The organism is Pseudomonas sp. rhizo25, from assembly GCF_031931935.1.
GTDB lineage: Bacteria > Pseudomonadota > Gammaproteobacteria > Pseudomonadales > Pseudomonadaceae > Aquipseudomonas > Aquipseudomonas synxantha.
Genome location: NZ_JAUJXA010000001.1, coordinates 281,742 through 339,015, shown reverse-complemented (window position 1 = coordinate 339,015; position 57,274 = coordinate 281,742). Strand labels below are relative to the sequence as shown.

Here is a 57,274-nt window from a genome sequence, read left to right as displayed (position 1 = left end):
GGCGAACGTGACGGTAGATGATTCGGTCGAGGATTCGCCGGACTTCATCGAAGTCCACTCCGAGTCGCCCTCCCGCGCCCAAAGTGCTGGCGGCGCCCGTACCAGCGGCGTTCCCGCCCGTCAGCAAGACATGGTCTTCCCCCGCTCCATGAGCAAAAGCGTTGCCACCGCCTTGGCCAGCTACCTGACCACTGCCGGTTTCGTCGAGTGGGATATGGAAGTTCTGGGTCTCGATATCCATATCTGATGGGGTTGCCTTACTACATCGGCTGCCCGTCCTGGAGTGAAAACGCCTGGCGCGAATACCTGTATCCCCTGGATGCTCGCTCCGGCGATTACCTCGGGCTCTACTCCCAGGTCTTCAACGCTGTTGAAGGCAATACCACATTCTATGCTCGCCCCTCGGCCGCCACAGTACAGCGCTGGGCTGACATCATGCCCGATGACTTTCGCTTCACCGCCAAATTCCCCGCGGATATCAGCCATGCCGGCGACTTGCGTGAGCAATTGCCGGCGGCCGAAAGTTTTGTCGGGCTGATGAGCCCTCTGGGCGCGCGCGTTTCGCCGCTGTGGCTGCAACTTTCCAAGGGTTTTACACCGCAACGCCTCCATGAGCTGGCCGGGTTCCTTGATGGCATTGATCGTCCGCTGGCCGTGGAGGTCAGGCATGAGCAGTTCTTCGCCAAAGGCGACGCCGAACGCATGCTCAACCGCCTTTTGCGTGACCGTGGCGTCGAACGCATCTGCCTGGATCCCCGTGCCCTGTTCAGTTGCACCTCCACGTCGGCGGCGGTGCTGCATGCCCAGGCAAAAAAGCCCAAGGTGCCACCGCGCCCGGCGGCGCTGACCCAGTTTCCCCAGGTGCGTTTTATCGGCCATCCGCAGCTTGAGGCCAACGACCCGTTCCTGATCCCGTGGGTGGAAAAGATCGCCAGCTGGATCGAAGAGGGGCGTACGCCCTACATGTTCCTGCACACCTCGGATAACCGCCTCGCCGCACAACTGGCCCTGCGCTTTCACGCCAAGCTGATGGTGCGCCTGCCCGGGTTGCCGCCGCTGCCCACCTTGCACCGAGCGCCCGAAGCGGAGCAACTGGGGTTACTCTAAGGCTCCTTTTCTCGCCAGGAGTCAGTCATGGATGCCCAAACCCTACGCGCCGAAACCTTCAAGGCCCTGCATGAACGTGACCGCGCGTTTGTGATGCCCAACCCCTGGGATGCGGGCTCCGCGATCATGCTCGCCAGCCTGGGCTTCGAGGCGCTGGCCACCACCAGCGCGGGTTATGCATTCAGCCTGGGGCGGCCGGATGCGCAGGGCGCTCTGACCCTCGAGGACACCCTGCTCAATGCTCAAATGATCGCCAACGCCACCACTCTGCCGGTCGCGGCGGACCTGGAAAACGGCTTCAGTGATACCCCCGAAGGCTGCGCCCAGGCCATCTTGCGGGCGGCGGCCAGCGGGATTGTCGGTGGCTCCATCGAAGATGCCACGGGCATTGCCGTAGACCCGATCTATCCCTTCGATCTGGCGGTTGAACGTGTGGAGGCCGCCGTCGCCGCCGCCCGCAGTTTGCCATTCCCCTTCACCCTGACCGCCCGCGCAGAAAATCTCCTGCACGGTCACCTGGATCTGCCGGACACCCTACGGCGCCTGCAGGCCTTTGCTGAAGCCGGTGCCGACGTGCTTTACGCCCCGGGCTTGCGCAGCGCCGAAGAGGTGCTGGCGGTGGTCAAGGCTGTGGCGCCTAAACCCGTGAATGTGTTGATGTCCGGTGGCCTTAAGCTCAGCGTGGCGCAGTTGAGCGCGATGGGCGTCAAGCGCATCAGCGTCGGCTCGGCCATGGCGTTGGCGGCGTATGGCGAGTTCTATCGCGCTGCCCGGGAAGTCCATGAACAGGGCACATTCACCTTTACCGAGCGTTCGATGTCTTATGCCCAGGCCACTCAATTCTTCAAGGGCTGAGCCGTGGGCGGGATAAAAGTGTTGGGTGCGTTGCTATTGCTGGCGTGCGCGTTCGCGCTGGGAGTTTGGCGGGGCTGGGTGCCGATGCCGGCTGAATGGAATCCCTGGGCACCTTTGGATGTGCGCGCCAGCCCGAACCTGCTGACGCGCTACAAGCTCAGCCGTTTGCAAGATGATCCGGCGCTGTGCGACCAGGTATTGCAAACCTCCGGCCTGCGGGTAAGTCGCCAGGCGGACACCGCGGCCGATACGGCGTGCCCCTTGCGCAATATCTTGCGGGTGCAGGGCGCTGACGTTGTCTTGAGCAGCAGCTTTCTCGCCAGTTGCCCGCTGGCCGTGGCGTTCGCCTTGTTCGAGCGCCACAGCCTGCAACCGGCGGCCCAGGCGATTTTTGGCCAACGGGTGAGTCGCGTCGAGCATTTGGGCAGCTTTGCCTGTCGCAATGTCTACAACCGAGCCGAAGGGCGACTCAGTCAGCACGCCTCGGCCAATGCCCTGGACATCGCCGGTTTTCGCCTGGCGGATGGGCGCAGCATCAGCGTGCTCAAGGATTGGCCGGGGGAGGGTGACGGTGCGCGGTTCCTGCGCCAGGTACGCGATGGCGCTTGTGATGATTTCAACGTGGTATTGAGCCCGGACTACAACGCGGCGCATCGCAACCACTTTCATCTGGATATGGGGCGGTGGTGGGCGTGTCGCTGAGGTTTAAGCGGCCAGGCGCAGGTTTTGGGTAACCAGCGGGCGTGCCCAGTAGTAGTCGAAATCCAAGGCCTTTTGTTGTGCCACAAGCTCTTCTTCAGGGTACGGCGTAGCAGCTGGTGGCAACAGATCCAGTTCGAACTCGGCAATTGGCAAATGCAGTGGGCGTGGCTGCGGCGCCGGGCCTGGGGCTGGCAGCGGTTGGCCGGCATTCAGGACAATCGGCCGTACCCAGCCACTGTCGAAATCCTGCAGGCGCTGCTGGGCGATGATTTCGTCTTCCGGGAACGGTGTCGCGGCCGGTGGCAGTAGCTCGGTTTCGAATTCGGCAATCGGCAGGAACAGCGGTTCGGGCGGCGCGATCTCGGTGTCTTTGACCTCGCACTCGCGTTGGGTGAGGATCTGCGACAACAGGTCGGTGCCTTCACTGGGCTCGACCGCTGGGTCCAGCGGTGCTGGCGCCTTGGCGGCCAGCGCCTGCGGCGTTTCACCGAGCTGCTCGGCCAATGCCCGGGCGAAGAAGTCCTGCCACACATGACTCACCCCGGCCAGCGCTTGGGTATTGCGCAGGCCGTAATGGTTGTGGGTCGGCAGTACACCGATGGTTAGAGGAAGAATGTCTGACATTTTTCTCGGTCGTCGCTCAGCTCTGGCAAAATACCTGACTGTTGTTTTTATCGGCCGTTTTTGGCCGATCCTTAATATTTTCGAGCGTAGCGATTGATGAGCGAACAACCAGCGGCCAGCCGCATCCAGGTCGAGGCGTTGGCCGACAGTTTCCAGGCCCGCGCCGAGCAGTGGGCTGCGCTGCTGGGCTTGCCCCTGCAGGTGGTGGATGCGGATTTTTCCCTGCAAGTCGGGGAACAGGGCCTGCAACTGCAACAGCTTGGGCCTGATGCGCCGGGGCCCGTGCGGGTCGACTTTGTCGAAGGGGGCGCGGCGCACCGGCGTCTATATGGCGGTGGCAGCGGGCAAATGATCGCCAAGGCCGTGGGCATCGCTCAAGGCGTGCGGCCCCGGGTACTGGACGCCACGGCCGGCTTGGGCAAGGATGCGTTCGTACTCGCCAGCCTGGGGTGCGAGATGAGCCTGATCGAGCGCCAGCCGTTGATCGGCGCCTTGCTCGAAGACGGTCTGGCACGCGCTGCGCAAGATGTTGAAGTGGCACCGATTGTGGCGCGCATGCAGTTGCTCAAGGGCAACTCCATCGACGTGATGCTCAATTGGGAGGGTGAGCCGCCGCAGGTGATCTACCTGGATCCGATGTTTCCGCACCGTGAGAAAACTGCCCTGGTAAAGAAGGAAATGCGCCTGTTCCGGCCGCTGGTAGGCGATGACCCGGATGCACCGGCGCTGCTCGCGGCTGCCCTGGCCCTGGCCAGCCACCGTGTGGTAGTCAAGCGCCCGCGCAAGGCGCCGTGCATTGACGGGCCGAAGCCGAGCCATGCGCTGGATGGCAAGTCCAGCCGTTATGACATCTATGCTAAAAAAGCCCTGAAACCCTGAGGCCGACCGCTCCCACGCAGGCGCGTGGGAACGATGGGTTCAGGGCCTGAATGCGCGCATAAACAACCTCACCACCTCCTGCACATGCTCTTCGGCCTCTACGGCGCTCAGTTGCCCGCCGCAGCCGTACAGCAAGCGAAAATTCGCCGTGCCCTTGAGCAGGCAAAAGAAGTGTTCGGCTGCCTTGAACGGTTTATAGATGCGCAGGGCACCGCTCTGGTCAATCTTGCCGAGCAGGCGCTCCATGCCTTGCAGCATGCGCATGGGGCCGGCTTCAAAGAAGATCTGTGAGAGTTTCACGTCCTGATTGCCGGTGGTCATCATCAGGCGATGCAGGTTCACCGACTCCTCGCTGTTGATCAGCCGATGGAAGCCACGTGCGATGTTCAACAGCACAGTCTCGACGGGCATGCCTGCGGGTAGCTCGAAGTACATCACCGGCAATTGCTCTTCACACTTGGCCACCACCGCGGCAGTGAACAACGTCTCTTTGTCGGTGAAATGGCTGTATACGGTGAGTTTCGATACGCCGGCCGCCAGGGCGACGGCATCCATGCTGGTGTTCGCGTAACCGTTGCTCAAGAACAGGGACTTCGCCGCTTCGAGGATTGCCTGGCGTTTTGCCATGTCCTTGGGACGCCCGGGGCTGGCGGTGTTCACAGGATTGTCGGACATTTTTACCTTTAATACTGGACTGGCGAGTTTGGTATTAATAACATACCGGCCAGTATAATTATTCCTAGCTCTATTTGCGAAAGGTCCTTCAGCATGCGCAGCGCCGTCCTGCCCCTTGCTTTGCCTGTCAGTCTGGTCTTCCTGTTGGCCGCCTGCGGCCATGAAGAAGCGACCCAAACCAGCGTCCGCCCAGCCATGGTGGTACAACCGCAACCCTCGGCGCAGGCAATGGACAGTTACCCTGGCGAGGTGCGTGCCCGTTATGAGCCAGACCTGGCCTTTCGCATCGGTGGCAAAGTCAGCAAGCGCCTGGTGGAGGAGGGGGAGCGGGTCAAGGCCAACCAGCCGCTTGCCGAACTCGACCCCCAAGATGTGCGCCTGCAACTGGAAGCCACCCGTGCCCAAGTGGCTGCCGCCGAGGCCAACCTGAGCCTGGTGCGCGCAGAGCGTGATCGCTACAAGACCCTGATGGATCGTCAGATGGTCAGCCGTTCGCAGTACGACAATTCCGAAAACCTCTACCGAGCGGGTGAAGCACGCCTGAAGCAGATCAAGGCCGAGCACGAAGTCTCGAGCAACCAGGCCGGCTACGCCGTGCTGCGTGCGCCCCAGGACGGGGTGGTCGCCAAGCGTGCAGTGGAAGTGGGCCAAGTGGTCTCCGCTGGCCAGACGCTGTTCACCCTGGCCACCGATGGCGAGCGTGAGGTATTGATCAGCCTGCCCGAACATGGCTTTGGCCGTTTCAAGATTGGCCAAGCGGTGTCGGTGGAATTGTGGAGCCAGCCGGATCAACGCTTCGCCGGGCGCATTCGTGAGCTGTCACCTGCCGCCGACCCGAAATCACGCACCTTCGCCGCTCGCGTTGCCTTCACGGGTGGCAAAGTACCCGCCGAGCTGGGCCAAAGTGCCCGTGTGTTCATACAAGCTGACGGTGTCATTCCACTGTCGGTGCCGCTGTCTGCCCTCAGCGCCGAGAATGGCGCGTCCTACGTCTGGCGCGTACAGCCGGACAACACGCTTGAGCGCACCCCGGTGCGTATTGGCGCTTTCGGTGAAAAAACCGTGCCGGTACTGGAAGGCTTGACCCCCACCGACTGGGTGGTTGCCGCAGGCGTGCATGTGCTCCATGAGGGCCAGCAAGTGCGCCCGGTGGATCGCTCCAACCGAGTGGTGAATCTGGCGGCCAAGGAGTAGTCCCATGGGTTTCAATCTTTCCGAATGGGCGTTGCGTAATCGCCAGATCGTACTGTTCCTGATGATCCTGCTGGCGGTGGTCGGCACCTTGTCCTACACCAAGCTTGGGCAAAGCGAAGACCCGCCCTTTACCTTCAAGGCCATGGTGATCAAGACCAACTGGCCCGGTGCCACGGCCCAGGAGGTGTCGCGCCAAGTCACCGAGCGCATCGAGAAAAAACTGATGGAGACCGGTGAGTACGAGCGCATCGTGTCCTTCTCGCGCCCCGGTGAATCACAGGTGACCTTCATGGCTCGCGATTCGATGCCTTCGGCACGGATCCCTGAGCTGTGGTACCAGGTGCGCAAGAAAATCAGCGACATCCGCCAGACCTTGCCGCCCGACATCCAGGGGCCATTTTTCAACGATGAATTCGGCACCACTTTCGGCAACATCTATGCGCTGACCGGCGACGGCTTTGACTATGCCGTGCTCAAGGACTACGCCGACCGCATCCAGATTCAACTGCAGCGGGTGCCGGACGTAGGCAAGGTTGAGCTGCTTGGCCTGCAGGACGAGAAGATCTGGATCGAGCTGTCCAACCTCAAGCTCGCCACCCTCGGGTTGCCATTGGCCGCGGTACAGCAGGCGTTGCAGGAGCAAAATGCGGTCTCGACCGCCGGTTTCTTTGAAACCCCGAGCGAGCGCGTGCAGTTGCGGGTATCGGGCAATTTCAAAACCGTGGAGGAAATCCGCAACTTCCCGATCCGTGTTGGGGATCGCACCTTCCGCATCGGTGATGTGGCCGACATCCACCGTGGCTTCAATGACCCTCCGGCACCGCGCATGCGTTATATGGGCGCAGACGCCATCGGCCTGGCCGTGGCCATGCGCGACGGTGGGGATATTCTGGTGCTGGGTAAAGCCCTTGAAGGTGAATTCGCACGCTTGCAGAAGAACCTTCCAGCAGGCATGGAGCTGCGCAAGGTGTCAGACCAGCCGGCCGCGGTGAAGACCAGCGTCGGCGAATTTGTCCAGGTACTCGCCGAAGCATTGGCGATTGTATTGCTGGTGAGTTTTTTCTCCCTCGGTGTGCGTACCGGCATGGTGGTTGCCCTGGCGATTCCGCTGGTACTGGCGATGACCTTTGCCAGCATGTATTACCTCGGCATCGGCCTGCACAAGATTTCCCTCGGCGCCCTGGTCCTGGCCCTGGGCTTGCTGGTGGACGACGCGATCATCGCTGTGGAAATGATGGCGATCAAAATGGAGCAGGGCTACGACCGCCTCAAGGCTGCCAGCTTCGCCTGGACCAGCACCGCGTTCCCCATGCTCACCGGTACGTTGATCACGGCGGCGGGCTTCCTGCCGATTGCCACCGCGCAATCGAGCACTGGCGAATACACTCGTTCGATCTTCCAGGTGGTGACCATCGCGTTGCTGGCCTCCTGGGTGGCCGCCGTGGTGTTCGTACCCTATCTGGGGGAAAAACTCTTGCCGGACCTGGCAAAGATTCATGCGGCCAAGCATGGCGCCGATGGTCCTGATCCCTACGGCACGCCTTTCTACCAGCGCGTAAGACGTTTGGTGGAGTGGTGCGTACGTCGGCGTAAGACGGTTATCGTCCTGACCTTGTTGTTGTTCATTGGCTCGGTTGCGTTGTTCCGCTTCGTGCCGCAACAGTTCTTCCCGGCGTCCGGGCGCCTGGAGCTGATGGTCGATCTGAAACTGGCCGAAGGCGCCTCCCTGAGCAACACCGCCGACCAGGTCAAGCGCCTGGAGGCGTTGCTCAAGGAACACGCCGGCATCAATAACTACGTGGCTTACGTGGGCACCGGTTCGCCGCGCTTTTACCTGCCTTTGGACCAGCAATTGCCGGCCGCCAGCTTTGCGCAATTCGTGGTGCTGGCTAACACTATCGAGGAACGTGAAAGCCTGCGCACCTGGCTGATCGAAACCCTCAACGAGCAATTCCCCGACCTGCGCTCGCGGGTCACCCGCCTGGAGAACGGCCCGCCCGTGGGTTACCCGGTGCAATTTCGTGTGACTGGCGAGCACATTGAAGAAGTCCGCGCACTGGCCCGCAAAGTGGCGGCCAAGGTTCGCGAAAACGCCCATGTGGTCAACGTGCACCTGGATTGGGAAGAACCGAGCAAAATCGTCTACCTGAACATCGACCAGGACCGTGCACGCGCCCTGGGTGTGAGCACCGCCAACCTGTCGAAATTCCTGCAAAGCTCCTTGACCGGTTCCAGTGTCAGCCAATACCGGGAGGACAATGAGTTGATCGAGATCCTCCTGCGCGGCACTGTCCATGAACGTACCGAGTTGTCGCTGCTGCCAAGCCTGGCGGTGCCGACTGACAACGGTAGAAGCGTGGCGCTGTCGCAGATCGCTACCCTCGAATATGGCTTTGAAGAGGGCATTATCTGGCACCGCAACCGCCTGCCGACAGTGACCGTGCGCGCCGATATCTACGGCAAGGAACAACCGGCGACATTGGTCCAGCAGATCCTGCCGACCCTCGCACAGGTGCGTGCCGAACTGCCGGACGGTTACCTGCTGGACGTGGGCGGCACAGTTGAAGACTCCGCTCGTGGGCAGAACTCGGTGAAGGCGGGCGTGCCGCTGTTTATTGTGGTGGTGCTGACGTTGCTGATGCTGCAGTTGCGCAGCTTCTCACGCACGGCGATGGTCTTCCTTACCGCGCCGTTGGGGTTGATTGGCGTCACGCTGTTTCTGCTGGTATTCCGACAACCCTTCGGTTTCGTCGCCATGCTCGGCACCATCGCCTTGTCGGGGATGATCATGCGCAACTCGGTGATCCTGGTCGACCAGATCGAGCAGGACATCAAGGCCGGCCTGGCGCCTTGGCAGGCGATCATCGAAGCCACTGTCCGGCGTTTTCGCCCCATTGTGCTGACGGCCCTGGCGGCCGTGCTGGCGATGATTCCGCTGTCGCGTAGCGTGTTCTTCGGGCCGATGGCCGTAGCGATCATGGGCGGATTGATTGTAGCGACGGCGTTGACGCTGCTGTTCTTGCCGGCGCTGTACGCGGCATGGTTCAGAATCAGGAAGGATGGGGTGTAAACCTGCGAATGTTTTGGTAAGCCGGGCGGGAACCTTTTTTTCACGCTTGCCACATATGGTTACCTGTTCGACAGGTATTTAATCCGGTCGATTTTTTATCGCCAGGATCAAGTTTCCAGAACATTCATAGAGGTGGAACTGAGATGCTACTACAAGCATTGGGTAACTTTTATACCGGGATCGGCATGCTGCTGGGTGGTGGTCTAAACCAGATGGGCTGCAACAAGCATTCGGATAATGATTCTGTCAGTCGGCGTGAGCTGACTGATGCGCTCGAATCCTTTAAATACGACAATTCACAGCCCAAGGGCAATATCACAATCAACAACAGCATTGCCAACGCCAATGCCAATAGCAACACCCAATTGGGACGCTCAATGCATTGAGTGAGCGTTTGTCACTTTTTTGTCATTGGGTGAACGGCAAGCACTTCGCGCCTCGCGAAGTGTTTGCCGTTTACGATCAAGCAATGCTCCATGGGCCAGGCTGTTGGCTGGTTATCCGCGCCGATTTACATGCTGATGCAAACACCCAGCAGCTCAGTTGGAACGCCTGCGCCTGTTTCCCCGACTCAGAAATGCCTGATGGACAGGCAGAAGACTTGGCATCGCCATCTGGCGGCCAAGCCGTTTTCAATGAGTATATGGAGAGTTCTACATGTCGTTTTTTAATGCCATTGCAGCTTTCAAAGGGGCGTTTCTCGGGGCTTTGCTAGGTAATCATTTTCCCCGTGATGACGTTGGCACCACCCGACCCTACAGGCCTGATGAAGGGGCTTCGGGCCATCACCGTCCCCACTTCAGCCACACCCGCCCCGTGACGACATACCAGCATCAACAACCGGTCAGCGGCTATCACTCGCCCCACAGACCCTTGTACCCGCTTTTTCGTTGATCCATTAGTGGGCGTTGCCTGAAACAACTGCGCCAAGGCCGTTAGAAGCGGCCTTGGCGCAGTGGTAAACAGGTGCAGTTGAGGGTTACAGCGCCCCAAACACCTTTTTCGCCAGACTGGTGGCTGCAGCGGCCGGATTCTTGCGAATGGTCTCTTCCTGTTGCGCAATCATCTTGAACAACCCGTCCAGTGCCTGCTCGGTCACGTAGTTTTCGACGTTGGCGCTCTTGGCATCCACGGCACCGAAAGCTGCGGCCTTGCCGGCCAGGGCGTTGTACTGTTGGGCGACTCCGACTTTGTCGGTGGCGGCCTTGACGATGGGCAGGAACTTGGCGCGGATTTCCTCGCGGCTGCTTTTGTCCAGGTATTGAGTGGCGGAGTCCTGACCACCACTGAGAATGCCCTTGGCGTCGGTCACACTCATCTTCTTCACGGCGTTGACCAGAATCGGCTGGGCCTGGGTCACGGCGGTTTCAGCCGCCGCGTTCATGCTGGTTTCCAGCTGCGTGACCTGGTCACCCATGCCAAACATTTTCAGCTTGTCGGCGACTTTGCCGAGTTTGCCCGGCAGACCGATTTTCACTTCCGGGTTGTCGCTGAAACCACCGGGTTTACCCAGTTGCTTCACGGCGATCTGCGCACCCTGAGTCAAGGCATCCTTGAGGCCACCGCTGGCGTCGCCCTGGGACAGGCTACCGAGATCCAGGGCCATGGCATTGGCACCGAACATCAGTCCGGCGCACAGGGCGGTAAGGCGAAGAGTTTTACGAAGCATGGGCGCTTCCTTATGACGTGGAAATTATTAATGTGCGACCGCATCAACCCGCAGGCGCAGCGGTTGGGGATCCTGGCCATTGAGGTGCACGGCGTGCCGCTCGGTGGTGATAAACAGTAGCTTGCCGTCCAGCTCGATGCGAGCGCTCACCGAGTAGGTGTGACCGGGCTTGACCTGGGCTGGGTCATAGCTCAGGTGAAATGGCAGCGGCACCTGGCCTTTGACCGGGCCTTTCTGTTCGGCGAGGGTCACGGCCGGAGCGTCCATCAGGGACACGTCTTGCAGGCTGACGCTCAGTGTGGCGGCAGGCGGCAGGGCAATGCGTTGCAGGTAGAACACTTCGCCGTCGAGGCTGGCCTTCGGGGTTGGGGTCATCGAGTGGCAGGCTCCGAGCAGGGCTGTCAGGCCAAGGAGGATGATCTTTTTCATGGTGCTGCTCCTTTTCAACGGCGCCGGAATCCGCCCGGCGCCTCAGTCAATCTAGCGGCTTTCTTTAGGGGGCACCGCATCCGCTTCGGCCGATGCCTCGGCGGCGCCATCCACGCGGTGCAAGGCGACCTGGCGGATCGACAGGCGAATATCGGCCGGCAGCACGCGTTTGGCCGCGCCTTCGGCCAGTTCGCCAAGCAGGTCGTGATAGCCCAGTTTGCCAGCTTCATCGCGGCGCAGCACATCTTGCTCCAGCAACGTCTGGATGAAATGTCGGAAAAGACTCTTGTCGAAGAATTCCGGGGCGTTGAGGCCGTGCAGGATCGACAGGCGCTGGGCCATGATCGTGCACAGGTCTTCCAACTCTTCGGCGCTGATACTGTTCTGGCCACTGTTGAGCAGCAGCGAGATCGCCATGTAGAAGCGCTGCAGGGTCTGGGCGATGCTCTTGGACAGTAGCGTCAGCAGCACAAACTGCCGCGAACTCGGGGCCGGGCGCAGGTACACAGCGTTTTCGAAGCGCAGCAGGCCTTGTTCGACAAACGCGTCCAGCCACTGGTCGACCACGGTGTCCAACTCTTCCAGCGACCAGCGAATAAACAGCTCCGATTGCAGGTACGGGTAGAGCGCGCGGGTGTAGCGCAGGATCTGTTCGCGGCTCATCCGCGAGCTGCTCTGGAAGAAGCTCGCAAGCAACGCCGGCAGGGCAAAAATGTGCAACACGTTGTTGCGGTAGTAGGTCATCAGGACGGCGTTCTGTTCGTCCAGGTAGACGATCTTGCCCAGGGCGTCGCTCTGTTCCGACAGCAGCTTCATGTCCTTGACGTGCTTGATCAGCGCCAGGCCATCGCCTTCCGGCAGGGTGGTATGGGGCGAGTAGGGCACGCGGCGCAACAGCGCCAGGTACAGGTCCAACTGACGCGCCATGGCTTGCTCATCCAGGGCCAGGCGTGTGGTCGACAGCAGTGCCAGGGCCACCAGGTTCACCGGGTTGATCGCTGCAGCTTCGTTCAAGTGCCGCGCCACCTGCTCGCCGAGGCGGTTGGTGGTTTCGTTGAGCCAGGCCGGCTTATAGTTCGGGCCCAGTTCCTGGGCGCGCCAATCCGGTTGTTCTGCGTCGAGGAATTCGGCCAGCTTGATCGGTTCGCCGAAGTTGACGGCGACTTGGCCAAAGCGCTGCTTGAGGGCGCCGACCACTTTGAAAATATCGAAGATCGATTCTTTCTTCTTGCTCGCGCCGCGCAGTTCGCCCAGGTAGGTGCGGCCTTCGAGCACGCGTTCATAGCCGATATACACCGGTACGAACACGATTGGCATGCGCGAGGAGCGCAGGAAGCTGCGCAGGGTAATCGCCAGCATCCCGGTTTTCGGTTGCAGCATGCGCCCGGTGCGCGAACGGCCGCCTTCGACGAAATACTCCACCGGGAAACCCTTGGTGAACAGGGTGTGCAGGTATTCATTGAACACCGAGGTGTACAGCGGGTTGCCCTTGAAGGTGCGGCGCATGAAAAACGCCCCGCCACGGCGCAGCAGGCTGCCGATCACCGGCATGTTGAGGTTGATCCCGGCGGCGATGTGCGGTGGGGTCAGGCCATTCTTGAACAGCAGGTAAGACAGCAGCAGGTAGTCGATATGGCTGCGGTGGCAAGGTACGTAGATCACCTCGTAGCCTTGGGCGACCTTCTGCACGCCCTCGATGTTGTTGACCTTGATGCCGTCGTAGATCTTGTTCCAGAACCAGCTCAGTACCACTTCCAGGAAGCGGATCGCGGTGTAGGTGTAGTCCGAGGCAATCTCGTTGCCATAGCGCAGGGCCTGGACCTTGGCTTTTTCCGGGCTGATCTTCTCCCGTTCAGCCTCATCCAGGATGGCCTGGCGGACCAGCGGCATATTGACCAGGCCCTTCACCAGGTTACGTCGGTGGGACAGGTCGGGGCCGATCACCGCGGTCTTCAGGTTACGAAAGTGCACACGCAGGATGCGCTGGGCCATGCGCACGGTACGTTCATGCCCTTTATTGTGCTCGATCAATTCGCGCAGGTTGATAGGCGCGGAGAATTGCACCCGGGTCTTGCGCCCCAGGATCAGGATGCTCAACAACCGGCGCAGGCGCCCGGTGACGGCCCAGCTGTCGGCGAACAGCAATTTCCATGGGCTGGACTCGCTCTCCGGGGATTGTCCCCAGAACACGCTGACCGGAATGATTTGTGCATTCTCTTCGGCGTGCTCGGCGAGGGTGTTGACCAGGCGCGTCAGGGTGGGCGGTGCGCCGCGCTTGTCCTGGCGGCCGAGCCAGTCCGGATCCGGGGTGAGGTAGAAAAACGCTGCGGGCTCCAGCAACGGCCCCACTGAGACTGGCAGCACCGGGCGCGGCAAGCCGGCCTTGGTGCACTCGGTATCGACCACAGCCAATTCGGTGAGGGAGGGTGATTGCAGGACGTAGAAAACCGGCCGGCTGCGGTCCAGGTTAAGGGTTAGGGACGACTGGTTGATCGTCTCCGAGCGAACCCAGAGGTACAACAGTCGGCGCAAGGTGCCAAACACCAGACGGCGGAACGGGGAGCGGGTCATAGGCGAACTGCTTCAAGTGGAAAAAACCGAGCAGGCGCTCGGGCGGGTAGTGTGCCGTATTCGCCAAAAATCGGCAAAAAAGCAGCGATGTAAACTTGAGTTGATGGTTTTTGAGCCTGTCTTATACTCGGCAGTTCAATGCACCGACTCAACAATAAAAACCAAGTGGGAGTGAACTGATGGCAACGCGCGAAACCGGCAATGTGAAGTGGTTCAACGATGCAAAAGGCTACGGCTTTATTCAACGGGAAGATGGCAAGGATGTTTTTGTGCACTACCGCGCCATTCGCGGTGAAGGCCACCGTTCGTTGGCCGAAGGCCAGCAGGTGGAGTATGCCGTGGTGACGGGTGAGAAGGGCTTGCAGGCCGAGGATGTGGTCGGTTTGTAAGTTCACCACTGAACCAATGTGGGAGGGGGCTTGCTCCAGATGGCAGAGTATCAGTCAATGTATTCAGTAACTGACCCACCGCTATCGGGAGCAAGCCCCCTCCCACACTTTTGATTGGGTTTACAGACCAGGATCAGGTGGTTTTCCAGGTGATCTGTTCTTCACCGTCTACGCTGATGCGAATCCAGGTATCGGCACTTTCCTCACCTTCCTCCTCAACCCACGTCCCCGGTGCACAGCGCACTTCGACGTTCAGCGCGGCGAACGCAGCGCGGGCGCAGGCGATGTCGTCTTCCCACGGGGTCTGGTCGCTTTCCAGGTACAGGCTGTTCCACTTGCCGACGGCTTTCGGCAGCCAGGTGACCGGCACGCTGCCGGCCTTGCACTTGTAGGTCTGGCCTTTCTGGACCCAGTCGGTGCACGGGCCCAGGGCGCCGCCGAGCCAGGCGGCGATGGCCTTGTGATCGACGTCGGCGTCTTTCAGGTAAATCTCAATATCAGGTTGGCGCATGGATGTTCCTCGTTGCGGGATTCGAAAATCCATTCGCGGATGCTTGAAAGGCGGTTATTGAAGCACGAAATAATCGTAGCGCATCGACACAGTGACCAGCAGTGGCTCAACCGCCTCGATCACCTCGCTGCGACGCTCGGCACTGGCACGCCAGCCGTGGGGCGTCATCGCCAGCAGGTTGGCGCGGTCCTTGGGGGCGGCCAGGCTCAGGCTGAACTCCAGGGTTTCACTGTGCGCAAGGCTCATGCCGTCCGGCACCAGGGCCAGGTGTTTGTCGTCGGTGTACTCGCGCACTTCGTCGTACAGGCGCTCGCGCAGTTCCATCAAGTGGCCGCTGGTGGGGCCGACCTTCATCAAACCGCCACCGGGGCTGAGCAGGCGCTTGGCTTCCTGCCAGTCCAAAGGGCTGAACACACTGGCGAGGAACTGGCAGCTGGCATCGGCCAATGGCACACGGGCCATGCTGGCGATCAACCAAGTCAGGTCTGGGTTGCGTTTGCACGCACGCTTGACCGCTTCCTTGGAGATATCCAGGGCATAGCCATCGGCGTTGGGCAGGGCCTCGGCGATTTGCGCGGTGTAGTAACCCTCGCCACAGCCGATGTCGACCCAGCGCTGCGGTGCGCGCTCGTCGGCCAGCTCGGCCAGGCGCTTGGCCACCGGGGCGTAGTGCCCGGCGTTGAGGAAGTCACGGCGTGCCTCGACCATGGCCAGGTTGTCGCCCGGGTCGCGGCTGTTCTTGTGCTGCACCGGCAACAGGTTCAGGTAACCCTGGCGCGCGCGATCGAAACGGTGCCCGGCCGGGCAGGCCACGCCATTGTCCACTGCGTTGAGCGGTGCGCTGCAAATGGGGCAGGCAAGCATCAGGCGAGCAACTTGATCAGGGTCTGGTAATAGATTTCGGTCAGTACATCCAGATCGCTGGCGAGAATGCGCTCGTTGACCTGGTGGATTGTCGCGTTGACCGGGCCCAGTTCGACCACTTGGGTACCCAGGGTGGCAATAAAGCGCCCATCGGAGGTACCGCCGCTGGTCGACGCCTTGGTCTCGCGCCCGGTGATCGCCTTGATGCTGGCGGATACCGCATCCAACAGAGCCCCCGGCTCGGTGAGGAACGGCAGGCCCGACAGCGCCCAGTCCACATGCCAGTCCAGGCCATGCTTATCCAGGATCGCCGCAACCCGTTGTTGCAGGCCCTCGACGGTGGACTCGGTGGAGAAGCGGAAGTTGAACACCGCCGTCAGGTCACCGGGGATCACGTTGGTGGCGCCGGTGCCGGAGTTGAGATTGGAAATCTGGAAGCTGGTCGGCGGGAAGAAGGTGTTGCCGTCATCCCAGTGCTCGGCAGCGAGTTCCGCCAGGGCCGGCGCGGCGAGGTGGATCGGGTTCTTCGCCAGGTGCGGGTAGGCCACGTGGCCCTGTACACCGCGTACGGTCAGGGTGGCGCCGAGGGAGCCGCGACGGCCATTCTTGACTACGTCGCCCACCAGGGTTGTGCTCGACGGTTCGCCGACGATGCACCAGTCCAGGCGCTCCTTGCGTGCCGCCAGGCGTTCGATCACAGCCTTGGTGCCGTGGTGCGCCGGACCTTCTTCATCGCTGGTGATCAGGAAGGCCACCGAACCCTTGTGGTCCGGGTAGTCGGTGACGAAGCGTTCCGCCGCCACCAGCATCGCCGCCAGGCTGCCTTTCATGTCCGCCGCGCCACGCCCGCAGAGCATGCCATTTTCATCGATCAACGCATCGAACGGGTCGTTCTGCCAGGCCTGCACCGGGCCGGTCGGTACTACGTCGGTGTGACCGGCGAAGCACAACACCGGGCCCTCATGCTTGCCGTGGGTGGCCCAGAAGTTGTCCACGTCGAAGATGCGCATCGGTTCAAGTGCAAAACCAGCGTCGCCCAGGCGCTGCATCATCAGCTTCTGGCAATCGGCATCGACCGGCGTGACCGATGGGCGACGGATCAGGTCGATGGCAAGTTGAAGGGTCGGCGAAAGGTCGGCATGGGCCGTCATGGTGAAACTCCGGAAAGCGTATTTGGAAGAGCGGGGCGGGCACACAAAAGGGCCGTTATCTTATAGCAAAACGGCGGCCAGAGGCCGCCGTTTAGTGCATTGCGCAAGTTTTTACACCGCAGTCACAGGCTCAGCCTTAGGTGCCGGCTTGGGCAGCGACGACAGGAACGCCATGATCAACGCCGCCACGTACGGCAGCGATTGCACCAGCAGCATCACCACCCAGAAGCGTATGTCATTGCTGGGCAGGCCCTGTACCAGGTAGATCCCCAGCGCTGCGCCCCACAGCAGTAGCATGATGAACATTTCTTCGCGGGCTTCGGAGATCGCCACCCAGAAGCCGTGGTTATCCGCGTTTTTCGGCGTACGAAAGAACGGAATGCTGGTGGTGAAGAAGCCATACAGCACCGCCTTGGCGATGGTGTGGGACAGCGCCAACCCAGCCAGCGCCGCGCAGAACGCATCTTTCAAGTTCACACCTACCGCACGACGGTAGAGGAAGATGATCTTGCCGACCTTGAACACAAACAACGCCAAGGGCGGGATGGCGAAAATCAGCAACGGCGGGTCGACCCGCGTCGGCACGATGATCATTGCCGCCGACCACAACAGCGCGCCGACGGTAAAGAAGACGTTCATGCCATCGGCCACCCACGGCAGCCAGCCGGCGAGGAAGTGGTAGCGCTGGCCACGGGTCAGCTCGGTGTCCTTGCCGCGCAAAAGGCTGGCGGTATGACGCTTGATGATCTGGATCGCACCATAGGCCCAGCGGAAACGCTGTTTCTTGAAGTCGATAAAGGTATCCGGCATCAGGCCCTTGCCGTAGCTGTCGTGGTAATAAGCCGCTGACAGGCCTTTCTCGAACACGCGCAGGCCCAGTTCGGCGTCTTCACAGATGCACCAGTCGGCCCAGCCCAGTTCTTCAAGCACTGAGCGCCGGGTCATGGTCATGGTGCCGTGCTGGATGATCGCGTCGCGGTCGTTGCGGGTGACCATGCCGATATGGAAGAAACCCTTGTATTCGGCGTAGCAGAGCTTCTTGAAGGTGCTTTCGTTCTGGTCGCGGTAATCCTGGGGCGACTGCACCACAGCGATTTTCGGGTCGGCGAAGTGCGGCACCATGTGCTTGAGCCAGTTGGGCGACACGCAGTAGTCCGAGTCGATCACTGCGATCACTTCGGCATCCTTGGCGGTGTGCGGGATCAGGTAGTTCAGCGCGCCACCCTTGAAACCAGCCAGAGGGGCGACGTGGAAGAACTTGAAGCGCGGGCCCAGGGTTTGGCAGTAGTCACGCACCGGTTCCCACACCGCGGGGTCCTTGGTGTTGTTGTCGATGATCAGGACTTCGTAGTCCGGGTAATCAAGGGCGGCCAGGGCGTCGAGGGTCTGTTTGACCATCTCCGGCGGCTCGTTGTAGCACGGCACATGGATCGACACTTTCGGGCGGTAGTGCGAATCCCCGATCACCGGCAGGAATTCACGCCGACGCTTGTGGGTCCAGACTGCTTCTGCCAGTTCGTGGGCTTCGGTCAGCAACACGATAAACACACCGAGGGCGCCCAGAGCGAGGAGAATGCCCACGGTGACGCTGAACCAGGTGCTGTATTGCTGGCTGTAGTCGTAGCCGATCCAGACCAGCACCGACCCACACAGGAACGCGATAAAGGTCAGGAAGGTACGACCACGCTGGCGCAGGGCCGAACCGTCGATCATCAACAGGGTCAGGGACAGCAATGCAAGCACTACCGAACCGATGGCCAGCACGCGCCATTGCGGGATTGCTACCACCGGGCCTTCAAAATTGAATTTCTGCTGGCGTGCGGCGTTGAACACGCCCCAGTAGGCGCCCGCCGAACCTTCGTCGCTGACCTTCCAAGGCTGGTCAAAGGCTTCGATTACGAAGTAGTTGTAACCCTGGCGATTGAGCTTGTTCACCAGCGTGCGCAGGTAAATCGCCTGGTCGGCCGGGGACGATTCATTGCCACCGCGCATACGGCCGTTGCTCGGCCAGCCAACTTCCGACAGCAGCAGCGGTTTTTTCGGGAAGGCTTTCTTCAGGTCTTTGGCGCGGTCGATCACGTATTGGCCGGCCTTGTCCATCGGGATGTATTCCCAGAATGGCAGGATGTGCGCGGCAATCAGGTCAACGTGCTTGGCCAGTTGCGGGTTCTTTTCCCAGATGTGCCATTGCTCGGAGGTGGTCACTGGCACTTTCACGGCGGCGCGTACGCGGTCGAGCAGTACGATCAGGTCTTCGGGGGTAATTTCTTTACGGAACAACGCTTCGTTGCCGACCACCACGCGCACAACACTGCGCGAGGTGTTGGCGATTTCGATGGCGCGCTGGATTTCACGCTCGTTGCGTTCAAGATCCGGGCTGATCCAGATCCCCAGGGTCACGCGCAGACCGAACTCTTCGGCCAGCTTGGGGATGTCACCCAGGGTACCGTCGACCGAGTAGGTACGGATGTTGTCCGTCAGCTTGCTCATGATCGCCAGGTCTTGACGCATCTGTTCGTCAGTGGGGAACTGGTTCTTCTGCGGGTACTGGCCCTGCTGGAACGGCGAGTAGGAAAACCCGGAGATCTGTTCAGGCCAGTTGGGGGTAGTGACCGGGCGGTTGATCAGCGCCCAGAAGCCGGTGAACAGCGCGGCAATTGCCAGCACTACCACCAGGTTGAGTCCAAATTTACGCGATGACATGGCGATTTCGGGTTCCAAAAGGTGTGGAACGAAAAGAGGTGTCGGCCTACGCCGAACGGCGCGCATCCTACACCGGCCCCTCCCTGAGCGTATAGCAGACAAGGAAAAGCCGGACGTTAGTCTGCGAAAGTTCACCTAAGTTCTTTACTTGTAGCTGGAAGCTTCGAACTTGTCGCTCTGTAGTCCATAATGCGCGCCGGTTTTTGGGGTAATGATCATGAGTACAGAAGATCCGCGGTTTGCAGGCGTCGCCCGCTTGTACGGCATTGAGGGCCTGGAACGCTTGAAAGCGGCCCATGTGGCAATTGTCGGCGTCGGCGGCGTAGGCTCCTGGGCGGCGGAAGCGATTGCCCGTTGCGGGGTGGGCGAGATTTCACTGTTTGACTTGGACGACGTCTGTGTCAGCAATAGCAACCGGCAGCTGCATGCCCTGGACAGCACCGTGGGCAAGCCCAAGGTCGAGGTAATGGCCGAGCGCCTGCGAGGCATCAACCCGGATTGCAGCGTGCATGCCGTGGCGGATTTCGTCACTCGCGACACCATGGCCGAGTACATCACCCCGAACATCGACTGCGTGATCGACTGCATCGACGCCGTCAACGCCAAGGCGGCGCTGATCGCCTGGTGCAAGCGCCGCAAGATCCAGATCATTACCACCGGCGGCGCCGGCGGGCAGATTGACCCGACATTGATCCAGGTGTGCGACCTGAACCGTACCTTTAATGACCCCCTGGCCTCGAAAGTGCGCTCTACCTTGCGCCGCGACTATGGCTTTTCGCGCACGGTGACCCGTCATTACAGCGTGCCCTGCGTGTTTTCCACCGAGCAGCTGCGCTATCCCAAGCCGGATGGCAGCATCTGTTTGCAGAAGAGTTTTGTCGGTGATGGGGTCAAGCTTGACTGCGCAGGAGGGTTTGGCGCGGTGATGATGGTGACCGCCACGTTCGGCATGGTGGCGGCGACCAAGGCGGTGGACAAGATCGTGGCAGGAGTGCGCAGACCTTCGGAACGGGTCAAGCCCACCTAGATCCCACTGTCGAACATAGATCCAAATGTGGGAAGGGCGGTGCGACGATTCGACTTGCTCCCGATTACGGTGTGTCAGATTGATATATGTACCTGATCCACCGCTATCGGGAGCAAGCCCCCTCCCCAGATTTAGTTGTGTGTACGGCTTAATTCACGCATGCGCTGCAACACGGCATTCAGGCCATTGCTGCGCGACGGTGAAAGCTGGCGGGAAAGCCCAAGTTGATTGAACCAACCAGGCAAATTAACCGCCTGCAACTGCGCCGCCGACAACCCATTGACCCGCGCCAGCAGCAACGCCACTAACCCACGAATCATTCGCGCCTCGCTGCTGGCAGCAAACTGCCAATGGCCGTCCTGCAAGCGCCCCACCAGCCATACCCGGCTTTCGCAGCCATGCACCAGGTTGGCTTCAACCTTTTCGTCATCAGCCAGTACGGGTAGCCGCTCGCCCCATTGCATCAGCATACGGGCCCGTTGCTCCCAGCTGCCGACGGCCTGGAACGCTTCGAGTGCCGCTGCTGCGTCAATTGGCAAGTTCATCGCAACATGTCCAGTGCCTGGTCCAGCGCTTCAAACAAGCGCTCCAGGTCGTCGGAATCGTTGTAGAGCGCCAGGGAGACGCGAATGGCCCCCGACAACTGCATCGCCTTGAGCAACGGCATGGCGCAATGATGACCGGCGCGTACGGCAATGCCTTGCTCGGTCAGAAGGTGAGCGAGGTCGGCATTGTGCACACCGTCCACCACAAAGCTGACCAACGCCACTTGCGGCGATCCGAGTACGCGTACGCCCTTGCGTGCTTTAAGCCCACGCAACAGGTAGTCGTGCAACGCCGCTTCATGGGCGATAACGGCGGGCTGATCCAGGGAACTCAGGTAATCGAGGGTCGCCCCCAGGCCGATCACGCTGGCAATCGGCGGCGTGCCAGCCTCGAACCCCAAGGGCGCGGGACGGAAACTGGCGCTCTGGTAATCCGCCTGTTGCACCATCTCGCCGCCGAATTGCCAATGACGCAGGTGATGCAGGGCTTCATTGCGGCCAAATAGCACGCCTACGCCGTCGGGGCCGTAGAGTTTGTGGCTGGAAAATACATAGAAGTCGCAGCCCAAGGCCTGCACATCATGGCGGCCATGGACGATGCCTTGGGCGCCATCCACCACGGTCAAGGCGCCGTTTGCTTTGGCCATCGCCAGTAAGGCCTCCAACGGCTGCCAGGCGCCGAGTACGTTGGATAACTGGCTTACGGCGAGCAGGCGCGTGCGCGGGCCGATCAAGTCGGCGGCGGCCGCAAGATCGATCACCCCGTCATCACCCAGGGGCATTACCACCAGTGTGAGCGCGCGACGCTTGGCCAGTTGCTGCCAGGGCAACAGGTTGGCGTGGTGTTCGAGGGCGCTGATGACAATCTCATCGCCCGCATTGAATAAGTGCTCCAGGCCGTAGGCCAGGAGGTTCAGCGCAGAGGTCGCGCCGTGGGTAAACACGATCTGCCCGCTGTCACCTGCGTTCAACCACTGTGCGACCTTGCTTCGACTGTCTTCAAAGGCCTGGGTCGCATGGGCTCCTGGCAAATGTTGGGCGCGGTGCACATTGGCGGCGCCATTGGCGTAGTAATGGCTGATCGCATCCAACAGGGCCTGGGGCTTTTGCGTGGTGGCGGCGTTGTCCAGATAGGTCTGGTCTTGCCGTTGCAGGGTGGCGATGGCCGGGAAATCGGCGCGCCAGGGGGAGGGCACAAGCATGGTGATCAAGACTCGTATAAGCGGGCCGCCCCGGAGGTGCGGCCCGCTAGTGGCATCGAGTGGCTGCTTAGTTGTGAGCGTGCAGCGCTTCGTTCAGTTCGATGGCCGATTTGTGGGTTTTGCATTCCACGGCACCGGTCACGGAGTTGCGGCGGAACAGCAGGTCTGGTTGACCAGCCAGTTCGCGCGCCTTGACCACCTTGACCAATTGGTTCTGCTCGTCCAGCAGGGCAACCTTGGTGCCGGCGGTGATGTACAGGCCCGACTCCAAGGTGTTGCGATCGCCCAACGGGATGCCGGTACCGGCATTGGCGCCGATCAGGCAGCCTTCGCCGACCTTGATCACGATATTGCCGCCGCCCGACAGGGTGCCCATGGTGGAGCAGCCACCGCCCAGGTCCGAGCCTTTGCCAACGAATACGCCTGCCGATACGCGGCCTTCGATCATACCCGGGCCTTCGGTGCCGGCGTTGAAGTTGACGAAGCCTTCGTGCATCACGGTGGTGCCTTCGCCCACGTAGGCGCCCAGGCGAATACGTGCTGCGTCAGCGATACGCACGCCAGCCGGTACCACGTAGTCGGTCATTTTCGGGAACTTGTCCACCGAGAACACTTCCAGCAGCTCGCCACGCAGGCGCGCTTCGAGTTGGCGTTCGGCCAGTTCGTTGATGTCGATGGCGCCCTGGCTGGTCCAGGCCACGTTCGGCAACTGCGGGAACACGCCGGCCAGGTTCAGGCCGTGGGGCTTGACCAGGCGATGGGACAGCAGGTGCAGCTTGAGGTAGGCCTCAGGCGTGGAGGTCAGCGCGGCGTCTTCGGCCAGCAGTGTGGCAACCAGTGGGGTGTGGCTTTCAGCCAGGCGGTTTAGCAGCGCGGCTTGGGTGGCGTCGACGTTCTTGAGTGCATCGGCCAGTTGCAGCGCCTGGCTGATGGTGAACGTGATCGCCTGGTTACCCTCGGTGTAACCCAGGATCGGCGCAATGGCCGCAACGATTTCTGCCGACGGGTTGAGCAACGGTTGTGCGTAAAACACTTCCAGCCAAGCACCTTGGCGGTTCTGAGTGCCGACGCCGAAGCCCAGGCTGAACAGGGAATTGGACATGCTGTTACCTCTACAAAAATGGAAGGCTGGCCTACTTGAGGGCCGCCGAATAACTTTCTGGCTTGAAGCCAATCAGGGTTCTGTCACCGAGATCGAGCACCGGGCGCTTGATCATCGAGGGTTGTGCGAGCATCAATTCAATTGCTTTCGACTGATCGAGATCGGCTTTGCGTTCGTCTTCGAGTTTGCGAAAGGTGGTGCCCGCACGGTTCAAAACCACCTGCCAACCGTGCTCGTTGCACCATTGGGTCAAGTGTTCGCGGTCGATACCGGCCGTTTTGTAGTCATGGAACTCGTAGCTCACCGCGTGCTCATCGAGCCAGGTGCGCGCCTTTTTCATGGTGTCGCAGGCTTTGATGCCGAAAAGGTGCAAGGTTTTGCTTGAAGCGGTCAAGGAATTGCCCCCCTTTGGACGTACGAAAATGAAAGGTCACGGATTATGCCACGACCAGCAAGTTTCGGCGCCGCTCGTCAACACTCTGCGACTTTTGTGCAAAAGCCTGCGCGTAGCATGAGCAGGTAACATAGCCGGGTAATATGGCACTTCAACGGCCAGTTGTTGCCTCACGTGTGTCGTTGCAAGTCGATTGTCCGGGAAACCCGCGTTATGCAAACTGCCTATACCGTTCTTATCCTGCTGATGCTGGTCAGCGTTTCGCGCCTTGTCGGGCGTGTCATTCCTCTGCCCCTGCCGCTGGTGCAGATTGCCGCCGGAGCCTTGTTGGCCTGGCCCACGCTGGGGCTGCATGTGGCCCTGGACCCGGAGCTGTTCCTGTTTTTGTTCCTGCCGCCACTGCTGTTCTCGGATGGCTGGCGCATGCCCAAGCGCGAATTGTGGCGTCTGCGCGGTCCAATCCTGACGCTGGCGGTAGGGCTGGTATTGTTCACGGTGGTTGGCGCCGGCTATTTCATTCACTGGATATTGCCGACGATTCCGTTGCCGGTGGCCTTCGCCCTGGCAGCAGTTTTATCACCGACGGATGCTGTGGCAGTGTCGGCCATTTCCCAGAACCGTTTGCCCAAGCCACTGATGCATATGCTCCAAGGCGAGGCGCTGATGAACGACGCGTCGGGCCTGGTGACCTTCAAGTTCGCCCTGGCGGCGGCGTTGACCGGGGTGTTTTCCTTGGCGGATGCCAGCCTGACGTTTGTGTTGGTCGCCGTGGGTGGCCTGGCGGTCGGCGTGGCGTTGAGCTGGCTGGTCGGCCGCCTGCGCGCCTGGATGATCGCGCGGGGCTGGGATGATCCGGCGACCCATGTGGTGTTCATGCTATTGCTGCCCTTTGCTGCCTACGTGCTGGCCGAGCGCCTGGGCGCTTCGGGCATTTTGTCGGCGGTGGCGGCGGGCATGATGCAGAGCTGGCTGGACCTGCTGCCACGCCAGACCAGTACGCGCTTGCTCAATCGCAGTGTCTGGTCGTTGCTGGAATTCGCCTTCAACGGCCTGATCTTCCTGCTGCTCGGCTTGCAATTGCCGGACATTATCAAGGCGGTGGTGAGTCACGAAACCACGCTGTGGCCCACCCTGTTGTATCGCTGCCTGGATGTGGTGGCGATCTTCCTGGTGCTGGTGGTATTACGTTTTATCTGGGTGCAAAGCATCTGGCGCCTGTCGGGCTTGCTCCGCAGGCTGCGTGGGAAAAGTGCGCTCACCCTGGTGCCCACCGCCCGTTCCTGCTGGTTGTTGACCGTCGGCGGTGTACGCGGGGCAGTGACTTTGGCCGGTGTCATGTCGGTGCCGTTGCTGTTGGCGCCGGGGCAGGATTTTCCTGAGCGCGACTTGCTGATCTTTATCGCTGCGGGAGTGATCCTGTTGTCGCTGGTTGCTGCCTGTATTGCGCTGCCGCTGCTATTGCGCGGCGTAGAGAAGAGCCCGGATGAAAAGCGCCATAACGAGGTGCGCGAGGCGTGGAAAAAGACTGCCGTGGCGGCAATTCATGCTCTCGAGGCTGAGGAGCCCGCAGAGGCCGAACCGTCGGATGCGGCCCAGGCTGCATTGGCTACGGAGCTCAAGGCCCGGCTGATGTCGGAATACCGCCACCAACTGGAGGTCTTCAATGATTCGGCCGAAGCCCAGGCGCTGGCGCAACAGATGGATCAGCTGGAGCGCAAACTGCGGCTCAAGGCCCTGCGTGCACAACGCCTGGAGCTATATAGCTTGAGCCGTCATCACCAGATTGGCGATGACGTTTTGAGGGAAGTGCTGGCAGAATTGGATATGAGTGAGGCGAACCTGGGTCACATGAAGTGACCCATGGGCCTTTATCGGCGCCGTTGGATAAAGTCTCGAATCCGCTCGGCCGCTTCCACGCATTCAGCTAGCGGTGCAACCAACGCCATGCGCACACGCCCGGCGCCTGGGTTGACGCCATCCACGTCCCTCGACAGGTAAGAGCCCGGCACCACGGTCACGTGTTCCTCTACGAACAAATCACGGCAGAAAGCGGCATCATCGCCATTCACGTTCGGCCACAAATAAAAACCGCCGTCCGGGCTTTGTACGTCCAGTACCGGCTTGAGGATCGCCAGCACCGCGTCGAACTTTTCGCGATATAGGTCACGGTTGGCCTGTACGTGGGCCTCGTCCTGCCAGGCGGCAATGCTCGCCAGTTGGGTTTGCACCGGCATCGCGCAGCCGTGGTAGGTGCGGTACAGCAGGAAGCTCTTGAGGATGTCGGCATCACCGGCCACGAAGCCCGAGCGCAGGCCTGGCAGATTGGAGCGCTTGGACAGGCTGTGGAATACCACGCAACGCTTGAAGTCCTGGCGCCCCAGCTCGACGCAGGCACTGAGCAGGCCCGGCGGCGGGGTTTGTTCGTCGAAGTACAACTCGCTGTAGCACTCGTCGGCGGCGATCACGAAGTCGTATTCGTCGGCCAGGGCGATGAGTTTTTTCAGGGTGTCCACCGGGATCAGCGCGCCGGTCGGGTTGCCTGGCGAGCATAGGAACAGGATCTGGCAGCGCTTCCAGATATCCGGCGAAACCGCCTCGAAATCCGGGTTGAAGCCGTTGGCATCCAGGCACGGCAGGTAGTGCGGCTTGGCGCCGGCCAGGAACGCAGCGCCTTCGTAGATTTGGTAGAACGGGTTCGGGCTGACCACCAGCGCATCATCGCCGCGGTTGACCACGGTCTGGGTAAAGGCGAACAGCGCTTCACGGGTGCCGTTGACTGGCAGGATGTTACGCGCCGGGTCCAACCAGCCTTTGGGCACGTTGAAGCGGCGTTCGCACCAGGCGCCGATGGCTTCGCGCAGTGCCGGGATGCCCAGGGTGGTGGGGTACACCGCCATCTGGTCGAGATTGTTGCTCAATGCCTCGGCAACGAATGCTGGCGACGTGTGCTTGGGCTCGCCGATGGATAGCGCGATCGGGCGTTTGTCCGGGTTCGGCGTGACACTGCCGAGCAGAGCGCGCAATTTCTCGAAGGGGTAGGGCTGCAACTGGTTAAGGGCGTTGTTCATCGAAGATCTCGTTTAATTCAGTTGTAATGCGATGTGCCGGACAAAGCAGATCTAAGGTGGGAGGGGGCTTGCTCCCTCCCACAATAAGCCGGGTGTTCAAATGGTCAGGCGCGTCAGCTCAACGCCAGGTTCCTGGGTCACGCTCAATTGCTGGACGATGGCGTCCTGCAAACGTCGGCACAGTTCCGGGTCGGACAGCGGCTGGTTGTCGGCATCGGTAATAAAGAACACGTCTTCCACCCGCTCGCCAAGGGTCGCAATCTTGGCGTTCTGCAATGACAGGTCGAACTCCAGGAAGATCCCGCCGATGCGTGCCAGCAGGCCTGGGCGGTCCGGTGCGCTGAGCTCCAGCACCGTTACCGGGCGCTGGGCATCGTTGGAAATGGTCACCTGGGGCGCAAAGGCAAAATGCTTGAGCTGGCGCGGCACCCGGCGCTGGATGATGGTCGGGTAATCGTCCGGGTTGCGCAGGGCTTCGGTCAGGCCCTCGCGGATCTTTTTCACCCGCGCCGGGTTGTCGCCAATCGAGTCGCCGTCGGTGTCGAGCACGATGTAGGTGTCGAGGGTGAACTGGCTGCTGGAGGTGATGACCCGGGCGTCATGGATGTTCAGGTTGAGCTGGTCCATGGCGGCCACGGTCACGGCGAAGAAGTCGTGCTGGTCCGGCGCGTAGATGAAGATCTGCGTGCCGCCTTCGAATTCGCGCTGGGTAGTTTCCTTGATCAGCACCAAAGGGCCGCCATCGGCCGGTTGCTGCAGGATCGCGTCGCTGTGCCAGGCTACGTCGCCGGCGGTGTGGCGCAGGAAATAATCGTCACCCAGTTGCGACCAGAGTTGCTCGACGTCGTCCGGGTCGTTGCCACCGCGTACGAGGATATCCAGGGCCGCGCTCTGGGTGCGGCGGATCTGTTCTTCGCGATCCACCGGGTTCTCCAGGCCGCGGCGCAGGGCGCGCTTGGTCTCTGTATACAACTGGCGCAACAGGCTGGCACGCCAGGAATTCCACAGCGTGGGGTTGGTGGCGTTGATGTCGGAGACCGTCAGCACATACAGGTAGTCGAGGCGGGTTTCATCGCCGACGACTCCCGCGAAATCGTGGATCACCTGCGGGTCGGACAAATCCTTGCGCTGGGCAGTGGTCGACATCACCAGGTGGTTTTGCACCAGCCAGACAATCAGGCGGCTGTCCCACAGGGGTAACTGGTGACGCTGGCAGAAGGCTTCGGCGTCCACCGCGCCAATTTCCGAGTGATCGCCATGCCGGCCCTTGCCGATATCGTGATACAGGCCGGCCAGGTAGATCAGTTCGGGCTTGGGCAGTTTGGCCATCAGCTTACTGGCCAGCGGGAATTTCTCTGACACCTGGGTGTACTGCAACTTACGCAGATGCTTGATCAGGTTCAGGGTGTGGGCGTCGACGGTATAGATGTGGAACAGATCATGTTGCATTTGCCCGACGATAAAGCCGAACTCCGGCAGATAGCGCCCGAGGATGCCGTAGCGGTTCATGCGCCGCAGGTTGCGGTGGATGCCGATGCGGCACTTGAACAGCTCGATGAACAGGCTGGTGTTGCGGATATCGTTGCGAAATTCGTCGTCGATCAGGTGGCGGTTTTCCCGCAGCAGGCGGATGGTGTCGGCGCGCACGCCTTTGATGTCCGGCTGCTGGGCCATCAGCACGAAGATTTCCAGCATGGCGAACGGGGTGCGGCGGAACACGTTGTCGTTGCGTGCCTCGATATAGCCATCGTGCAACTGGAAGCGCGCATTGATCGGCTGTGGCGGCGCTTCGTCTTCGGGAGCCAGGATCACCTCTTCGAAGTGCTGGATGATCAGGTCGCTGAGCTGGGCGATGCTCATGACCACCCGATAATACTGTTGCATGAAGCTTTCGATGCTGGTCTTCGCGTCTTCGCCTTCAAACCCCAGCAGGGTGGCGATGGAGCGCTGGTGATCGAACAGCAGGCGGTCTTCGGAACGCCCGGCAAGCATGTGCAGGGCGTAGCGCACCTTCCACAGGAACTCCTGGGACGAGGCCAGCAGGGTGTTTTCGCTTTCCACCAGGAAGCCCTCGCCGGCCAGGGCACGCAGGTTCAGCGTGCCATATTGGCGGCGCGCCACCCACAAAATCGTCTGGATATCCCGCAGCCCGCCCGGGGAGCCTTTGACGTTGGGTTCCAGGTTGTATTCGGTGTCGTTGTACTTGTGGTGCCGCGCCTTCTGTTCGGCGCGCTTGGCCAGGAAGAAATCCTTGCTCGGCCACATGTGTGCAGTGCTGGTGACTTCGAGCATGCGTTGGCGCAGGCGTTCGGGGCCGGCGATGGTGCGGCTTTCCATCAGGTTGGTGATCACCGTCAGGTCGGCGCGGGCTTCTTCGGCGCACTCGGCCACCGAGCGCACGCTCTGGCCGACCTCCAGGCCGATGTCCCACAGCAACGTCAGAAAACGCTCGATAGAATCGCGAAAGATCTCATGGTCGGCGCTGTCCAGCAGGATCAGCAGGTCGATGTCGGAGTAGGGGTGCAGTTCGCCGCGACCGTAGCCGCCGACCGCCACCAGGGCGATATCGGCGTTTGCACTCCAGCTGAACTGTTCCCAGGCTTTTTGCAGGATGTTATCGACGAACCAGGCGCGATCCTCGATCAGGCGACGGATGTCCCGACCGCTGCGAAAGCGTACGTCGAGCACCTCGCGGGCTTGGCGGATGGCCTTCTTGAAGGCGGCGATGGGGCTCGCCTTCAGTGCCAGCTCGGCCTGGAACTGGCCGCGGTCGAAGAGTTCGGGATCCACCTGGGGCATCGATCGGCTTTCCTTTCTATCTAATAGTCAGTCACAGCACAGCGTGGGAAAACCAGCACAGCCTTTTTACGCAGAGACGCGAGGGATTGTGTCGTCGGCGCGCAGGGTGAAGATCTCGTAGCCGGTGTCGGTGACCAGCAGGGTGTGTTCCCACTGGGCCGAGAGCTTGCGGTCCTTGGTGATGGCGGTCCAACCGTCGCCCAGCACCTTGGTGTCGGCCTTGCCCTGGTTGATCATCGGCTCGATGGTGAAGGTCATGCCGGCCTTGAGTTCCATGCCGGTGCCGGCCTTGCCGTAGTGCAGGATCTGCGGCTCTTCGTGGAACACCTTGCCGATGCCGTGGCCGCAGAATTCGCGCACGACCGAGAAGCCGTTCTTTTCCGCGTGCTTCTGGATCACTTCGCCGATGTCACCCAGGCGGCAGCCAGGCTTGACGATCTCGATAGCCTTGTACATGCATTCCTGGGTGACCTGGGACAGGCGCTCGGCCCACACCGGCACGTTGCCGACGTGGAACATACGGCTGGTGTCGCCGTGGTAGCCATCCTTGATCACGGTGACGTCGATGTTCAGGGTGTCGCCATCCTTCAGCGGCTTGTCACCGGGAATCCCGTGGCAGACCACGTGGTTGATCGAGGTGCAGATCGACTTGGGGAAGCCTTTGTAGTTCAGCGGGGCAGGGATGGCTTTTTGCACGTTGACTATATAGTCGTGGCAGATTCGGTCCAGCGCTTCGGTGGTGACACCGGGCTTGACGTGTTCGGCAATCATTTCCAGCACGTCGGCAGCCAGTTTGCCGGCAACGCGCATGCCTGCGATGTCTTCGGCGGTTTTCAAGGTAACGGTCATACAGGCTCTCTCTAGCGCGACGCGCTGAAATCAATACGGTTCAAGGGGGGCGCGACAAAGGGGTGAAGCATTCGCGCAAGTCCCAAAAAACGCAATTCTAACAGACGATGGTGTCAAATCATGAGCGTCTGGTGATCGCTTCTCTCTATCAAGGTAGCGCCAGGGTCGCTCTATTCAAGGGTTTGGCTAAAGGCGGCGGGGCAAATGTGATTGCGGGTTTCGTTTTTGTCGATGCTGTGGTATAAAATGCGCCGCTTTCCGGGGATACCCCGCGAAGGTTAAATCCACACACGTGTCGACACGATGACCTGGGTGCCGGAGGCCTTGATGCCGCTGGTTGGTCATTGGGATACGTGGAGGCCAAACCCGACTTATTAAGGAACTATCATGTCCCAAGTCAACATGCGCGATATGCTGAAGGCCGGTGTGCACTTCGGTCACCAGACCCGTTACTGGAACCCGAAAATGGGTAAGTACATTTTCGGCGCGCGTAACAAGATCCACATTATCAACCTTGAAAAAACCCTGCCAATGTTCAACGAAGCGCTGACTTTCGTAGAGCGCCTGGCCCAGGGCAAAAACAAGATCCTGTTCGTCGGCACCAAGCGTTCCGCTGGCAAGATCGTTGCTGAAGAAGCAGCACGTTGCGGTTCGCCGTACGTCGATCACCGCTGGTTGGGCGGCATGCTGACCAACTTCAAAACCATCCGTGCTTCCATCAAGCGTCTGCGTGACCTTGAAGTGCAAGCCGAAGACGGTACTTTCGCCAAGCTGACCAAGAAAGAAGCGCTGATGCGCACTCGTGACCTGGAAAAGCTCGATCGTTCCCTGGGTGGTATCAAGGACATGGGCGGTCTGCCTGACGCACTGTTCGTTATCGACGTTGATCACGAGCGCATCGCGATCACCGAAGCCAACAAGCTGGGCATCCCGGTTATCGGCGTAGTCGATACCAACAGCAGCCCGGAAGGCGTTGACTACATCATCCCAGGCAACGATGACGCAATCCGCGCTATCCAGCTGTACATGGGTTCGATGGCTGACGCTGTAATCCGTGGCCGCAACCACGTTGCTGGTGGTACCGAGCAGTTCGTTGAAGAAGCTCCGGTAGCTGCCGCTGAGTAACTGACGCCCTGGCGTTGACTCAGTAAGCAAAAAGGGGGCTTGGCCCCCTTTTTGCCACCTCGAAAACCATTTGTCGGCAGCGCAGCTACATTCTTTGTAACGTGCAGCGGCCTACAACGGAGATTCGGGAAGAATTGATCGCCCGTTTGATCGGGTGGAATGGTTGAAAACCTATCCAAGAGGATTTTGAAATGGCAGAGATTACTGCAGCGTTGGTTAAAGAACTGCGTGAGCGTACCGGCGAAGGCATGATGGATTGCAAAAAGGCCTTGACCAAGGCCGGCGGCGACATCGAAAAAGCCATTGATGACATGCGTGCTTCCGGCGCCATCAAGGCTGCCAAGAAAGCAGGCAACGTCGCTGCTGAAGGCGCCATCGCCCTGAAGGAAGACGGTAAATCCGCCGTTCTGCTGGAAGTGAACTCGCAGACCGACTTCCTGGCCCTGCAGGATGACTTCAAGGCATTCGTTGCTGCCAGCGTCGAGAAAGCCTTCGCTGACAAGCTGACCACCGTTGAGCCTCTGATCGAAGCTCAAGAAGCTGATCGCCTGGTACTGGTCGGCAAGGTTGGCGAAAACGTCAATATCCGTCGCCTGGTTCGCGTTGAAGGTGATGTCGTTGGTGGTTACCTGCACGGCAACAAGATCGGTGTAGCGGTTGTTCTGAAAGGCGGCGACGTTGAGCTGGCCAAAGATATCGCGATGCACGTTGCAGCCAGCAACCCTGAGTTCCTGCTGCCTTCGGAAGTGTCTGCCGAAGCGATCGAGCGCGAAAAAGCGGTATTCCTGCAGCTGAACGAAGAAAAAATCAAAGGCAAGCCAGAAAACATTGTTGAGAATATGGTCAAGGGCCGTATCAGCAAGTTCCTGGCTGAAGCAAGCCTGGTTGAACAGGCGTTCGTCAAGAACCCTGAAATCAAGGTGGGCGAACTGGCCAAGAAAGCCGGTGCTGAAATCGTTTCCTTCACTTACTTCAAAGTAGGCGAAGGCATCGATAAGCCGGTCGACAACTTCGCTGAAGAAGTTGCTGCCCAGCTGGCTGCCGCCAAGCAATAAGACAGTTCCAGACTGTCGCCGAAAGAGGCTGCCCGCTCACGCGCGCAGCCTCTTTTCAAATGGGAAGGCCAATTTTATTTGGTTTCCTCTCGGAACTGGCTTACAAAGCCGTGTTCCGATGGCGCTGTGATAGCGTCCAGCTAGAGTGAACGCAAGCCGTAAACGGCTCGCCAAGAATTTTTTAAAAAAATACGCCGCAGGAGAGATTCGCAATGGCTCAGCAGGGCAGTGGTTATCAGGCTCGCTATAAACGCATTCTACTCAAGCTCAGCGGCGAGGCCCTGATGGGCTCGGAAGAGTTCGGGATCGACCCCAAGGTGCTTGACCGCATGGCGCTGGAAGTCGGCCAGCTGGTCGGTATCGGCGTGCAGGTCGGCCTGGTGATTGGTGGTGGCAACCTGTTCCGTGGTGCGGCACTGAGTGCGGCTGGCATGGATCGGGTCACCGGCGACCACATGGGCATGCTGGCCACTGTGATGAACGCCCTGGCCATGCGCGACGCCCTGGAGCGCGCCAACATCTCGGCCATCGTGATGTCGGCTATTTCCATGGTTGGCGTGACTGATCACTATGATCGACGCAAAGCCATGCGCCACCTGAATTCCAAGGAAGTGGTGATCTTCGCTGCCGGCACTGGTAACCCATTCTTTACCACCGACTCGGCTGCGTGCCTGCGCGCGATCGAAATCGATGCCGACGTGGTGCTCAAGGCGACCAAGGTAGACGGCGTATACACTGCAGACCCATTCAAAGACCCGCATGCCGAGAAGTTCGATCATCTGACCTACGATGAAGTGCTGGATCGCAAGCTGGGCGTGATGGACCTGACGGCTATCTGCCTGTGCCGCGACCACAAGATGCCGTTGCGCGTATTTAACATGAACAAGCCCGGCGCCCTGCTGAATATCGTACACGGCGGCGCAGAAGGGACTCTGATCGAGGAAGGCCAACAATGATCAATGAAATCAAGAAAGACGCCCAGGCGCGTATGCAGAAATCCCTGGAATCCCTGAGCCACGCATTTGGCCAGATCCGTACCGGCAAGGCGCACCCGAGCATCCTGGGCAGCGTGATGGTGCCTTACTACGGCGCTGACACTCCTCTGAGCAGCGTGGCCAACGTCACCGTCAAGGACTCGCGTACCCTGCAAGTCGTGGCTTTCGAGCGCAACATGCTTGCTGCTGTAGACAAAGCGATCCAGAGCGCCGGCCTGAACCTCAACCCGACCAACCTGGGCGAGTTGTTGCTGATCTCCATGCCTGCCCTGACCGAGGAAACCCGTAAAGGCTTCACCAAGCAGGCACGCAGTGCCGCTGAAGATGCGCGCGTTGCCGTGCGCAACATCCGCCGTGATGCATTGGGTGACCTGAAGAAGCTGGTCAAGGACAAGGAAATCAGCGAAGACGAAGAGCGTCGTGCCGTCGCTGATATCGACAAGCTGACCAAGGACGCCGAAGCGCAGATCACCAAGGCGACCGAAGAAAAAGAAAAGGACCTGATGGCCGTATAAGGGGTCAGGACGCCTTCATGGAAAAGACCAAGCAGACTGTGCCCTCCGTGGTGCCGCGCCATGTCGCGATCATCATGGATGGGAATAATCGCTGGGCGAAAAAACGCTTTATGCCGGGTGTTGCCGGGCATAAAGCGGGTGTTGACGCGGTAAGGGCAGTGATTGAGGTGTGCGCTGAGGCCAAGGTCGAAGTGTTGACCTTGTTCGCCTTCTCCAGTGAAAACTGGCAGCGGCCCGCCGATGAAGTCAGCGCCTTGATGGACCTGTTCTTCAAGGCGCTGCGTCGTGAGGCCAAGCGCCTCAATGACAACAACATCAGTCTGCGCATCATTGGTGATCGCTCGCGGTTCCACCCGGAACTGCAAGCCGCCATGCGCGAAGCCGAGGCTATTACCGCAGGCAGTAACCGCTTTGTGCTGCAGATCGCAGCCAACTACGGTGGCCAGTGGGATATCGCCCAGGCAGCGCAACGGCTGGCCCGCGAAGTGCAGGCCGGTCACCTGCGACCGGACGACATCACGCCTGAATTGTTGCAAACCTGCCTGGTGACTGGCGACCTGCCGTTGCCGGACTTGTGCATTCGTACCGGTGGCGAGCATCGCATCAGCAATTTCCTGCTGTGGCAGCTGGCATACACCGAGTTGTACTTCTCCGACCTGTTCTGGCCGGACTTCAAACACGATGCCATGCGTAATGCGCTGGCTGATTTCGCTTCCCGTCAGCGTCGCTTCGGTAAAACGAGCGAGCAGATCGAAGCTGGAGCCCGGGTTTAAATGTTAAAACAACGAATCATCACGGCGCTGATCCTGCTGCCGATTGCCTTGTGTGGTTTTTTCCTGCTTGAAGGTTCCGGCTTTGCGCTGTTTATCGGCCTGGTCGTGACGCTGGGAGCCTGGGAGTGGGCGCGCCTGGCGGGTTTCAGCGGCCAATTGCCGCGTATGGCGTATGCGGCAGTGGTCGCAGTGCTGTTGTTCCTGATGTACATCCTGCCGGACATTGCGCCTTGGGTGCTGGGCGCGGCAGTGCTGTGGTGGGCGTTGGCGACATTCCTGGTGCTGACTTACCCGCGCACCAGTGGCCAGTGGTCGAGCGTGGCCTGCAAGCTGGTGATTGGCCTGCTGATCCTGCTGCCGGCCTGGCAAGGGCTGGTGGAAATCAAGCGTTACCCCCTCGGTAACGAATTGATCCTGGCGGTGATGGTGCTGGTGTGGGGCGCAGACATTGGCGCCTACTTCTCCGGCCGTGCCTTCGGCACGCGCAAGCTGGCCCCGGCCGTCAGCCCCGGCAAGAGCTGGGAAGGCGTGTATGGCGGCTTGGCGTTGACGCTGCTGATCACGCTGGTAGTCGGTATGGTACGCGGCTGGTCGGTGAAGGAGATTTTCATGGCCTTGCTGGGCACGGCTATCGTCGTGTTCATCTCGGTGGTGGGTGACCTCACCGAAAGCATGTTCAAGCGCCAGGCCGGCATTAAGGACAGCAGTAACCTGCTGCCAGGGCATGGTGGTGTGCTGGATCGTATCGACAGCCTGACTGCCGCGCTGCCGATCTTCGCCGTGCTGCTGTGGATGATCGCTTCGTGAGCCGCCTGCAACAGGTCACCGTGCTGGGGGCGACCGGCTCGGTCGGGCTGAGTACCCTGGACGTCATTGCCCGTCATCCTGATCGCTATCAGGTTTTCGCCCTGACCGGCTTCACGCGCTTGAGCGAGTTGCTGGCCTTGTGTGTACGCCATGCGCCGCGCTTTGCCGTAGTGCCTGAGGCGGCGGCAGCCCGTAGCTTGCAGGATGATCTGCGGGCTGCCGGGCTGGACACCCAGGTCCTGGTGGGTGAGGCGGGGCTGTGCCAGGTGTCAGCCGATGCGCAGGTGGATACCGTCGTGGCGGCGATTGTCGGTGCGGCGGGTTTACGCCCGACCCTCGCTGCGGTCGATGCCGGCAAGAAGATTCTGTTGGCCAATAAGGAAGCCCTGGTCATGTCCGGGGCGCTCTTCATGCAGGCGGTGCGCAAGAGCGGTGCGGTGCTGCTGCCACTCGACAGCGAGCACAACGCAATTTTCCAGTGCATGCCCGGGGATTTTGCCCGCGGCTTGAACCAGGTCGGCGTGCGCCGGATTCTACTGACGGCGTCTGGTGGTCCATTCCGGCAGACTCCGTTGGCCGAGCTGGAACATGTGTCTCCCGATCAGGCCTGCGCTCACCCGAACTGGTCCATGGGGCGCAAAATCTCCGTGGATTCGGCAAGCATGATGAACAAGGGCCTGGAGTTGATCGAGGCGTGCTGGTTGTTCGATGCGCGGCCTGACCAGGTCGAGGTGGTGATTCACCCGCAAAGCGTGATCCATTCCCTGGTCGATTACGTGGACGGTTCGGTGTTGGCGCAGCTGGGTAATCCGGATATGCGTACACCGATCGCCAACGCCTTGGCCTGGCCGCAGCGGATTGATTCCGGCGTAGCGCCATTGGATCTGTTTGCGGTGGCGCGCCTGGACTTCGAAGCGCCGGACGAGCAGCGCTTCCCATGCCTGCGCCTGGCTCGGCAGGCGGCCGAGGCGGGCGGCACCGCGCCGGCGATGCTGAATGCGGCCAATGAAGTGGCCGTGGCGGCGTTTCTCGAACGGCGCATCCGCTTTCCGCAGATCGCGAGTATCATCGAGGACGTCCTGGGCCTTGAGCCTGTCGTGGCGGTGAATGACCTGGGGGCCGTGTTTGAGGCGGATACCAAGGCGCGAGCCCTGGCCGGACAATGGCTGGGCCGCAATACGCGTTAGGCTGTGGGTGGGTTCGAGCCTTCAGGCATTGGATTGAAATGCGGAGAAATTAGATGAGTGCGCTCTACATGATTGTCGGCACCCTGGTTGCTCTGGGTGTGCTGGTTACCTTCCACGAATTTGGCCACTTCTGGGTGGCGCGTCGTTGCGGCGTCAAGGTATTGCGCTTTTCCGTCGGTTTCGGCATGCCTTTGTTGCGCTGGCATGATCGCCGTGGCACCGAGTTTGTGATCGCCGCTATCCCGCTGGGTGGCTACGTCAAGATGCTCGATGAGCGTGAAGGCGAAGTGCCCGCTGATCAGTTGGACCAATCGTTCAATCGCAAGACCGTTCGTCAGCGTATCGCGATTGTCGCTGCGGGCCCGATTGCCAACTTCCTGTTGGCGATGGTGTTCTTCTGGGTGCTGGCCATGATGGGCAGCCAGCAGGTGCGTCCGGTCATCGGCGCGGTCGAGGCGGACAGCATCGCGGCCAAGGCTGGTCTCATCGCAGGGCAGGAAATTGTTTCCATTGATGGCGAGCCAACCACGGGTTGGGGCGCGGTCAATTTGCAGTTGGTGCGTCGCCTGGGTGAAAGCGGCACCGTCAATGTGGTGGTGCGTGACCAGGATTCCAGCGCCGAAACCCCGCGGGCATTGGCGCTGGATCATTGGCTCAAAGGGGCCGACGAGCCGGATCCGATCAAATCCCTGGGGATTCGCCCTTGGCGCCCGGCATTGCCGCCGGTGCTGGCTGAGCTCGATCCGAAAGGCCCGGCCCAGGCCGCGGGCCTGAAAACCGGTGATCGTCTGTTGGCCCTCGATGGCCAGGCGCTGGGTGACTGGCAGCAAGTGGTCGACCTGGTGCGTGTACGCCCTGATACCAGGATCGTGCTGAAAGTTGAGCGAGAGGGTGCTCAAATCGATGTGCCTGTGACCTTGTCGGTTCGTGGCGAGGCCAAGGCGGCCGGGGGGTACCTGGGGGCCGGCGTCAAAGGTGTCGAGTGGCCGCCATCGATGGTACGAGAGGTCAGCTTCGGGCCTTTGGCCGCGATTGGCGAGGGCGCGAAACGCACCTGGACCATGAGCGTGCTGACCCTCGAATCGCTCAAGAAAATGTTGTTCGGTGAGCTCTCGGTAAAAAACTTGAGTGGACCGATAACCATTGCTAAAGTGGCGGGCGCTTCTGCCCAGTCGGGTGTCGCGGATTTCCTGAATTTCCTGGCTTATCTGAGTATTAGCCTGGGGGTTCTGAATTTGCTGCCCATTCCAGTATTGGATGGGGGGCATCTGTTGTTTTATCTGGTCGAGTGGGTGCGTGGTCGCCCCTTGTCGGATCGGGTGCAGGGTTGGGGGATACAGATCGGTATCAGTTTGGTGGTCGGAGTGATGTTGTTAGCTCTGGTCAACGATCTGGGACGACTGTAACGCTTCGCTGAATTGCGAATCTGCCGCATTTTGCGGCAGTTTGTTTATTGCCAGTTGGAATAAGAAAGGACTTCATGAAACGTCTGCTGCTAACTGCGGTTCTCACCGTATTGATGATCGCCGAAGTTCACGCCGAGTCCTTCACTATCTCCGATATTCGTGTCAACGGCCTCCAGCGGGTATCCGCCGGTAGCGTCTTTGGTGCCTTGCCGTTGAACGTCGGGGAACAGGCGGATGATCGTCGCCTGGTGGAATCCACTCGTGCGCTGTTCAAAACCGGGTTCTTTCAAGATATCCAGCTGGGTCGCGAAGGCAACGTCCTGGTTATCACGGTCGTCGAGCGACCTTCCGTCGCCAGTATCGCGATTGAGGGTAACAAGGCCATCTCCACTGAAGACCTGATGAAGGGCCTCAAGCAATCCGGCCTGGCCGAGGGCGAGATCTTCCAGCGCGCTACCCTTGAGGGTGTGCGTAACGAGCTGCAACGCCAGTACGTTGCCCAGGGCCGCTACTCCGCGACCGTGGAAACCGAAGTGATCCCGCAGCCTCGTAACCGTGTGGGCCTGAAGGTCAACATCAACGAAGGCACCGTGGCGGCCATCCAGCACATCAACGTGGTGGGCAACACCAAGTTCGCTGATGACGACCTGGTCGACCTGTTCGAACTCAAGACCACCAACTGGCTGTCGTTCTTCAAGAACGATGACAAGTACGCCCGTGAAAAACTCTCCGGTGACCTGGAACGCCTGCGCTCCTACTACCTGGACCGTGGCTACATCAACATGGATATCGCTTCGACCCAGGTGTCCATCACTCCGGACAAAAAGCACGTCTATATCACCGTCAACGTCAACGAAGGCGAGAAGTACAAGGTTCGTGACGTCAAGCTCAGCGGCGATCTGAAAGTCCCTGAAGACCAGGTCAAGTCCCTGCTGCTGGTGCAGAAGGACCAGGTGTTCTCGCGCAAGCTGATGACCACCACCTCCGAACTGATCACTCGTCGCCTGGGTAACGAAGGCTATACCTTCGCCAACGTCAACGGCGTGCCGACCCCGAATGATGAAGACCACACCGTGGACATCACCTTCGTCGTCGACCCGGGCAAGCGTGCCTACGTCAACCGCATCAACTTCCGCGGCAACACCAAGTCTGCCGACGAAGTGCTGCGTCGTGAGATGCGCCAGATGGAAGGTGGCTGGGCTTCGACCTACCTGATCGACCAGTCCAAGACCCGTCTTGAGCGCCTGGGCTTCTTCAAGGAAGTCAACGTCGAAACTCCGGCCGTACCGGGTGTGGATGACCAGGTTGACGTGAACTACGCCGTTGAAGAACAAGCCTCGGGTTCGATCACCGCCAGCGTCGGTTTCGCACAGAGTGCCGGCCTGATCCTCGGTGGCTCGATCACTCAGAACAACTTCCTCGGTACCGGTAACAAGGTGTCCATCGGCCTGACCCGCAGCGAATACCAGAGCCGCTATAACTTCGGTTATGTCGACCCCTACTGGACTGCTGACGGTGTGAGCCTGGGCTACAACGCCTTCTACCGCACCACCGACTACAAAGACCTCGACGTTGACGTTGCAAGCTATGCGATCGACAGCCTGGGTGTGGGTGCCAACATCGGTTACCCGATCAGCGAGACCTCGCGCCTGACCTTTGGCATCACTGCGCAACAGGATGAGATCAAGACCGGTGTGTACACCGTGGACGAGATCTTTGACTTCACCCGTCGTGAAGGCGACAAGTTCCTGAACTTCAAGGCGTCTGCCGGCTGGTCCGAGTCGACCCTGAACAAAGGTGTGCTGGCAACCCGTGGTCATTCCCAAAGCCTGACTGCCGAAGTCACCACGCCGGGCAGCGACCTGTCGTTCTTCAAGCTCGATTACCGCGGCCAACTGTTCCAGCCGTTGAGCGATAACTACACCATGCGCCTGCACACTGAGCTGGGCTATGGCGACGGTTACGGTTCCACTGATGGCTTGCCGTTCTATGAAAACTACTACGCCGGTGGTTTCAACTCGGTGCGTGGCTTCAAGGACAGTACGTTGGGCCCGCGTGGTACCCCGAGCCGCGGTGTTGAACAAACCGGTAACGCCGGAACGCGACGTGACGACGACAACGACCCGCTGCCATTCGGTGGTAACGTGCTGATCCAGGGTGGTGCAGAGATCCTGTTCCCGCTGCCATTCGTCAAGGACCAGCGTTCGCTGCGCACTTCGGTCTTCTGGGACGTGGGTAACGTGTTCGACTCCAAGTGTGAACAAGTCACTAACCCGAACGGTTCGCGGTCCAACACCCAATGCAACGACGTGAGCCTCAGCAATCTGGCGAGCTCCGTGGGCGTGGGTGTGACCTGGGTGACGGCGCTGGGCCCGTTGAGCTTTGCTCTGGCCATGCCGATCAAGAAACCGGATAACGCTGAAACCCAGATTTTCCAATTCTCCCTCGGCCAGACGTTCTAAGCGTCTGACCTAAGATAACGACAACGGATTCTGTAGGAGTACATCGTGCGTAAGTTGACTCAATTGGTCCTGCTGGCCACTGTGCTGGTAACCACCCCGGCCTTCGCCGAAATGAAAATCGCCGTGCTGAACTATCAGATGGCCCTGCTGGAATCCGATGCGGCCAAGAAGTACGCCGTGGATGCCGAGAAGAAGTTCGGTCCGCAACTGACCAAGCTCAAGACGTTGGAAAGCAGCGCCAAGGGCATCCAGGATCGCCTGGTAGCCGGTGGCGACAAGATGCAGCAAGGCGAGCGCGAGCGTCTGGAGCTTGAATTCAAGCAAAAGGCCCGTGACTACCAGTTCCAGTCCAAGGAACTGAACGAAGCCAAGGCCGTGGCTGACCGTGAGATGCTCAAGCAGCTCAAGCCCAAGCTCGACAGCGCCGTGGAAGAAGTCATCAAGAAGGGTGCCTTCGACCTGGTGTTCGAGCGCGGCGCCGTGATTGACGTCAAGCCTCAATACGACATCACCCGCCAGGTGATCGAGCGCATGAACCAGCTGAAGTAACCCATGACTGCGACTATCAAGCTCGGCGAGTTGGCCGAGTTCCTGGGAGCCACCTTGCGTGGCTCCCCGGAGAAAGAAATTACTGGGCTAGCCACCTTGCAGGAGGCTGGCCCAGCTCAGTTGAGCTTCCTCGCAAACCCCCAATACCGTAAGTACCTGGTCGATTGCCAGGCCGCAGCCGTGTTGCTGAAGGCCGCTGACGCCGAAGGGTTTATCGGGGATGCGCTGGTGGTGGCCGACCCGTACCTGTCGTACGCCAAGGCGTCACACCTGTTCGATCCCAAGCCGAAAGCGGCTGGCGGTATTCATCCGTCTGCCGTGATCGCCGATGATGCCCAGGTTGATCCTGCGGCCAGCATTGGTGCGTTCGCCGTGATCGAGAGTGGTGCGCGTATCGGTGCAGGCGTGACCGTGGGCGCCCACTGCTTTATCGGTGCGCGCTGCGAAATCGGCGCCGATGGCTGGCTGGCCCCCCGTGTGACCCTCTACCACGATGTGCGTATTGGTCAGCGTGTGGTCATTCAGTCGGGGGCGGTGATCGGTGGTGAAGGGTTCGGTTTTGCCAACTCCAAGGGTGTCTGGCACAAGATCGCCCAGGTCGGCGGCGTATTGATCGGCGACGATGTGGAGATCGGCGTGAACACCGCTGTTGATCGCGGGGCCCTGGCCGATACCGTGATCGGCAACGGCGTGAAGCTCGATAACCAGATCCAGATCGCCCACAACGTACAGATTGGCGATCACACCGCCATGGCTGCCTGCGTGGGCATCTCCGGCAGCACCAGGATTGGCAAGCATTGCATGCTCGCCGGTGGTGTCGGGCTGGTCGGGCATATCGACATTTGCGACAACGTCTTCATCACCGGCATGACCATGGTGACCCACTCGATTACCGAGCCTGGTGCCTATTCTTCCGGTACCGCCATGCAACCTGCGGCTGAATGGCGCAAGAGTGCGGCGCGGTTGAGGAAGATCGACGACATGGCACGACGCATCAAACAGCTGGAAAAGCGTGTTGGGGACGTGACCCCTGGCGGTAATGCTTCATCAGAAGGCTGATACCATTTCCATATCAAGTGTGCACAGCCGCTAGACTGCCCCCTTGATTTGCTAGCGGGGCGTGCGCTTAGTCCGCCCGCCCCCAATCTTTATTACAGGCTTCCCCCCGAAATGATGGACATCAACGAGATTCGCGAATACCTGCCTCACCGTTACCCGTTCCTGCTGGTGGATCGTGTAGTGGACCTCAACGTCGAGGAAAAGCGCATTCGTGCCTACAAGAATGTCAGCATCAACGAACCATTCTTCAACGGTCACTTTCCTGCGCATCCAATCATGCCGGGTGTGTTGATCATCGAGGCGATGGCCCAGGCTGCCGGTATCCTTGGTTTTAAAATGCTCGACCTCAAGCCTGCCGATGGCACGCTTTACTATTTCGTGGGTTCCGACAAACTGCGTTTTCGCAGCCCGGTCACTCCGGGTGACCAGTTGATCCTGGAAGCCAAGTTCATCAGCTGCAAGCGCCAGATCTGGAAGTTCGAATGCCAGGCCTCGGTCGATGGCAAGCCAGTGTGCTCTGCCGAGATCATCTGTGCGGAACGCAAACTATGAGTTTGATTGACCCTCGCGCAATCATCGATCCGTCGGCCGTACTGGCCGCCGACGTTGAGGTCGGCCCTTGGTCGATCGTCGGCGCAGGTGTGGAAATCGGCGAGGGGACTGTCATCGGGCCGCATGTGATCCTCAAGGGTCCGACCCGCATTGGCAAACACAATCGTATCTACCAGTTTTCCTCGGTAGGTGAAGACACCCCGGACATGAAGTACAAGGGTGAAGAAACACGCCTGGTAATCGGTGACCACAACATCATCCGTGAAGGCGTCACCATTCACCGCGGGACTGTGCAGGATCGTGCCGAAACCACCTTGGGTGATCACAACCTCGTCATGGCCTATGCGCATATCGGCCATGACAGCGTGATCGGCAACCATTGCATCCTGGTCAATAACACCGCGCTGGCAGGCCACGTGCACGTTGACGACTGGGCGATCCTGTCCGGATTCACCCTTGTGCATCAGTATTGCCATATCGGCGCCCACAGCTTCTCCGGCATGGGCACTGCTATCGGCAAGGATGTCCCGGCATTCGTTACGGTGTTCGGCAATCCTGCCGAAGCCCGTAGCATGAACTTCGAAGGCATGCGCCGCCGGGGTTTCAGCGAGGATGCGATCCACGCCCTGCGCCGCGCCTACAAGACCGTTTACCGCCAAGGATTGACGGTTGAGCAGGCCCTTACCGAACTGACCGAGCCGGCTACGCTGTTCCCGGAAGTCGCGGTGTTCCGTGACTCGATCCAGGCGTCGACTCGCGGCATCACCCGCTGATCATGGCCAACCTGCGTATTGCGCTAGTGGCCGGTGAAGCTTCCGGCGATATCCTGGGTGCTGGCCTGATGCGTGCCCTCAAGGCCCAGCATCCCGCGGTGGAATTTATCGGGGTGGGTGGCCCTTTGATGCAGGCCGAAGGTCTTGCTTCCTATTTTCCCATGGAGCGTCTGTCGGTCATGGGTCTGGTGGAGGTATTGGGACGCCTGCGCGAGCTTCTCGCTCGTCGCAAACTGCTGGTCAAGACACTCATCGAAGAAAAGCCCGATGTGTTTATCGGTATCGATGCGCCGGATTTCACCCTCAATATCGAACTCAAGCTGCGTCAGGCTGGAATCAAGACCGTGCACTACGTCAGCCCGTCCGTGTGGGCGTGGCGACAGAAGCGCGTGTTGAAGATCCGTGAAGGCTGCGATCTGATGTTGACCCTGTTGCCATTCGAGGCGCGGTTCTACGAAGAGCAGGGCGTGCCGGTGCGTTTTGTCGGTCATACCTTGGCAGATGCCATCCCCCTGCACGCTGACCGTGCTGCGGCGCGTGCCGCATTGGGCTTGCCCGATGGCCCATTGGTGGCGTTGATGCCGGGCAGTCGTGGCGGTGAGGTCGGGCGCTTGGGTGCGCTGTTTTTTGACGCCGCCGAACGTCTGCAAGCGCAAAAACCGGGCGTTCGTTTTGTATTGCCATGCGCCAGCCCGCAACGTCGCGCGCAGATCGAAACCTTGCTGGAAGGCCGCGACCTGCCGCTGACCCTGCTCGACGGCCAGTCCCACCTGGCCCTGGCAGCCTGCGATGCCGTGCTGATCGCGTCGGGTACTGCCACCCTGGAGGCCTTGCTGTACAAGCGCCCCATGGTCGTAGCCTATCGCCTGGCGCCGCTGACCTTCTGGATCCTCAAGCGCATGGTCAAGAGCCCCTACATCTCTCTGCCCAACCTGCTGGCCCAGCGCCTGCTGGTGCCGGAGTTATTGCAGGACGATGCAACGCCTGAGGCGCTTGCGCAAACTCTACTACCCTTGATCGACGGCGGCGAAGAGCAGACCCGTGGTTTCGATGACATTCACCGTACCCTGCGTCGTGATGCCTCGAACCAGGCGGCCGACGCCGTGTTGACCTTGATCGGCCAAAAACAGGGAGCCTTATGATCACGCAAATGGGCCTGGATTTCAGCCTGGTTGCCCAAGCCCATGAGCTGGTGGCCGGCGTTGACGAAGTAGGGCGCGGTCCGCTGTGCGGTGCAGTGGTCACGGCGGCGGTGATCCTTGACCCGAACCGTCCGATCCTGGGCCTCAATGATTCGAAAAAACTCACTGAAGCCCGTCGTGAAAAACTCTTCGACGAGATCTGTGAGAAAGCCCTGAGCTGGCATATTGCCCGGGCAGAAGTAGAAGAAATCGACGAATTGAACATCCTGCACGCTACTATGCTGGCCATGCAGCGTGCGGTGGAAGGCCTGCATATCACCCCGAAATTGGCGATGATCGACGGCAACCGTTGCCCGAAACTGGCGATGCGCGCTGAAGCCGTGGTCCAGGGCGATGGCAAGGTTCCGGCCATTGCTGCGGCGTCGATCCTGGCCAAGGTCAGTCGTGATCGCGAAATGGCTGCGTTCGATTTGATCTACCCCGGCTATGGCATGGGTGGGCATAAGGGCTATCCGACACCCGTTCATCTGGAAGCCCTGGCCCGCCTCGGCCCAACGCCTATCCATCGTCGCTCCTTTGCCCCGGTGCGCCAGGCTTATGAGGCGCGTGAGAGCCTGATCGAGGTTTAGCGGCAAGGCTGATGTTTTTACCAAGGCCCGGTACAATCCGGGCCTTGTTGTTTTCATGTATCAAGACAGGATCACTATGCCGGCTTCATTCGTTCACCTGCGCCTGCACACTGAATACTCCCTGGTCGACGGCCTGGTACGGATCAAGCCACTGGTCAAAACCCTGGTGGGCATGAACATGCCTGCGGTGGCGGTTACCGATCAGAACAACATGTGCTCCCTGGTCAAGTTCTACAAGAATGCCATGGGCGCCGGCATCAAGCCGATCTGCGGTGTCGACCTGTGGCTGTCCAACAAAGACCCGGATAACCCCCTTAGCCGCATCAGCCTGCTGGCGATGAACGGCGTGGGTTATCGCAACCTTACCGAACTGATTTCCCGTGGTTTTATCGACGGCCAGCGCAACGGCTCGATTATTATCGAGCGCGAGTGGGTGGCCGAAGCCAGCGAAGGCGTGATCATGCTCTCGGCGGCCAAGGAAGGTGAAATCGGTATCGCGCTGCTGGGCGGTAATCCCCAGGAAGCCGAAGTGCTGGCCCGCGAATGGATGCAGGTTTTTCCGGACCGCTTCTACCTGGAAGTCCAACGTACCAACCGCCCCAATGATGAAGAGCACCTGCACGCCGCCGTGGCCCTGGCCGACAAGCTGGGCGCGCCGCTGGTGGCGACCAACGATGTGCGCTTTATCAAGAAAGAAGATTTCGAGGCCCACGAAACCCGCGTGTGCATCGGCGAAGGTCGGGCCCTGGATGACCCGCGCCGCTCGAAAAACTACAGCGAAGAGCAGTACCTCAAAAGCGCCGAAGAAATGGCGGAGTTGTTCAGCGATTTGCCCGAGGCCCTGGAAAACTCCGTCGAGATCGCCAAACGCTGCAACATTGAAGTGAAGCTGGGCAAGCACTTCCTGCCCAACTTCCCGATTCCCGATGGCATGACCATCGATGAGTACTTCCGCAAGGTGTCGTTCGATGGCCTGGAGGAGCGCCTCAGCGTGCTGCTGCCCAAAGACACCACCGAAGACTATGAAGCCAAGCGTCAGGTGTATGTCGACCGGTTGAATTTCGAGCTGGATATCATCATCCAGATGGGGTTCCCGGGCTACTTCCTGATCGTGATGGACTTTATCCAGTGGGCCAAGAACAACGGCGTGCCGGTCGGTCCGGGCCGGGGGTCAGGTGCTGGCTCCCTGGTGGCCTATGTGCAGAAGATTACCGACCTCGACCCGCTGGAATATGACCTGCTGTTCGAACGGTTCCTGAACCCGGAACGGGTATCCATGCCCGACTTCGATGTCGACTTCTGCATGGACGGTCGCGACCGGGTCATCGAGTACGTGGCCGAGAAATACGGCCGCAACGCGGTAAGCCAGATCATCACCTTCGGTTCCATGGCCGCCAAGGCGGTAATCCGTGACGTGGCGCGGGTGCAAGGCAAGTCCTACGGTTTGGCGGATCGCCTGTCGAAGATGATCCCGTTCGAAGTCGGCATGACCCTGGAAAAAGCCTACGAACAGGAAGAGATCCTGCGCGACTTCATCAAGGTCGATGAAGAAGCCGCGGAAATCTGGGAGATGGCGCGCAAGCTTGAAGGCGTGGTGCGTAACGTCGGTAAGCACGCCGGTGGTGTGGTGATCGCGCCGACCAAGCTGACCGACTTTTCGCCGATCTATTGCGATGAAGAAGGCGACGGCCTGGTGACCCAGTTCGACAAGGATGACGTGGAGGCGGCCGGCCTGGTGAAGTTCGACTTCCTCGGCCTGCGCACCCTGACCATCATCGACTGGGCGCTCAAGACCATCAACCGCGACCGTGCCAAGGTCGGCGAAGAACCGCTGGACATCGCGTTTATCCCGCTGGACGACAAGCCGACCTACAGCCTGTTGCAAAAAGCCGAAACCACGGCGGTGTTCCAGCTTGAATCCCGGGGCATGAAGGAGCTGATCAAAAAGCTCAAGCCCGACTGCCTGGAAGACTTGATCGCACTGGTGGCCCTGTTCCGTCCGGGCCCGCTGCAATCGGGCATGGTGGATGACTTCATCAACCGTAAGCACGGTCGCGCCGAACTGGCATACCCGCACTCCGATTACCAGTACGAGGGCCTCAAGCCCGTATTGGCGCCGACCTACGGCATCATCCTGTACCAGGAACAGGTGATGCAGATCGCCCAGGTGATGGCGGGCTACACCCTTGGTGGTGCGGACATGCTGCGTCGCGCCATGGGTAAGAAAAAGCCCGAGGAAATGGCCAAGCAGCGTGGCGGTTTCATTGAAGGCTGCGCAACTAACAATATCGACGCCGACCTGGCGGGTAATATCTTCGATCTGGTGGAGAAGTTCGCCGGTTATGGCTTCAACAAATCCCACTCCGCCGCCTACGGTCTGGTGTCGTACCAGACCGCCTGGCTGAAAGCCCACTATCCAGCGCCGTTCATGGCGGCAGTACTCTCGGCGGATATGCACAACACCGACAAGGTCGTGACCTTGATCGAGGAAGTGCGCACCATGAAGCTGCGCCTCGACGCGCCGGACGTGAACGCCTCGGAGTTCAAGTTCACGGTGAATGACGAAGGCCGCATCATTTATGGCCTCGGCGCGATCAAGGGCGTGGGCGAAGGCCCGGTGGAAGCCATCACCGAGGCGCGCCAGGACGGGCCGTTCAAGGACCTGTTCGATTTTTGCGCACGGGTTGACCTCAAGCGCATCAACAAACGTACCCTCGATGGCTTGATCCGCAGCGGCGCACTCGACCGGCTCGGCCCGTATTTCCATGATGAGCCGAAGGCTTACCAGGCCAATATCGACCGCAACCGCGCGGTGCTGCTCACCGCCATGGAAGAGGCGATCAAGGCTGCCGAACAGACCGCACGTACCCATGACAGCGGTCACGCCGACCTGTTTGGCGGGCTGTTTGTCGAAGAAGATGCCGATGTCTACGCCAACCATCGCAAGGCCAAGGAGCTGACCCTCAAGGAGCGTCTCAAGGGTGAGAAAGATACCTTGGGCCTGTACCTCACCGGTCACCCGATTGACGAGTACGAAGGCGAGATCCGACGTTTCGCCCGCCAGCGCATCATCGACCTGAAACCGGCGCGCGATACCCAGACCGTCGCCGGCATGATTATCGCCCTGCGGGTGATGAAAAATAAGAAGGGCGACAAGATGGGCTTTATCACCCTGGACGACCGCTCGGGCCGTATCGAGGCGTCGCTGTTTGCCGACGCCTTCCACTCCGCCCAGTCGCTGCTGCAGACCGACGCCATGGTGGTAGTGGAAGGGGAGGTCAGCAACGACGACTTCTCCGGCGGCCTGCGCCTGCGTATCAAGCGGGTGATGAGTATGGAAGATGCCCGTACCAACCTCGCCGAAAGCCTGCGCTTGAAGGTCAAGACCGAAGCGCTCAAGGGCGATCAGCTACGCTGGTTGGGTGACCTGCTCAAACGCCACCGTGGCGCGTGCCCGGTGACCATGGAGTACACCGGCAATGACGCCAAGGCCATGTTGCAGTTTGGCGAGGCGTGGCGAATTGATCCCGCCGATGGCTTGATTCAAGCTTTGCGTGACCAGTTCGGGCGAGACAACGTCTTCCTCCAATACCGTTGACGGTCAGTACCCCTGACCTCGGCTGAACATTTAATCTCGACCTAAACGCGCCTCTCCCTTAAGGTAGGGCGCGAATAGACAACCGGCTGGCCAGGCACCCCTTGGCCGTCGACCCAAGACGGACGCTTATGAACCCGAATTTTCTTGATTTCGAACAGCCGATCGCTGACCTGCAAGCCAAGATCGAAGAGCTGCGCCTGGTCGGCAATGACAATTCGCTGAATATCGGCGATGAGATCGCTCGCCTGCAAGACAAGAGCAGCACGCTCACCGAAGACATTTTCGGCAAGCTGACCAGCTGGCAGATCGCGCGCCTGGCTCGCCACCCGCGCCGTCCGTACACCCTGGACTACATCGAGCACATCTTCACCGAGTTCGACGAGCTGCACGGCGACCGACATTTTTCCGATGACGCAGCCATCGTAGGCGGTATCGCTCGCCTGGACGACCAGCCAGTGATGGTGATCGGTCACCAGAAAGGCCGTGAAGTGCGCGAGAAGGTGCGCCGCAACTTCGGCATGCCGCGCCCGGAAGGCTACCGCAAGGCGTGCCGCCTGATGGAAATGGCCGAGCGCTTCAAGATGCCGATCCTGACTTTCATCGACACCCCGGGCGCCTACCCGGGTATCGATGCCGAGGAGCGTAACCAGAGCGAAGCGATTGCCTGGAACCTGCGGGTCATGGCGCGCCTGAAAACCCCGATCATCGCCACCGTGATCGGTGAGGGTGGGTCCGGCGGTGCACTGGCCATCGGCGTCTGCGACCAGCTGAACATGCTGCAATACTCGACCTACGCGGTGATCTCACCGGAAGGTTGCGCCTCGATCCTGTGGAAAACCGCAGAGAAGGCGCCGGATGCGGCTGAAGCCATGGGCATCACCGCTGATCGCCTCAAGGGCCTGGGGATTGTGGATAAAGTCATTGCCGAGCCACTGGGCGGCGCTCACCGCGACCCGGCTGCGGCCGCCGCGACCATCCGTGCTGAACTGGGCTCGCAATTGGCGATGCTCAAGAAGCTGGATAACGAAGCGCTGCTGGCCCGTCGTTACGAACGCCTTATGAGCTACGGTCTCTAAAGTCGCAGCAGTACTAATGTGGGAGGGGGCTTGCTCCCGATTGCTGGGTGTCAGTCACTGTATCTGCTGACTGATCCACCGCTATCGGGGGCAAGCCCCCTCCCACATTTGCTTTGTGTATGCTCAGCCTACGTATTCCAGATTTGTGGCGGTGACATCTGATGAAACCGGCTCTACCCGCCAGACTCCTGAAAACCCTGGCCCCCTGGCGCAATGCCCCCGCCTGGCATATCGCATTCTCCGGTGGCCTCGATTCCACCGTCCTGCTGCACCTTCTGGCCTCCCTGGCAAACACCGAAAACCTGCCGCCCCTCAGCGCTGTGCATGTCCATCATGGCCTGCAAACGGCCGCTGACGCCTGGCCCAGTCATTGCCACGAGTTATGTGACAGCCTGGGCATACCTTTGCAGGTATTGCGTGTACAGGTGCAACCCGGTGCCAGCCTGGAGCGGGCCGCGCGTAACGCACGTTACCAGGCGTTTACCGAAGTGATCGGGGCAGGGGAGGTGCTGCTCACCGCCCAGCATCGCGACGATCAGGCCGAAACCCTGCTGTTGCGCCTGTTGCGCGGCGCCGGAGTGCGTGGGTTGGCGGCAATGCCCGAGTGTCGCCGGTTGGCGACGGGGTACGTGGTGCGGCCATTGCTGGCGGTTTCCCGCGGAGTGCTGGAAGCCTACGCCCACGAACACCAATTGAAGTGGATTGAAGACCCTTCGAACGCCGATCCACGGTTCTCGCGCAATTACCTGCGCCATCAGGTCTTTCCAGCGCTGACCCAACGCTGGCCACAGGCAGCCTTGAGCCTGGCCCGCACTGCCGAGCACCTGAGTGAAGCCCAGGGCCTGCTCGATGAGCTGGCGCACATGGATCTGATCGTCGCCGATCAGCCTTCAGCGTTTCCCTGGTTGCCTTTGCCCTCCCTGGCCCTTGCTCCGTTACGCAAGCTTTCCGATGCGCGCCAGCGCAATGCCTTGCGTCATTGGCTGAATCCCCTGACTCGACTGCCCGACAGTGACCACTGGGCCAGCTGGTACGCCCTGCGCGATGCCAAGGTGGACGCGCAGCCGTTATGGCGCCTGGCGGACGGTCAGCTTCATCGTTGCGGCGAACGCATTTGGTGGCTGCCTTCCATTTGGTCGGAATTTTCCGACGTGTCGGTGAGCTGGCCCGATCCGCGAAATCCACTAGAGTTACCCGGGAACGGCCAACTGATGTTTGTCGGCAAGGCTCCCGAGGGCCCTTTGTCGATTCGTTATCGCCAGGGTGGCGAAATCGTCGAAGTGCCAGGTCGAGGCCGGCGTGATCTTAAGCGCCTGCTGAATGAAAGTGGTATGCCGGGCTTCGTCCGTGGCAGATTGCCGCTGGTCCATCGGGGCGAGCAATTGCTGGCTGTGCCGACGCTTGCGGGGCTGTGGGCCAGCCCGCTGGATGACTGGCAATTACATTGGTTGCCACAGACCTGCGATCAAGGTTTGAGCTGATAGAGCCTTTCCGGTAGACTACGCTCCCTTCTTGATACAACTTCTGTGGATTCGACTGAATCGCAGCAGTTGCCGATTACCAAGCAGTCTTTGCTGGGCGATTCCAAAAAATGTGTAGCGATCAACGTACCGGTGTTCCATTGCTGGTCTGTCACAACGCGGCGGTTTTTTTGAAAGGTGCACTGTGATTAATGCAGGTGATCGGGGGCTTCGGCCTTCCTTCGCTTTCCCCGGCGGCTCGGACCGCTTTAACGCAGACTTCTAGGGTTTTTCATGACGCGCTACATATTCGTCACGGGCGGTGTTGTTTCTTCATTGGGGAAAGGCATTGCCTCCGCTTCATTGGCGGCCATCCTGGAGGCGCGGGGACTTAAGGTCACCATGCTCAAGCTGGACCCGTACATCAACGTTGACCCGGGCACCATGAGCCCGTTCCAGCACGGTGAAGTGTTCGTCACCCACGACGGCGCCGAGACCGACCTGGACCTGGGCCACTACGAGCGGTTCATCCGCACGACCATGACCCAGAACAACAACTTCACCACCGGCCGTGTCTACGAGCACGTGCTGCGCAAGGAGCGCCGTGGTGACTACCTGGGTGCAACCATCCAGGTGATCCCGCACATCACCGACGAAATCAAGCGCCGCATCATCAAGGGTGCAGGCGATGCCGACGTGGCGATGGTCGAGATCGGTGGCACCGTGGGTGACATCGAATCCCAACCGTTCCTCGAAGCCATCCGCCAGTTGCGTTTCGAAGTTGGCGCCAAGCGTGCGATGCTGATGCACCTGACACTGGTGCCGTACATCGCCACCGCCGGCGAAACCAAGACCAAGCCCACCCAGCACTCGGTCAAGGAACTGCGTTCCATCGGCCTGCAGCCTGACGTGCTGGTGTGCCGCTCCGATCACCCGATCGACATTTCCTCGCGCCGCAAGATCGCGCAATTCACCAACGTTGAAGAACGTGCGGTGATCGCCCTCGAAGACGCCGACACCATCTACAAGATCCCGGGCATCCTGCATTCACAGGGCCTGGATGATTTTGTGGTCGAGCGTTTCGGCCTGCAGTGCAATGGCGCGGACCTGTCCGAGTGGGAAGCCGTGGTCGACGCCAAGCTCAACCCTGAGCATGAAGTCACCATCGCCATGGTCGGCAAGTACATGGAGTTGCTGGATGCGTACAAGTCGCTGATCGAAGCGATGAGCCATGCCGGCATCAGTAACCGTACCAAGGTCAACCTGCGCTACATCGATTCCGAAGACATCGAGAATCAGGGCACCGCGCTGCTCGAAGGTGTCGACGCGATCCTGGTTCCCGGCGGTTTCGGCCTGCGCGGCGTGGAAGGCAAGATCACTGCGGTGCAATATGCCCGTGAGAACAAGGTGCCGTACCTGGGCATCTGCCTGGGCATGCAAGTGGCCGTCATCGAGTTCGCCCGTAACGTGCTGGGCTGGAAAGACGCCAACTCCACCGAGTTCGATCACAGCAGCGGCCACCCGGTCGTGGGCCTGATCACCGAATGGGAAGACGCCACCGGCGCGGTTGAAACCCGCACCGAAAGCTCCGACCTGGGCGGCACCATGCGCCTTGGCGCACAGGATTGCCTGCTGGAAGCAGGTTCCCTGGTGCACGACTGCTACGGCAAGGACGTGATCGTCGAGCGTCACCGTCACCGCTATGAAGTGAACAACAACCTGCTGCCGCAGATCAAAGAGGCGGGCCTGAAAATTTCCGGTCGCTCCGGTGATGGCAAGCTGGTTGAAGTGGTCGAGGCGCCGGATCATCCGTGGTTCGTGGCCTGCCAGTTCCACCCTGAGTTCACCTCGACGCCGCGCGACGGTCACCCGTTGTTCAGCGGTTTCGTCAAAGCAGCACTGACGCAACATCAGAAGAAGGCGTAAACCTGATGGCCCAGAAGATCATTCGCGTTGGCGACATCGAGATTGCCAACGACAAGCCCATGGTGCTGTTCGGCGGCATGAACGTACTGGAAAGCCGCGACATGGCGATGCAGGTCTGTGAAGAGTACGTGCGGGTTACCCAGAAACTGGGTATTCCTTATGTGTTCAAGGCCAGCTTCGACAAGGCCAACCGTTCGTCCGTGACCTCCTATCGCGGCCCCGGCCTTGAAGAAGGCATGCGGATCTTCCAGGACATCAAGCAAGCCTTCGGCGTGCCGATCATCACCGACGTCCACGAGCCTGAGCAGGCTGCCGTGGTCGCCGAGGTGTGCGACATCATCCAGTTGCCGGCCTTCCTGTCGCGCCAGACCGACCTTGTGGTCGCGATGGCCAAGACCGGCGCTGTGATCAATATCAAGAAAGCCCAGTTCCTCGCGCCCCAGGAAATGAAACATATCCTGAGCAAGTGCGTGGAAGCGGGTAACGACCAGTTGATCCTGTGCGAGCGTGGTTCGAGCTTCGGCTACAACAACCTCGTGGTGGACATGCTCGGTTTCGGCATCATGAAGCAGTTCGAATACCCGGTATTCTTCGACGTGACCCACGCGCTGCAAATGCCTGGTGGTCGCTCGGACTCAGCCGGCGGGCGCCGTGCCCAGGTCACCGACCTGGCCAAGGCGGGCATGAGCCAGTCCCTGGCCGGCCTGTTCCTTGAAGCCCACCCGGATCCGGACAACGCCAAATGCGATGGCCCATGCGCCCTGCGCCTGGACAAGCTGGAGCCATTCCTGGCCCAACTCAAGCAGTTGGACGAGCTGGTCAAGAGTTTTCCGACGGTAGAGACCGCGTAACTGCCATTTCTCCGGTAGAATTTCCCACGCTTTACGCTCAGGCCCACGAGCCTGGGCCTTGCCCTCTGCAAGCCTGCCCCGTTGTTCCACCCTTGCGGTCGGTCAAAGATTTCCTTCAGCTGCGTCGTTTTCGTCAACTTTGGAGTGTTTACAACAATGGCAAAAATCGTCGACATCAAAGGTCGTGAAGTTCTCGACTCCCGTGGCAACCCCACCGTCGAAGCCGACGTGCTTCTCGATAACGGCATCATCGGCAGCGCCTGCGCACCGTCCGGTGCCTCCACCGGTTCGCGCGAGGCGCTGGAACTGCGTGATGGCGACAAGAGCCGTTACCTGGGCAAGGGTGTACTCAAGGCTGTAGCCAACATCAACGGTCCGATTCGTGACCTGTTGCTGGGCAAGGACCCGCTGGACCAGAAAGCCCTGGACCACGCGATGATCAAGCTCGATGGCACCGAAAACAAAGGCAGCCTGGGCGCCAATGCGATCCTCGCCGTGTCCCTGGCCGCTGCCAAGGCTGCAGCCCAGGACCAGGACCTGCCGTTGTACGCGCACATCGCCAACCTGAACGGTACCCCGGGCGTCTACTCGATGCCGGTGCCGATGATGAACATCATCAACGGTGGCGAGCACGCTGATAACAACGTCGACATCCAGGAGTTCATGGTGCAGCCGGTGGGCGCCAAGTCCTTCTCCGAAGGCCTGCGCATGGGCACCGAGATTTTCCATCACCTCAAGGCTGTACTGAAGGCCCGTGGCCTGAGCACTGCCGTGGGTGACGAAGGTGGTTTCGCACCGAACCTGGCCTCCAACGAAGATGCACTGAAAGTCATTTCCGAAGCCGTGGCCAACGCCGGCTACAAGCTGGGCACCGACGTAACCCTGGCTCTGGACTGCGCTGCCAGCGAGTTCTATGAAGATGGCAAGTACAACCTGTCCGGCGAAGGCCAGGTGTTCAACTCCGAAGGTTTCGCCGAATACCTCAAGGGCCTGACCCAGCGCTACCCGATCATCTCGATCGAAGACGGCCTGGACGAGTCCGATTGGGACGGTTGGAAAATCCTCACCGACAAGATCGGCGAGAAAATCCAGCTGGTGGGCGACGACCTGTTCGTGACCAACACCAAGATCCTGAAAGAGGGCATCGACAAGAAGATCGCCAACTCGATCCTGATCAAGTTCAACCAGATCGGCACCCTGACCGAAACCCTGGAAGCCATCCAGATGGCCAAGGCTGCGGGCTACACCGCTGTGATCTCCCACCGCTCCGGCGAAACTGAAGACTCCACCATTGCCGACCTGGCCGTGGGCACTTCGGCGGGCCAGATCAAGACCGGCTCCCTGTGCCGTTCCGATCGCGTTTCCAAGTACAACCAATTGCTGCGCATCGAAGAGCAATTGGCAGGTAAAGCCAAGTACAACGGTCGCGGCGAGTTTCGCGGCTAAGCAGTAAATGGTAAAAAGTCGGCGGGTTGCGTCGGAAATTTCACGAAAGTGTGAATTTCGGCGCTAATCTGCTGACTGACAAGCGCAAGCCTGGTTTTTCCAGGCTTTGTGCTATCAGTTGCTGCAAAAGGTTTGCATGACTGTCTTTTTTCACTGGATATCCGGATTTCGATGCGCAGTCCCAATTGGTTGTTCCTCGTCTTGCTCTTGTTGCTGGCTGGCCTGCAGTACCGCCTATGGGTCGGTAATGGCAGCTTTGCGCAGGTGGAAGAGCTGACCCAGCAAATTGCCGACCAGCGTGCCGAAAACGAACGCCTGCTGGAGCGCAACCGTGTCCTCGACGCCGAAGTGCTTGAGCTGAAGAAAGGTACCGAGACCGTTGAAGAGCGGGCTCGCCATGAGTTGGGCATGGTCAAGGAGGGCGAGACCCTCTACCAGTTGGCCCAATGAACGGTGATTTACCGGCCTTCTGGGCCGTGATCCCTGCCGCGGGCGTTGGTGCCCGTATGGCTGCGGACCGTCCCAAGCAATACCTGCAATTGGGCGGGCGCACTATTCTCGAACACAGCCTCGGCTGTTTCCTCGACCATCCATCGCTCAAGGGCCTGGTAGTCAGCCTTGCTGTGGATGACCCTTATTGGCCGACCCTGGCGTGTGCCACTGACCCGCGTATCCAGCGTGCGGACGGTGGCTCGGAGCGCTCGGGCTCGGTGCTTAATGCGCTGCTGCACCTCAATGCCCTGGGTGCCAGCGATGACGACTGGGTGCTGGTGCACGACGCCGCGCGGCCCAACCTGGGCCGTGATGACCTCGACAAACTCCTGACTGAACTGGCGGATGATCCGGTGGGCGGTCTGCTGGCGGTGCCGGCTCGCGACACACTCAAGCGCGTCGACAAGCATGGCCGCGTGGTGGAAACCGTCGACCGCAGCCTGATCTGGCAGGCTTATACGCCGCAGATGTTTCGCCTGGGCGCCTTGCACCGGGCCTTGGCCGACAGCCTGGTAGCAGACGCCGTGATCACCGACGAAGCATCGGCCATGGAATGGTCCGGCCAGGCGCCGCGGCTGGTCGAAGGGCGTGCGGACAACATCAAGGTCACCCGCCCCGAAGACCTTGAATGGCTGCGCCAGCGCCGGGCTTATCAGGCCTCCTGACCCTCAGCCGTAGACTTGCTCCAACCCGGGCAGGCTTTTCAGCTCGCTCACCAATGCCTCAATGCTGTCGAATGGCTTCTCATCAATAGGCCAGCCGGCCACGTTGATGAAGTACCTGCCCTCCTGGTTGTTGATCCTGAAACTGCGCAGGTCCCCACGTCGGGACCGATAGTCAATGTGGGTGGCCTTGGTGAGCATGAATTGGCCCGGCCGTGTCAGCAGTGTCTGGGCCGACGTCACCACCCGACTGTGGGAAGGGCCGGGCTGTGGTTCCATTGAGTGCTGCAAGACGGCAGGATCGACGCGCAAGACCAGGTTGGCTTTGACCGTGGCTTCTCCCTTGTTGAGCCCC

At 60.2% G+C, this 57,274-nt stretch carries 51 protein-coding genes (2 of these 51 only partly in view); 34 read left to right on the top strand and 17 right to left on the bottom strand.

Annotation, left to right across the window (positions count from 1 at the left end; translation table 11 throughout):
* The 4 genes in view from QZR30_RS01605 to QZR30_RS01590 are tightly spaced (at most 27 nt apart) and all read left to right on the top strand, a layout consistent with a single transcriptional unit that may run on beyond the window.
* Positions 1-247: the 3' portion of a hypothetical protein gene (locus QZR30_RS01605; RefSeq protein WP_311902872.1), read on the top strand. The gene continues 56 nt to the left of window position 1, outside the view; 247 of the gene's 303 nt are visible here — the last part of the coding sequence; its start codon lies beyond the left edge, outside the window; the stop codon is at positions 245-247.
* Entirely contained in the window at positions 247-1,107 is an 861-nt protein-coding gene (locus QZR30_RS01600; protein ID WP_311902871.1) for a DUF72 domain-containing protein, read from the top strand. The genes QZR30_RS01605 and QZR30_RS01600 overlap by 1 nt, the downstream gene beginning before the upstream one ends.
* Positions 1,108-1,134: 27 nt before the next feature.
* Positions 1,135-1,962, top strand: a complete 828-nt coding sequence (locus tag QZR30_RS01595) for an isocitrate lyase/PEP mutase family protein (protein ID WP_274358070.1) — start codon at positions 1,135-1,137, stop codon at positions 1,960-1,962.
* Between the two features lie 3 nt (positions 1,963-1,965).
* Entirely contained in the window at positions 1,966-2,664 is a 699-nt protein-coding gene (locus tag QZR30_RS01590; RefSeq protein WP_056847445.1) for an extensin-like domain-containing protein, read from the top strand.
* 3 nt (positions 2,665-2,667) lie between these two features.
* Here QZR30_RS01590 and QZR30_RS01585 read toward each other — a convergent pair whose 3' ends face one another.
* The gene (locus QZR30_RS01585) at positions 2,668-3,288 is read right to left on the bottom strand and encodes an energy transducer TonB (protein ID WP_311902870.1); all 621 of its coding nucleotides are present in this window, start codon (positions 3,286-3,288) and stop codon (positions 2,668-2,670) included.
* A gap of 96 nt (positions 3,289-3,384) precedes the next feature.
* On the opposite strand from QZR30_RS01585, the gene QZR30_RS01580 reads away from it, so the two are divergent.
* Positions 3,385-4,167, top strand: coding sequence for a class I SAM-dependent methyltransferase (locus QZR30_RS01580; protein WP_046071266.1), 783 nt, complete (start codon positions 3,385-3,387; stop codon positions 4,165-4,167).
* A gap of 39 nt (positions 4,168-4,206) precedes the next feature.
* Here the strand turns inward: QZR30_RS01580 and QZR30_RS01575 are convergent, their stop codons facing one another.
* Positions 4,207-4,842, bottom strand: a complete 636-nt coding sequence (locus tag QZR30_RS01575; RefSeq protein WP_311902869.1) for a TetR/AcrR family transcriptional regulator — start codon at positions 4,840-4,842, stop codon at positions 4,207-4,209.
* Between the two features lie 93 nt (positions 4,843-4,935).
* Here QZR30_RS01575 and QZR30_RS01570 point away from each other — a divergent pair, with 93 nt between their 5' ends.
* The 3 genes from QZR30_RS01570 to QZR30_RS01560 all read left to right on the top strand — a co-directional run bounded on the left by QZR30_RS01570 (position 4,936) and on the right by QZR30_RS01560 (position 9,492).
* On the top strand, positions 4,936-6,036 hold the full coding sequence (locus QZR30_RS01570; protein WP_056847444.1) for an efflux RND transporter periplasmic adaptor subunit: 1,101 nt from the start codon (positions 4,936-4,938) through the stop codon (positions 6,034-6,036).
* Positions 6,037-6,040: 4 nt separating this feature from the next.
* The gene (locus QZR30_RS01565) at positions 6,041-9,106 is read left to right on the top strand and encodes an efflux RND transporter permease subunit (protein WP_056847443.1); all 3,066 of its coding nucleotides are present in this window, start codon (positions 6,041-6,043) and stop codon (positions 9,104-9,106) included.
* Between the two features lie 143 nt (positions 9,107-9,249).
* The gene (locus QZR30_RS01560; RefSeq protein WP_046071270.1) at positions 9,250-9,492 is read left to right on the top strand and encodes a hypothetical protein; all 243 of its coding nucleotides are present in this window, start codon (positions 9,250-9,252) and stop codon (positions 9,490-9,492) included.
* Positions 9,493-10,085: 593 nt separating this feature from the next.
* Here QZR30_RS01560 and QZR30_RS01555 read toward each other — a convergent pair.
* From QZR30_RS01555 to plsB, 3 genes are read right to left on the bottom strand one after another with little or no spacing between them, the layout of a single operon-like run.
* Positions 10,086-10,775 (bottom strand): DUF4197 domain-containing protein, encoded by a 690-nt coding sequence (locus QZR30_RS01555; protein ID WP_056847442.1) that lies wholly within the window; start codon positions 10,773-10,775, stop codon positions 10,086-10,088.
* Between the two features lie 27 nt (positions 10,776-10,802).
* A complete protein-coding gene (locus QZR30_RS01550; protein ID WP_046071272.1) occupies positions 10,803-11,204 on the bottom strand; it encodes a YbaY family lipoprotein in 402 nt (133 codons plus the stop codon).
* Positions 11,205-11,255: 51 nt separating this feature from the next.
* Positions 11,256-13,775: a glycerol-3-phosphate 1-O-acyltransferase PlsB gene (gene plsB / locus QZR30_RS01545; protein ID WP_046071273.1), complete on the bottom strand. Its 2,520-nt coding sequence runs from the start codon at positions 13,773-13,775 to the stop codon at positions 11,256-11,258.
* 179 nt (positions 13,776-13,954) lie between these two features.
* Here plsB and QZR30_RS01540 point away from each other — a divergent pair, with 179 nt between their 5' ends.
* A complete protein-coding gene (locus QZR30_RS01540) occupies positions 13,955-14,164 on the top strand; it encodes a cold-shock protein (protein ID WP_003219353.1) in 210 nt (69 codons plus the stop codon).
* A gap of 133 nt (positions 14,165-14,297) precedes the next feature.
* Here QZR30_RS01540 and QZR30_RS01535 read toward each other — a convergent pair whose 3' ends face one another.
* The 4 genes from QZR30_RS01535 to QZR30_RS01520 form a co-directional block, all read right to left on the bottom strand.
* Positions 14,298-14,675: a hypothetical protein gene (locus tag QZR30_RS01535; protein WP_046071274.1), complete on the bottom strand. Its 378-nt coding sequence runs from the start codon at positions 14,673-14,675 to the stop codon at positions 14,298-14,300.
* A gap of 54 nt (positions 14,676-14,729) precedes the next feature.
* Positions 14,730-15,539, bottom strand: a complete 810-nt coding sequence (locus tag QZR30_RS01530) for a putative RNA methyltransferase (protein WP_046071275.1) — start codon at positions 15,537-15,539, stop codon at positions 14,730-14,732.
* Positions 15,539-16,690 (bottom strand): succinyl-diaminopimelate desuccinylase, encoded by a 1,152-nt coding sequence (gene dapE / locus QZR30_RS01525; protein ID WP_046071276.1) that lies wholly within the window; start codon positions 16,688-16,690, stop codon positions 15,539-15,541. Before dapE ends, QZR30_RS01530 begins: the two co-directional genes overlap by 1 nt.
* Before the next feature lie 111 nt (positions 16,691-16,801).
* On the bottom strand, positions 16,802-19,393 hold the full coding sequence (locus tag QZR30_RS01520; RefSeq protein ID WP_311902868.1) for a glycosyltransferase: 2,592 nt from the start codon (positions 19,391-19,393) through the stop codon (positions 16,802-16,804).
* A gap of 217 nt (positions 19,394-19,610) precedes the next feature.
* Here QZR30_RS01520 and tcdA point away from each other — a divergent pair, with 217 nt between their 5' ends.
* A complete protein-coding gene (gene tcdA, locus QZR30_RS01515) occupies positions 19,611-20,420 on the top strand; it encodes a tRNA cyclic N6-threonylcarbamoyladenosine(37) synthase TcdA (protein WP_411741011.1) in 810 nt (269 codons plus the stop codon).
* A 131-nt stretch (positions 20,421-20,551) separates the two neighbouring features.
* On the opposite strand, the gene QZR30_RS01510 is transcribed toward tcdA, so the two are convergent.
* From QZR30_RS01510 to QZR30_RS01495, 4 genes are all read right to left on the bottom strand, one after another.
* Positions 20,552-20,965, bottom strand: coding sequence for a SufE family protein (locus tag QZR30_RS01510; RefSeq protein WP_311902867.1), 414 nt, complete (start codon positions 20,963-20,965; stop codon positions 20,552-20,554).
* Entirely contained in the window at positions 20,962-22,167 is a 1,206-nt protein-coding gene (locus QZR30_RS01505; RefSeq protein WP_046071280.1) for an aminotransferase class V-fold PLP-dependent enzyme, read from the bottom strand. The genes QZR30_RS01510 and QZR30_RS01505 overlap by 4 nt, the downstream gene beginning before the upstream one ends.
* A gap of 67 nt (positions 22,168-22,234) precedes the next feature.
* Positions 22,235-23,269 (bottom strand): 2,3,4,5-tetrahydropyridine-2,6-dicarboxylate N-succinyltransferase, encoded by a 1,035-nt coding sequence (dapD, locus tag QZR30_RS01500; RefSeq protein WP_046071281.1) that lies wholly within the window; start codon positions 23,267-23,269, stop codon positions 22,235-22,237.
* A gap of 31 nt (positions 23,270-23,300) precedes the next feature.
* Entirely contained in the window at positions 23,301-23,609 is a 309-nt protein-coding gene (locus tag QZR30_RS01495) for an arsenate reductase (protein WP_231984831.1), read from the bottom strand.
* 267 nt (positions 23,610-23,876) lie between these two features.
* On the opposite strand from QZR30_RS01495, the gene QZR30_RS01490 reads away from it, so the two are divergent.
* Positions 23,877-25,520, top strand: coding sequence for a Na+/H+ antiporter (locus QZR30_RS01490; RefSeq protein WP_046071282.1), 1,644 nt, complete (start codon positions 23,877-23,879; stop codon positions 25,518-25,520).
* Between the two features lie 11 nt (positions 25,521-25,531).
* On the opposite strand, the gene dapC is transcribed toward QZR30_RS01490, so the two are convergent.
* The 3 genes from dapC to map form a co-directional block, all read right to left on the bottom strand.
* Positions 25,532-26,731 (bottom strand): succinyldiaminopimelate transaminase, encoded by a 1,200-nt coding sequence (gene dapC / locus QZR30_RS01485; RefSeq protein WP_059398127.1) that lies wholly within the window; start codon positions 26,729-26,731, stop codon positions 25,532-25,534.
* 96 nt (positions 26,732-26,827) lie between these two features.
* On the bottom strand, positions 26,828-29,530 hold the full coding sequence (locus tag QZR30_RS01480) for a [protein-PII] uridylyltransferase (RefSeq protein ID WP_311902866.1): 2,703 nt from the start codon (positions 29,528-29,530) through the stop codon (positions 26,828-26,830).
* Positions 29,531-29,596: 66 nt separating this feature from the next.
* On the bottom strand, positions 29,597-30,379 hold the full coding sequence (map, locus tag QZR30_RS01475; protein WP_043049616.1) for a type I methionyl aminopeptidase: 783 nt from the start codon (positions 30,377-30,379) through the stop codon (positions 29,597-29,599).
* A gap of 387 nt (positions 30,380-30,766) precedes the next feature.
* On the opposite strand from map, the gene rpsB reads away from it, so the two are divergent.
* The 23 genes from rpsB to ispD all read left to right on the top strand — a co-directional run bounded on the left by rpsB (position 30,767) and on the right by ispD (position 56,922).
* Positions 30,767-31,504: a 30S ribosomal protein S2 gene (rpsB, locus tag QZR30_RS01470; protein WP_003219330.1), complete on the top strand. Its 738-nt coding sequence runs from the start codon at positions 30,767-30,769 to the stop codon at positions 31,502-31,504.
* 191 nt (positions 31,505-31,695) lie between these two features.
* A complete protein-coding gene (tsf, locus tag QZR30_RS01465; protein WP_046071285.1) occupies positions 31,696-32,559 on the top strand; it encodes a translation elongation factor Ts in 864 nt (287 codons plus the stop codon).
* Positions 32,560-32,771: 212 nt separating this feature from the next.
* Positions 32,772-33,515 (top strand): UMP kinase, encoded by a 744-nt coding sequence (gene pyrH, locus QZR30_RS01460; protein WP_003189161.1) that lies wholly within the window; start codon positions 32,772-32,774, stop codon positions 33,513-33,515.
* On the top strand, positions 33,512-34,069 hold the full coding sequence (gene frr, locus QZR30_RS01455; RefSeq protein WP_043049618.1) for a ribosome recycling factor: 558 nt from the start codon (positions 33,512-33,514) through the stop codon (positions 34,067-34,069). Before pyrH ends, frr begins: the two co-directional genes overlap by 4 nt.
* Before the next feature lie 17 nt (positions 34,070-34,086).
* Positions 34,087-34,842, top strand: a complete 756-nt coding sequence (gene uppS, locus QZR30_RS01450) for a polyprenyl diphosphate synthase (RefSeq protein WP_005785713.1) — start codon at positions 34,087-34,089, stop codon at positions 34,840-34,842.
* The gene (locus QZR30_RS01445) at positions 34,843-35,649 is read left to right on the top strand and encodes a phosphatidate cytidylyltransferase (RefSeq protein ID WP_274358083.1); all 807 of its coding nucleotides are present in this window, start codon (positions 34,843-34,845) and stop codon (positions 35,647-35,649) included. It begins immediately after the preceding gene.
* On the top strand, positions 35,646-36,836 hold the full coding sequence (ispC, locus tag QZR30_RS01440) for a 1-deoxy-D-xylulose-5-phosphate reductoisomerase (protein ID WP_056847434.1): 1,191 nt from the start codon (positions 35,646-35,648) through the stop codon (positions 36,834-36,836). The genes QZR30_RS01445 and ispC overlap by 4 nt, the downstream gene beginning before the upstream one ends.
* Before the next feature lie 53 nt (positions 36,837-36,889).
* The gene (rseP, locus tag QZR30_RS01435; protein ID WP_046071288.1) at positions 36,890-38,242 is read left to right on the top strand and encodes a sigma E protease regulator RseP; all 1,353 of its coding nucleotides are present in this window, start codon (positions 36,890-36,892) and stop codon (positions 38,240-38,242) included.
* A 74-nt stretch (positions 38,243-38,316) separates the two neighbouring features.
* Positions 38,317-40,704 (top strand): outer membrane protein assembly factor BamA, encoded by a 2,388-nt coding sequence (gene bamA / locus QZR30_RS01430; RefSeq protein ID WP_046071289.1) that lies wholly within the window; start codon positions 38,317-38,319, stop codon positions 40,702-40,704.
* A 45-nt stretch (positions 40,705-40,749) separates the two neighbouring features.
* Entirely contained in the window at positions 40,750-41,253 is a 504-nt protein-coding gene (locus QZR30_RS01425) for an OmpH family outer membrane protein (RefSeq protein ID WP_003172279.1), read from the top strand.
* A 3-nt stretch (positions 41,254-41,256) separates the two neighbouring features.
* A complete protein-coding gene (lpxD, locus tag QZR30_RS01420) occupies positions 41,257-42,312 on the top strand; it encodes a UDP-3-O-(3-hydroxymyristoyl)glucosamine N-acyltransferase (protein ID WP_046071290.1) in 1,056 nt (351 codons plus the stop codon).
* Positions 42,313-42,423: 111 nt separating this feature from the next.
* Complete coding sequence (gene fabZ, locus QZR30_RS01415) at positions 42,424-42,864, top strand: 3-hydroxyacyl-ACP dehydratase FabZ (RefSeq protein ID WP_034118457.1); 441 nt, start codon at positions 42,424-42,426, stop codon at positions 42,862-42,864.
* On the top strand, positions 42,861-43,637 hold the full coding sequence (gene lpxA, locus QZR30_RS01410; RefSeq protein ID WP_043049624.1) for an acyl-ACP--UDP-N-acetylglucosamine O-acyltransferase: 777 nt from the start codon (positions 42,861-42,863) through the stop codon (positions 43,635-43,637). Before fabZ ends, lpxA begins: the two co-directional genes overlap by 4 nt.
* 2 nt (positions 43,638-43,639) lie before the next feature.
* The gene (gene lpxB / locus QZR30_RS01405; RefSeq protein WP_046071291.1) at positions 43,640-44,779 is read left to right on the top strand and encodes a lipid-A-disaccharide synthase; all 1,140 of its coding nucleotides are present in this window, start codon (positions 43,640-43,642) and stop codon (positions 44,777-44,779) included.
* Positions 44,776-45,408, top strand: a complete 633-nt coding sequence (gene rnhB, locus QZR30_RS01400) for a ribonuclease HII (RefSeq protein ID WP_046071292.1) — start codon at positions 44,776-44,778, stop codon at positions 45,406-45,408. Before lpxB ends, rnhB begins: the two co-directional genes overlap by 4 nt.
* A 76-nt stretch (positions 45,409-45,484) precedes the next feature.
* Entirely contained in the window at positions 45,485-49,006 is a 3,522-nt protein-coding gene (dnaE, locus tag QZR30_RS01395) for a DNA polymerase III subunit alpha (RefSeq protein ID WP_311902865.1), read from the top strand.
* Positions 49,007-49,134: 128 nt separating this feature from the next.
* Complete coding sequence (locus QZR30_RS01390) at positions 49,135-50,082, top strand: acetyl-CoA carboxylase carboxyltransferase subunit alpha (RefSeq protein WP_003189182.1); 948 nt, start codon at positions 49,135-49,137, stop codon at positions 50,080-50,082.
* 161 nt (positions 50,083-50,243) lie between these two features.
* Positions 50,244-51,563, top strand: coding sequence for a tRNA lysidine(34) synthetase TilS (gene tilS / locus QZR30_RS01385; protein WP_068966519.1), 1,320 nt, complete (start codon positions 50,244-50,246; stop codon positions 51,561-51,563).
* Between the two features lie 273 nt (positions 51,564-51,836).
* On the top strand, positions 51,837-53,468 hold the full coding sequence (locus QZR30_RS01380; protein ID WP_046071295.1) for a CTP synthase: 1,632 nt from the start codon (positions 51,837-51,839) through the stop codon (positions 53,466-53,468).
* A gap of 5 nt (positions 53,469-53,473) precedes the next feature.
* Positions 53,474-54,319, top strand: a complete 846-nt coding sequence (gene kdsA / locus QZR30_RS01375; protein ID WP_003189190.1) for a 3-deoxy-8-phosphooctulonate synthase — start codon at positions 53,474-53,476, stop codon at positions 54,317-54,319.
* Positions 54,320-54,475: 156 nt separating this feature from the next.
* Positions 54,476-55,765, top strand: coding sequence for a phosphopyruvate hydratase (eno, locus tag QZR30_RS01370; RefSeq protein WP_003189193.1), 1,290 nt, complete (start codon positions 54,476-54,478; stop codon positions 55,763-55,765).
* A 171-nt stretch (positions 55,766-55,936) separates the two neighbouring features.
* Positions 55,937-56,215 carry a cell division protein FtsB gene (gene ftsB / locus QZR30_RS01365; protein WP_003189195.1) on the top strand — a complete coding sequence of 93 codons (279 nt, stop codon included), beginning with the start codon at positions 55,937-55,939 and terminating at the stop codon, positions 56,213-56,215.
* On the top strand, positions 56,212-56,922 hold the full coding sequence (ispD, locus tag QZR30_RS01360) for a 2-C-methyl-D-erythritol 4-phosphate cytidylyltransferase (protein WP_046071296.1): 711 nt from the start codon (positions 56,212-56,214) through the stop codon (positions 56,920-56,922). Before ftsB ends, ispD begins: the two co-directional genes overlap by 4 nt.
* Before the next feature lie 3 nt (positions 56,923-56,925).
* On the opposite strand, the gene QZR30_RS01355 is transcribed toward ispD, so the two are convergent.
* Positions 56,926-57,274, bottom strand: partial view of a membrane-targeted effector domain-containing toxin gene (locus QZR30_RS01355; protein WP_274358090.1) — the final stretch only. The gene runs 2,675 nt beyond the window's last position; 349 of the gene's 3,024 nt are visible here — the last part of the coding sequence; its start codon lies beyond the right edge, outside the window; the stop codon is at positions 56,926-56,928.

Bases quoted from the DNA above. Each gene is read 5' to 3' on its own strand.
- QZR30_RS01600 (WP_311902871.1), top strand. From the start codon at position 247: ATGGGGTTGCCTTACTACATCGGCTGCCCGTCCTGGAGTGAAAACGCC.
- QZR30_RS01595 (WP_274358070.1), top strand. From the start codon at position 1,135: ATGGATGCCCAAACCCTACGCGCCGAAACCTTCAAGGCCCTGCATGAA.
- QZR30_RS01585 (WP_311902870.1), bottom strand. From the start codon at position 3,288: ATGTCAGACATTCTTCCTCTAACCATCGGTGTACTGCCGACCCACAAC.
- QZR30_RS01580 (WP_046071266.1), top strand. From the start codon at position 3,385: ATGAGCGAACAACCAGCGGCCAGCCGCATCCAGGTCGAGGCGTTGGCC.
- QZR30_RS01575 (WP_311902869.1), bottom strand. From the start codon at position 4,842: ATGTCCGACAATCCTGTGAACACCGCCAGCCCCGGGCGTCCCAAGGAC.
- QZR30_RS01570 (WP_056847444.1), top strand. From the start codon at position 4,936: ATGCGCAGCGCCGTCCTGCCCCTTGCTTTGCCTGTCAGTCTGGTCTTC.
- QZR30_RS01565 (WP_056847443.1), top strand. From the start codon at position 6,041: ATGGGTTTCAATCTTTCCGAATGGGCGTTGCGTAATCGCCAGATCGTA.
- QZR30_RS01560 (WP_046071270.1), top strand. From the start codon at position 9,250: ATGCTACTACAAGCATTGGGTAACTTTTATACCGGGATCGGCATGCTG.
- QZR30_RS01555 (WP_056847442.1), bottom strand. From the start codon at position 10,775: ATGCTTCGTAAAACTCTTCGCCTTACCGCCCTGTGCGCCGGACTGATG.
- QZR30_RS01550 (WP_046071272.1), bottom strand. From the start codon at position 11,204: ATGAAAAAGATCATCCTCCTTGGCCTGACAGCCCTGCTCGGAGCCTGC.
- plsB (WP_046071273.1), bottom strand. From the start codon at position 13,775: ATGACCCGCTCCCCGTTCCGCCGTCTGGTGTTTGGCACCTTGCGCCGA.
- QZR30_RS01540 (WP_003219353.1), top strand. From the start codon at position 13,955: ATGGCAACGCGCGAAACCGGCAATGTGAAGTGGTTCAACGATGCAAAA.
- QZR30_RS01535 (WP_046071274.1), bottom strand. From the start codon at position 14,675: ATGCGCCAACCTGATATTGAGATTTACCTGAAAGACGCCGACGTCGAT.
- QZR30_RS01530 (WP_046071275.1), bottom strand. From the start codon at position 15,539: ATGCTTGCCTGCCCCATTTGCAGCGCACCGCTCAACGCAGTGGACAAT.
- dapE (WP_046071276.1), bottom strand. From the start codon at position 16,690: ATGACGGCCCATGCCGACCTTTCGCCGACCCTTCAACTTGCCATCGAC.
- QZR30_RS01520 (WP_311902868.1), bottom strand. From the start codon at position 19,393: ATGTCATCGCGTAAATTTGGACTCAACCTGGTGGTAGTGCTGGCAATT.
- tcdA (WP_411741011.1), top strand. From the start codon at position 19,611: ATGAGTACAGAAGATCCGCGGTTTGCAGGCGTCGCCCGCTTGTACGGC.
- QZR30_RS01510 (WP_311902867.1), bottom strand. From the start codon at position 20,965: ATGAACTTGCCAATTGACGCAGCAGCGGCACTCGAAGCGTTCCAGGCC.
- QZR30_RS01505 (WP_046071280.1), bottom strand. From the start codon at position 22,167: ATGCTTGTGCCCTCCCCCTGGCGCGCCGATTTCCCGGCCATCGCCACC.
- dapD (WP_046071281.1), bottom strand. From the start codon at position 23,269: ATGTCCAATTCCCTGTTCAGCCTGGGCTTCGGCGTCGGCACTCAGAAC.
- QZR30_RS01495 (WP_231984831.1), bottom strand. From the start codon at position 23,609: ATGAAAAAGGCGCGCACCTGGCTCGATGAGCACGCGGTGAGCTACGAG.
- QZR30_RS01490 (WP_046071282.1), top strand. From the start codon at position 23,877: ATGCAAACTGCCTATACCGTTCTTATCCTGCTGATGCTGGTCAGCGTT.
- dapC (WP_059398127.1), bottom strand. From the start codon at position 26,731: ATGAACAACGCCCTTAACCAGTTGCAGCCCTACCCCTTCGAGAAATTG.
- QZR30_RS01480 (WP_311902866.1), bottom strand. From the start codon at position 29,530: ATGCCCCAGGTGGATCCCGAACTCTTCGACCGCGGCCAGTTCCAGGCC.
- map (WP_043049616.1), bottom strand. From the start codon at position 30,379: ATGACCGTTACCTTGAAAACCGCCGAAGACATCGCAGGCATGCGCGTT.
- rpsB (WP_003219330.1), top strand. From the start codon at position 30,767: ATGTCCCAAGTCAACATGCGCGATATGCTGAAGGCCGGTGTGCACTTC.
- tsf (WP_046071285.1), top strand. From the start codon at position 31,696: ATGGCAGAGATTACTGCAGCGTTGGTTAAAGAACTGCGTGAGCGTACC.
- pyrH (WP_003189161.1), top strand. From the start codon at position 32,772: ATGGCTCAGCAGGGCAGTGGTTATCAGGCTCGCTATAAACGCATTCTA.
- frr (WP_043049618.1), top strand. From the start codon at position 33,512: ATGATCAATGAAATCAAGAAAGACGCCCAGGCGCGTATGCAGAAATCC.
- uppS (WP_005785713.1), top strand. From the start codon at position 34,087: ATGGAAAAGACCAAGCAGACTGTGCCCTCCGTGGTGCCGCGCCATGTC.
- QZR30_RS01445 (WP_274358083.1), top strand. From the start codon at position 34,843: ATGTTAAAACAACGAATCATCACGGCGCTGATCCTGCTGCCGATTGCC.
- rseP (WP_046071288.1), top strand. From the start codon at position 36,890: ATGAGTGCGCTCTACATGATTGTCGGCACCCTGGTTGCTCTGGGTGTG.
- bamA (WP_046071289.1), top strand. From the start codon at position 38,317: ATGAAACGTCTGCTGCTAACTGCGGTTCTCACCGTATTGATGATCGCC.
- lpxD (WP_046071290.1), top strand. From the start codon at position 41,257: ATGACTGCGACTATCAAGCTCGGCGAGTTGGCCGAGTTCCTGGGAGCC.
- fabZ (WP_034118457.1), top strand. From the start codon at position 42,424: ATGATGGACATCAACGAGATTCGCGAATACCTGCCTCACCGTTACCCG.
- lpxA (WP_043049624.1), top strand. From the start codon at position 42,861: ATGAGTTTGATTGACCCTCGCGCAATCATCGATCCGTCGGCCGTACTG.
- lpxB (WP_046071291.1), top strand. From the start codon at position 43,640: ATGGCCAACCTGCGTATTGCGCTAGTGGCCGGTGAAGCTTCCGGCGAT.
- rnhB (WP_046071292.1), top strand. From the start codon at position 44,776: ATGATCACGCAAATGGGCCTGGATTTCAGCCTGGTTGCCCAAGCCCAT.
- dnaE (WP_311902865.1), top strand. From the start codon at position 45,485: ATGCCGGCTTCATTCGTTCACCTGCGCCTGCACACTGAATACTCCCTG.
- QZR30_RS01390 (WP_003189182.1), top strand. From the start codon at position 49,135: ATGAACCCGAATTTTCTTGATTTCGAACAGCCGATCGCTGACCTGCAA.
- tilS (WP_068966519.1), top strand. From the start codon at position 50,244: ATGAAACCGGCTCTACCCGCCAGACTCCTGAAAACCCTGGCCCCCTGG.
- QZR30_RS01380 (WP_046071295.1), top strand. From the start codon at position 51,837: ATGACGCGCTACATATTCGTCACGGGCGGTGTTGTTTCTTCATTGGGG.
- kdsA (WP_003189190.1), top strand. From the start codon at position 53,474: ATGGCCCAGAAGATCATTCGCGTTGGCGACATCGAGATTGCCAACGAC.
- eno (WP_003189193.1), top strand. From the start codon at position 54,476: ATGGCAAAAATCGTCGACATCAAAGGTCGTGAAGTTCTCGACTCCCGT.
- ftsB (WP_003189195.1), top strand. From the start codon at position 55,937: ATGCGCAGTCCCAATTGGTTGTTCCTCGTCTTGCTCTTGTTGCTGGCT.
- ispD (WP_046071296.1), top strand. From the start codon at position 56,212: ATGAACGGTGATTTACCGGCCTTCTGGGCCGTGATCCCTGCCGCGGGC.